Genomic DNA, 57,671 nt, shown 5'->3' on the forward strand with positions numbered 1-57,671 from the left:
GTGGGCGTGGTGATCGTCGACGAAGAACACGAAGGCAGCTACAAGCAGGCCGAAACGCCCCGCTATCATGCACGCGAGGCCGCCATTGTGCGTGCGCGTGCCGAGGGGGCACTGGTGGTACTCGGCAGTGCCACGCCGAGTCTCGAGAGTTGGGAGCGTGCCAATCGAGGACAGGCCACGCGGCTCACGCTTCCTGATCGGGCTGGTGGGGCATCATTGCCGCCGGTGCAACTCGTGGACATGCGCGCTGTGACGAAGATCGAGCGAGCCGGCCGTGCGCCACACGCGCCCTACGATCCGATGCTCGGTGTGCTGAGTCCCGCGCTGCTGAAGGCCATCGAGTCACGCATGGTGCGCGGAGAACAAACGCTGTTGCTGCTCAACCGGCGCGGATATGCGGCCTATCTGCAATGCCATGCGTGCGGTGATGTGCAGGTGTGCCCGCATTGCAGCATTTCGCTCACCTATCACCGCGTTCCGGAAGCACTGATCTGTCACTACTGCCAGTATCAGGCCGTCGTGCCCACGCACTGCGCACATTGTGGCACCGAATCCATCAGGCGTCGGGGCATGGGCACGCAGCAGGTGGAACGGCTGGTCGCTGAGCGGTTCCCCGAGGCCCGCATCGCGCGCATGGATGTGGACACCACCAGCGGCAAGTGGGCGCACACGCAGATCCTCGATCGGGTCGGGCGCGGTGAAGTGGATATCCTGCTCGGCACGCAGATGATCGCGAAAGGACTCGACTTCCCGAACGTCACGTTGGTCGGTGTGGTCGATGCCGATACCGGGCTCAATCTGCCGGATTTTCGCGCATCCGAACGCACGTTTCAGCTCCTGAGTCAGGTGGCCGGGCGCGCGGGACGCGGTCCCAAGGGCGGCGAGGTGATCGTGCAGACCCGCATGCCCGACGCACACGCGGTGCGCCACGCACTCACGCACGACTACCTCGGCTTTGTGCAGGAAGAGCTCGAGGCGAGACAGGTACCTGCGTATCCACCGTTTGTCGGGATCGCGAATGTGGTGGTGAGTGGTACTCACCAGCACCTGGTGGCCGAGGCGGCGATTGCGGCGGCGGTATGGGTACGCGCGCTGTTGGAGCGCCACGCCATTGCGGGGGTGTCCATTGTTGGGCCGGCACCATGTCCCATCGATCGCATCAAGGACCGCTGGCGCTGGCATTTCCTCGTGAAGACGGCGCAGCCGCGATTGCTCACGCGTCTGGCGCGCTATGTCGCCGAACGGGCGCCCGTGGGTACCGATGCCGCGCATCGCACGGCGGATGTGCGTCTCGTGGTCGATCGCGATCCGGTGTCGCTGCTGTAGGTCCGTGTAGGCCTCCGGCCGACCCGCCGTGGTTGGTGCCGATGGGTCGTGTGTAGATTGCAGCATGACTCACACGCTCTCCAAAATTCCGCCTTACGTCTTCTACGAACTCGACGCCCGCCGTGCCAGGCACCGTGCGGCGGGGAAGACGCTGATCGATGTCGGTATCGGTAGTCCTGATGGACCGATCCCGTCGGTGGTGGTGGAGACGATGCAGCGTGTGGCCGCCGATCGGGCCCTGAGCGGATATCCGTACTTTCAGGCACACCCCACCTTTACGGCCGCCGTGACCGGCTACATGCAGTCACGATTCCAGGTGGCATTGGATCCGGCGCGTGAGGTGTTGGCGCTGGCCGGTTCGAAGGAAGGCATCGCCGAGTTGGTGCTCTCGCACGCCGAACCGGGTGACGTGGTGCTGGTGCCCGAGGTGTACTACCCGGTGTATGCGCGCTCCACGCTGTTGGCTGGAGCCGAACCCGTGTTCGTGCCTTTCCTCGCCGATGGCCGTCTCGATCTGGACGCCATCACACCGGATCAGGCACGCCGCGCGCGGGTGATGATCATCAACTACCCGGGCAACCCCACCACCACATCGGTCACGCTCGACGAATTGGCGCGGTATGTGGCGTTTGCCGAACAACACGACATTCTGCTGCTGTCCGACCTGGCCTACAGCGAGTTGTCGTTCGATGGCTATGTGGTGCCCAGCGTGTTGCAGGTGCCGGGCGCATCGCGGGTGGCGGTCGAGACCCACACCTGCAGCAAGAGCTTCAACATGGCCGGTGTGCGTATTGCGTTTGTGGCGGGCAAGCAGGAGGCCATTGCCCGTCTCGATGCCTATCGCTCCAACATCGGGTACGGCGTATCGACGCTGTCGCAGTTGGCTGGAGCCACGGCGTTTGCGCATGCCGCTGAGTTGGTGCCTCCCATCGTGACAGAATATCGCGCGCGTCGGGATCGACTGGTGGCGGCCATGCGCGCTGGCGGCTGGGATGTGGCATCACCCGCCGCCACGATGTACCTGTGGCTCGATGTGCCCGCCGGATTCGACGACTGGGGCTGGGTGGACGCCCTGATGGCCGGTCCTGGTGTGGTGGTGACACCAGGCATCGCGTTTGGTGACGCGGGGCGTGGGAAATTCCGCGTATCGTTGGTGCAAAACGGGGATACACTGGCCGCTGCGGCGGCCGGCATCACGTCCACCGTGCCCGCCTGATCCTTGTCGGCCGCATCGTGGGGATACGACAAAGGGGCTCACCGTGTGAGCCCCTTTTCGTTCGTTGCGCGATGATCAGCGATTATTTCGCGGGCGCCGGGGTGGGCTCCTTGAGCGCGATATCCCACTGCACCTGCACCTCGTTCTCGATCGGATTCACGGCGCTGTCGTACGTCACGCCGAAGTCCTTGCGCAGCAGGGTGAACTGGCCGCGGAATCGTCCTGCGCCTTTCTCGTAAAACACCACTGTCGCCGGCACCGTGATGCGCTTGGTCACGCCACGCACGGTGAGATCACCCACCACGTCCACCTTGTTGGCCGCGGTCGATGTCACGCTGACCGACTTGAACGTGATGGTCGGGTACTTGGCCACATCGAAGAAGTCGGGGCTGCGCAGGTGATTGTCGCGCATTTCCACCCGGGTGTTGATGCTCGCGGCTTCGATGGTGATGGATACCGATGACGCGGCCGCGTTGGCGGCGTCGATCTTCACGTCGGCGTCCCACTTGCCGAAGTAGCCATGCGCGCTGAGCATGCGGGAGTCGGCCACGAAGTTGATCTCACTGTGGGCCTTGTCGATGACATGCGGCTTGGCCTCGGGCAGCGGGCGGGCCGCGACGAGCATCGGGAGCGCCAACACAGCGGCGGCGCGGGCAAACGGAGCAGAGAACACGGATTCCTCGGGATTGGTAGAAGTCCAAACGGTAATTGTTTGGGCAGTAGTATAGAACTAAGATAAACTAGTTGCTGTGCAACGCAAGTGGCTGCTCACGTGGTGGTTGGTTCGGGGCACAGCGGGCTTCAGCGCCCTGCTATCTTCCAGATTCTTGCCGTGCCCGCTGGATGGGCCCGGCGACTGGTCTGTTGGCCAGTCTTTCGCCGATAAACGCTCCGCCCGCATCCGTGTCCGACGACGTTCTGCATACCGATTCTCAGCCAGTGGCGGCCAGTCTCCCCGATCGCGCCGACGCGCCCGTTTCGGAGGTCACTGAGCGTTTCTTGCGGGCGGTCATCGCGGAAATCCCCGTGGAGCGCATCGAGGAACTGCACCTGTTCTCTCCGCTTCGGCAGGGCACGCTCGAGACCGGGATTGCGGTGATCGCGCTGCGTGCCTCGGCGCCGGTCGCTCAGGCCGATGGGGAAGACGACGTCAATGCGGCGCCGGAGCTGCCGTTTGCCGACGCCGACGCCGTGGAGGCGATCGAAGACACGCTGACCGAGTTCGTTGCCGATGACATCATCGTGGTCGATGCCATCGTGGAGTCGGTGATCGATGATGTTGCGGGCGATGACGCCGCGGACGAAAGCCTCGCCGGTGAGGTGACCGTCGATGCCGACGCCACGGGTGAACCGGCGGTGGCCGAAGACGTGATCGCGGACAACCTCGTGATCGAAGAGGCCGTTGTCGAAGTCATCGAGGAAGAGAGCCCTTACGCCGACGAACCGATCGTCGGCGTGGATCCCGCCACGGTCGCTGATGATGTCGTTGACGACGTCGATGCTGATGTCGTCGCCGCCGACGCGAGCGCGAACGAGGTCCATCTCCCCGATGCCACCGGCACCCCGGAAGACGAAGACGGAAGCGAGGCTGAAGCGGCAATCGTGCTGGCGGTGGAAGTCGCACCGCGCCCACCGCGTCACACCGTCTACACGGCACGTTATCGCTACATCATCAAGGGGCCCGAGCGCGGCAAGTGGGAATCGAGCGTGAAGGCCGAAGCAGACGCGCCGCTCATCACCGTGGAGACGGTGGTGCGTGGGGTGCAGCGACGCGCAGGTGAAGAATCGGAGATCGTGCGATACTCGGGAGCTCAGATCGCACGTGCACTCCGTATCACGCTACCGGTGGCGTAGCTCGCATGGCCGGACACGGTGACGCAGCGCATGCCCAGGCGGATGCGGCGGCCATTGCGGCCGACCGCAGTGCGTTTCGTGCGTTCCTGCGCGACCACAATCTGCCGGCCACGTCGCAACGTCTGGCCATTGCCGATGTGGTGCTTGGCACCGATCGCCACCTGTCGGCGGAAGAGATCGCCGCTGAGCTGAAAATGACGGGTGCCACGGCCGGTACGGCCACGGTGTATCGCACGCTCGAAGTGCTGGTGCGCAGTGGCCTCGTGGTGGAGCGCGATTTTGGTGAGGGCTTCAAGCGTTATGAAGCCTCACGCGGCGTGCCCAATCACGAGCACCTCATCTGCACCATGTGCGGCAAGGTCACCGAGTTTCGCGATGAACGACTCGAGCGCATGACCACCCTGCTCGCAGAGGCGCACGACTTCTCGCGTCAGCGCCATCGGTTGGTGATTTACGGGCTCTGTGGAAGCTGTCGACGGGGCAATAGCCGGTAACGGCTGCCCCTGTCTTTGCGCGTCCCCCACAGACTCCTTTTTCATTTCATCGATACGACTCGTGGCTCCAGAATCACTGACCGTTCTCGTGGCATTCACGGCAGGCCTGCTCAGCTTTTTGAGTCCCTGCGTACTCCCGCTCGTGCCGAGCTATGTCACCTTCATCACCGGCATGGGGCTGGACGATGTGTCGCGTGCGCGCCGTACGGCGTTGGTGCATGCGCTGCTGTTTGTGCTCGGTTTCTCTTTCATCTTCGTGGCGCTCGGTGCTGGCGCGAGTGTCTTTGGCCAGCTCCTGCGTGAGTATCGCGTCTGGATTGCGCGCATCGGCGGGGTGCTGATGGTGCTGATGGGCCTCTGGATGCTCGATGTGCTGCGCATCGGGGCTTTGCAGCAGGAGCGCCGTTTCCACCTCAGCGACAAGCCGCTGGGTTACCTCGGCACGGTGCTGGTGGGCATCGCGTTTGGTGCGGGATGGACGCCCTGCCTGGGCCCGACCCTCGGCGCGATCCTGCTGCTGGCGGCCAATGAAAGTGAGCTTGGCAAGGGCATCACACTGCTCTCGTTCTATTCAGCCGGACTGGCCGTGCCGTTCCTGGTGAGTGCACTCGCGTTGGAGAAGTTCCTGAGCTTCTTCCAGAGCTTCCGCCACAACATCGGCAAGGTGAACCGCATTGCCGGTATTCTGCTGATCGTGGTGGGTGTGCTGATGTTCACCGGCTTGTTCGAGCGTCTCGCGGCCGTGTTGCAGCCGCTCACGCCGGCCTTCCTGGTCGAACGACTCTAGGCGTTCATGCAGCGTGTGGCGCGCTACGCCGCCTCGATGGCATCCAGCAGTTGCTGGCGCTGCCAGAGATCGGCGTAGCGTCCGCCGAGTTCCAGCAGTGTTTCGTGTGTGCCCTGTTCCACGATTTCCCCTTCGTGCAGCACCACGATATGATCGGCCTCACGTACCGCGCTCACACGATGTGACGTGATGATGGCCGTGCGTCCGCGCAATGCGCCACGCAGTCCATGCAGAATGGCGGCTTCGGTGTGCGTGTCCACGGCCGAGAGCGCGTCGTCGAGCAACACGATGCCGGGGTGACGGGCCAATGCGCGCGCCAGAGCGGTACGCTGCTTTTGTCCGCCAGACAGATTGATGCCACGCTCGCCCAGGCGGGTGTCATAACCTTCCGGCAACCCCTCGATGGTCTCGCGTAGCTGCGCAATCTCCGATGCCGCGTCGAGCTGTTCTCGGGAGGCGTCGGGTCTGCCATAGGCGATGTTCTCGCCCACGGTTTCGCTGAACAGCAGGGCCTCCTGCGGCACGTAGCCGATAACCGATCGCAGAGTGGCCAGCGGCAGGTCGCGCACGTCGACACCGTCTATCAATACCTGTCCGCGCTGCGCGTCGAAGAGACGGGGCAGCAGGTCCATCAGCGCACTCTTGCCGGAACCGGTGGCGCCCACCACGGCCAGTGTGCCGCCGGCCGGGATGGACACGTTGATGTTGCGCAGCACCCACCGTGGTGTCGACTCGTGTCCGGTGGCCGTGGGGTAGTGAAACCACACCTCCCGAAACTCGATGGCATGCCCGCGACCAACCGTCAGCGATGCCGATACGTTGCTGGCTTCGCGCACCGATTCCGGTGTGGCATCGAGCAGTTCGAGCACACGGGTCATGGAGGCGGCGCCGCGCTGAAAGAGATTCGTGGTCCAGCCCAGCGCGATGAGCGGCCAGGTGAGCATAGCGAGATAAATGCCAAAGGCCACGAAGCCACCCACCGTGATGCGGCCGTCGATGAGCAACTGCCCACCAACGCCGATGGTGACCGCACCACCCAGCCCCGCGAGCAGGCCAAAGCCCGGGTTCATCAGGCCATTGAGTTTGGCGAGTCGCACGTTGGCCGTGAGATAGCCGTCGCCCAGTGTGCCGAAGCGGGCGATTTCCGACGCTTCCTGACGATAGGCCCGCACCACCCGCACGCCCGACAGATTCTCCTGGGCACGGGTACTGAGGTGACTGAACAGCGATTGCACGGCCTCGAAGCGATCGTGCACGCGTTTGCCCAGGCGCAGCATGAGCAGCGGGAGGCCCAGCATGGGCAGCAGGGCAGCGCCGGTGAGCAGGGGGCTGATGCGCAGCATCATGACCAGGGCAAAGAGCCCACCGGCCACGGTGTTGGCGAAGTACATGACCGCTGGCCCGGCGGCCATACGCACGGCGCTCAGGTCATTGGTGAGCCGAGCCATGAGGTCGCCCGTTCGCCAGCGGGCAAACCAGGCCGGGTCGAGCGTGGTGAGGTGTGCGTAGATGTCGCGCCGGAGGTCGGTTTCGATGCGCCGGCTGAGGCCGTTCAGCAGCAGGCGCATGACGAAGCGGAGTGAACCGCTGAAGACGGCTGTGAGCAACATCACCAATCCGAGGGTGATCACCTCGGATAGGTGATTTCCGTCACGGATGGCATCGATCCCGCGCTGCAAGAATGATGGGACCAGCGTGGCGAGCGCGGCCGCAACAACGACCGCCCCCAGCCCGACCGCAACCTGTAGGCGGTACGGGTGGTAATAGGGGAGGAGCCTCCACAACGTGTTTCGCACCGTGGGACGCGCTGGCATCCTGACCGGAGTGCGATTAATTCCGGTCATCGAGTACGGTCCTTTCCACTGGGAGTTCTCACCATGGGTCAATATATGCGTTCCTTCAACCGCCGATCTGCACCGGTGGCCGTTCTGTCCACGCTGGCGCTGGTGTCCCTGGCTGCCTGCGGAGGCGCCAAGGACGATACCGCCGCACTGAGCAGCGATACGGCCTTGGGCCGCGACCTGGCCTTGGCGCAGCGCGACAGCGTGCAGCCGCAATTGCAGGACGTCCCGGCCCCGGTGCCGGCCGCGCCGGCGCCTGCGGCCACCACGCCCCGTCCGACGACGCCGCGGCCCACCACGCCGCGTCCGACGCCAACGCGTCCGAATCCGTCCACCCCGGCTCCGACCACGCCGGCCCCGACGCCGGCACCGGCCGCGCCGGCTGAGCCGGTCTCCGGAACGGTGGCGGCGGGTACGGCGCTGCGTTTTGTGGCCAACAACAAGGTGTGCAGCAACACGGTCGCGGTTGGCGACAAGTTCACGGCGGCGCTCACCGAGCCGGTGTCCGCGTCGAACGGTGTGAGCATCCCCGAGGGCGCGACGGCCACGTTCGAAGTGACAGAAGCGAAGACGGCCAAGAACTCAAACGACCAGACGTATCTGCGTGTGCGCGTCGTGAGTGTGCAGTACGGTGGTCGTACGTACCCGATCGAAGCCTCGGTACAGACGGCCACGACGGAGCGCGTGCGTAGCGCGTCGAAGGGCACGGATGCCAAGAAGGTCGCGGGTGGTGCCATCCTCGGCGCCATCGCGGGTCAGGTGCTGGGCAAGAACACCAAGGGCACCGTGATCGGTGCAGCGGCAGGTGCGGCGGCGGGTACCGCTGCGGCAGCCGCCACGGCGGACTTCGACACCTGCATCAACAGCGGCGGCGCGATCAGCGCGACGCTCGATGCCCCGGTGACGGTGCGTCCGGCTCCGGCGCCGTAATCGAAGCGGTTGTCTGTGCAGCGGGGCGCTTGTCGATCATTCGACAGGCGCCCCGTTTTGCGTGTATGGGCGTGGACGGAGAGTGTTGGTGGGCGCCCCGTTGGGGCGCGATACCTGCAGGATGAACCGCTCAAATAAAAGCAGGCTTGCTCCAGTGATCGCGACAAGACTATCGCATATCACGGGTGCAATCCTGCTTTTTATTGTGCGGTTCATCCTGCAGGTATCGCCGCCATCAGGCGGCCCGTCTCACTCGCCAACCATACCCAAGTCAGTAACCGCGCGCGCCACCCGTGCGACGCGGCTCGGGCATGCCTTCCCAGCCGCCCTTCACGCGCATGATGGCATTCACGTTCACGAGGCTGCGCAGTTCCCGCATGCCGTAGCCCATCGCGCGCAACGAGTCGAGCACCTCGGGACGCACACCACCGGTTTCGAAGGTGAGTGAATCGGGCAGCCCCTGATGATGCACACGCGGCGCACGCATGGCGTCGGCCAGGTTCATGTGATTGTCGATGACATTGAGGATCACCTGACTGGTGCCGGTGATGATGGTCGGGCCACCTGCCGCGCCGAGCACGAGCAGCACCTTCTTGGACGGATCGAGTACGATGGTGGGCGACATCGCGCTCAGCATGCGCTTGCCGGGCTGGATGGCGTTCTGCTCACCCTGCACGAGACCAAACATGTTGGGCTTGCCGGGCTGCGCTGCAAAATCGTCCATCTCGTCGTTGAGCATGAAGCCCGCGCCACGCACCCACACCCCCGAGCCCCACGAGTTGTTCAGCGTGGTGGTTGTGGCAACGGCATTGCCCGACTTATCCACCACCGAATAGTGCGTGGTGTGCTCCGGTTCACGCTGTGGCTGCAGCAGTTGTGGCTCGAGATCCTTTGTGCGCGCAGCCGCCGCACCGATGGTGGTCTTGAGCTTCTTCGCGTAGTCCTTGCTGGTGAGTTCGGCGATGGGGACCTGCACAAACGACGGATCGCCGAGCTTCGCATTGCGATCGATGAAAGCCCGCTGGTACGCACTGCCCAGCAGATGGAAGTACTCGGTGCTGCCATACGGCGGAAGCGTGGCGTACTGCTCCAGCACATTGAGGGCTTCAGCCACCACGATGCCACCCGACGATGACGGCGGCATGCCGATCAATGTGAAGTTGCGGTAGCTGGTGTTGAGCGGATCACGCCACACCGCCTCGTACTTCGACAGATCTTCCTTCGTGATGATGCCACCGTTGCGTTGCATCTCGCCCACGAGCGAATCGGCCACCCAGCCGCGATAGAACCCCGCCGCACCCGAGTCGGCGATGATCTGCAGTGTGCGCGCGAGATCAGGCTGCACGAGGCGCGAACCGGCGATGAGCGGCTGGCCGCCCGGGAAGTACGGCGTCTCCTGCTTCGAATACTTGGTGACCGATTCCTGCGCGCGTCCGATGGACACCGCCAGTCCGGAGTCGACCACAAACCCCTCGCGGGCGAGGCGGATGGCCGGCTCCATGACCTTGGCCAGCGGCATGGTGCCGTACTTGGCCAACAGTGTGGTCAATCCCGATACGGCGCCCGGTACACCCGACGCGAGATGTCCGTATACACTCTTGTCGGTGAGGTTGCCCTGCGCGTCGAGATACATGTCACGCGACGCCGCCAACGGGGCGATCTCGCGATAGTCGATCGCCGCCGTGCGACCATCGGCCATGTGAATGACCGTGTATCCACCGCCGCCGATATTGCCCGCTTCCGGCCACGTCACGGTGAGGGCAAACCCCAATGCCACCGCGGCGTCGACGGCATTGCCACCCGCCTTGAGAATCTCCACCGCCGCGTCACTCGCCGCCGGGCTGTTGCTCACCGCCATCGCCTGCGGCGCTTTCTCCGCGCTGGCACCAGCCGGCAGACGCCAACCTTCAGGGAACGATCCCGTCACGCGCTCGGGAATGGCAGGACCGTCGTTTGCCTGGTCTGCGCCCGTCGAGCAGGCGGCCAACGCCAGCGCCATCGCGACCACGCCGGTCGATCGACGTGAATGCACCGCAACGAGTGAAGCGATCATCGGGGAGGGAGAGGAAGGAAGGAGTGGTGCAGACAGCGTGATGGTGTGCAATACCTAGAGTGCAAATCGCAGTGATGCTCGTGTGGTGCGTACGCGCCACGTGCGTCCCGTGCCTTCGGGCAGATCGGTCTTGGCATGCCATCCCATACCGAAGTCCTGCACGATGGTGATGGCAAATCCGGGCGACAACGTGTAGCCAAAGCCACCGCCCAGCGTGCCACTCAGATCGGTCTGCATGCGCTTGGTGCCGATAGCGTCACCGGTTTCTTTCACGCGCAGATTCCGAAAAGCCGTCACACCACCCTGCGCTTCGAAAAACGTGTGAAAGCCCGGGCCACCACCACTGCGAAACTGAGCCATCGCCGTATAGAGCTCGGTCTCCGCGGCACAGCCCGTCGGACAACCAGGCGGATCAATACTCGGGCTGATGGGCGGGCCGATGAGCACACCGGGTGTGAGTGGCGTGACCTGTACATCGACGCGGCCATACGACGCCGCCAATCCGATGGTGGTGAACTCGTCCGTGGCCTTCTCGATCGTGCCACGCATCTGCCAGAGTGGGTCGCTGCCGAACTTCCAGCGTGATTGGGTGGCGCCATCGGCGATCTCGTTGAGCACCATGGCGGCGGCACCACCGGAGAACCACCATGGGGTGCTCTGACGCTGTGTGGGCCGTCCCCGGATCTGCGCGTCCAGCGGCGAGGCGCCGGCCAGCCATGCCAGCGCGAGGGCCGCGCTCACGCACCGGTGGACGGCGATGTGCCTGTGCTTCCGTGCGTCGCGCTGTGCTCCGCGCATTCCGGGTTGCCTCCGAGACAAGCTGAGTCCTAGTATTCGATCAGCAGGCAACTTACCGCTCGTGTTCCGCAGGGGACACCCACGGATTCGCTCGTGTGCGGACTGTCCCCAATCTGGCCATCGTGAACTCCCCCACGCTCGATTCCCGCGTCACGGAACGGCGCAATCCCCGTACGGTCGACATCGACCTGGCGTCCCCGCTGGAGATCGTCGATCAGATCAACGCCGAAGATCGTCTGGTCGCCGACGCCGTGGCGTCGCAGCGCGAACCCATCGCCGAGACGATTGCACTCATCGAGAGTGCGTTTCGCGCAGGGCGGCGGTTGCTGTACATCGGCGCGGGAACATCGGGACGCCTGGGGGTGCTCGACGCGAGTGAGTGTCCGCCCACCTTTGGCACCGATACCGGTATGGTCATCGGTATCATTGCCGGTGGTGATCGTGCGCTGCGCACACCGATCGAAGGGGCGGAAGACGATCCCGACGCCGGCGCGGCCGAAATGGACGCACGTGATGTGTCGCAGGGCGACGTGGTCGTGGGCATCGCCGCATCGGGCACCACGCCGTACGTGCGCGGCGCATTGACACGTGCGCGCGCGCTGGGCGCCCGCACGGCACTCATTGCCTGCACCGAACCGCCAGCCGCCATGCGCGCGGTGGCAGACGTGTGCATCCTGCCCATCGTCGGGCCGGAAGTGCTCACCGGTTCCACGCGCCTCAAGGCCGGTACCGCCACGAAGCTGGTGTGCAACCTGCTCACCACCGGTGCGATGATTCGCATCGGCAAGAGCTACGGCAACCTGATGGTCGATCTGCGTGCCACCAATGTGAAGCTGCAGGACCGCGCCGAACGCATCGTCATGGAAGTGACGGGCATTGCACGCGATGACGCGCGGGCACTGCTCACCGCCGCTGATGGTCGCGTCAAGCGCGCCCTCGTCATGCAGGCGCTGGGCGTGGACGCGGCCACGGCCGACGCACGGCTCGCGGCAGAAGGGGGTGTGATCCGTCGTGTGGTGCCCAATGCGCCGCCGCCGGTGACATCGGCCGTGACATCGTCAGCGGCCGAGCGCGCATCGTGACACAGCCCGCGCCGGACAACGGCGCGATTCTCGTCGGATTGATGTCGGGGACATCACTCGACGGGATCAGTGCCGCCGTGGTGCGCTTCAGCGAACCGGATGGTCGTGTGCGTGCCGACGTGTTGCACAGTACCCAGCATGTGTACGACACATCGGCCCGCGAGCGGTTGCAGCGCGCCATGCATGACGGCAGTGCCCGCGAGTATTGTCGCCTGTCGGCCGATCTGGGTGACTGGCTGGGCGATGCGGCGCTGGCGGCCATGCGTGGTGCCGGCGTGACAGCGCATGATGTGCGCGCCGTGGCATCACACGGTCAGACACTGTGGCATGAACCCGGTCACAGCACCTGGCAGATTGGTGATGCCTCCCGCATTGCCGAGCGCACGGGCTGTGCGGTGATCAGTGATTTCCGGGTGCGTGACATGGCGGTGGGCGGGCAGGGCGCCCCGTTGGTGCCGATCGCCGATCGCATGTTGTTTGCGCACCCCACCGCGTGGCGTGCGCTGCAGAATATCGGCGGGATCGGCAATGTGACGCTGGTGCCACCGGGTGGCGGTGATGACCGCGACATCGTGCACGGCTTCGACACCGGCCCCGGGGTGGTGATCATCGACGGAGTCACGCAGCGCTTGTTTGGCCTGCCGTTCGACCGGGATGCCGCCATTGCCGGGTCGGGGCGCATTCTCGAGCAGATCGTGCTCGAATTGCTCGAGCTGCCCTATCTGCGCGAAGCCCCACCCAAGAGCACGGGCCGCGAGCTGTTCACCCCCGCCTTCATCGACGCCTTCATTGCCCGTTGCACCGCGGCGGGTGGGGCACCGGCCGATATCGTGGCCACCGCCTGTGCGTTCACGGCGGCCAGCATCGGCGACCAGTACATGCGTTTCCTCACCGAAGCCCCCGCCGACGTGGTGCTTTCCGGGGGCGGCGCGCGCAACCCCTTCCTCGTGCGGTGCATCGAGGGGGCGTTCATGTGGCACGGCGAGCGTTCCGGGCGTCCCGTACCCGCCGTGCGCCTGTTCGACGACCTCTTTTTCGATGCCGAAGCCAAAGAGGCCGTGGCGTTCGCGTTGCTTGGTTATCTTCATCTCACTGGTCGGGCGGGCAACGTGCCCAGCGCGACCGGGGCGCGCGCGCCGCGTGTGCTTGGTGCGCTTACCCCCGTAGCCTCGAGTTTGACGTCATGAGCGAACAGTCGCGTCGCGACCTCGCACAGCTTTTGCTGCCGGTCATCCGCTGGACCCCCGAGCGTGGTTTTGTCGAAGCCCGCCCTCTCATCGATCAGGCGCTGGCGCTCGGTGTGGGTGGATTCCAGCTCGTCGGCGGTGAGCAGGACAGCGTGCGCGCGCTGGCGAAGGAACTCCAGCTCAAGTCGCGCCACCCGCTGCTCATCGCGGCCGAACTGGAACGGGGAGCCGGACAGCAGTTCGCGAGTGCCACCGGACTGCCACCCCTCGCGGCCATCACCGCCCTCGGCGATATCGAATCGCTGCGCCGCGCGGCACGTCTCACCGCGCGTGAAGCCCGCACGATGGGCGTGAACTGGAATCTCGGCCCGGTGTGCGATCTCGACATGCTCAGCGAGAATCCGCTCATCGGCGCGCGTGCGCTGGGCAACGATGCCCGCAAAGTCGGGCAGTTGGTTGCCGCATGGATCGAAGCCTGCCAGGCGGAAGGCGTGTTGGCGTGCGCCAAACATTTCCCCGGCATCGCGCGGGTCACCACCGATCCGCATCGCGAGTTGCCCACGGTGGACACGCCGGCCGATCAGCTCAAGGAACTCGATCTGCATCCGTTCCGCGCCGCTATTGCTGGTGGTGTGGCCAGCATGATGACGGCGCATGTGTCGTATCCCGCGCTCGATTCGAGCCGAGAGCCGGCCACGCTGTCGCGCGAGATGTTGCAGTGGTTGCTCCGTCAGCAGCTCAAGTTCGACAACCTGCTGGTGTCGGATGCGCTCACCTTGCCCGCGGTCACTACCACTCGCACGGCGGCAGAAGCGGCGGTGCTCGCGTTGCGCGCCGGGTGTGATGTGTTGCTCGATCCGGGCGAACTCGAAGCCGCGCTTGGTGCGCTCGAGACCGCGCTCGACGATGGCACGCTCGATCCCGAGCGTGTGCGTCAGTCGGTGCGTCGCCGTCTCAAGTGGGCGCAGTGGGCGTCACCGCCGAATGACTGGCGTCGCCCGAGTGGTGCCGACACGGCGTGGGGCGCGTTGCTGGCCGACAAGGTGCTGCGTTTTGAACACGACCCCGTGCCGCCGATGGGTGCAGTCACGGAGATGGCCGTGGTGGATGACGATGACGATGTGCTGGGCCGTCGCGCCGATCGCACCGGCATCGTGGATGCGATGCGACTGGCCGGTAACGATGCCCGCATCGTCAGTGCGCCAACACCTGCCAGTGGTGGGCCGTTCGTGATCGCGCTGTTTGCCGACTATCTGCCCGGCAAGGGACGGCACACGCTGCGTCCCGATACGATCGCCGCCGTGAACACCCTGATCGAACAGGCGGAAGCGTTGCAGCGATCGGTGGTGCTGGTGGGGCTGGGCGATCCACGTTGGGTCACGCAACTTGGCATGACACACCCGACCATTCTGGCGTGGAGCGGCGATCGGGTGATGCAGCAGGCCGCGGGTCGGGGATTGTTGAGGACCAAGCGGTAACGGGCCGGGGGCCTGCTATCGCCTGGGTAGCGCCCTATCGGAAACGCCTTATCGGAACAACTGCCACGCGGTCCAGGCCACCGCGCCCACGGCAACCAGCGCCAGCAAGGCATACACCGGCTGCACCGCGCGCTTGCGCTCTTCGATGTGTTGCGGGCTGATGCCACCAACCAGACCACCGGGAATCGCCACGGGCTGTGGTTCTGTGGTCATCGGCGGGGCGTCGGTGGCGGGGAGTGTCTGCACCGGCGTACCGAAGCGCGGCGTTGGATCACTGCGGATGGACGGGATGGCCGCCGCTGGTGTGATCGCGATCTCGCGGGTGTGATCGTTCAGCGTGCCGGCCAGCGGATAAGCGTTGTAGCCGAAGCGGTCGCCGGCTGTGATGTCACTGAGGCCTTCACCATCGAAGCGCGCGACGATCACGGTGATGTTGTCTGGTCCGCCGCGCTGATTGGCGCGGTCCACCAGCGTCTTGCAGATCACGCGCGGATCGGGCTCTTCATGAGCGGCGGCGGCGATTTCTTCGGCCCGCACCAGCCCTGACAGGCCATCGCTGCACAACACGAGCACATCACCGCGGCGGAGCTGCTGATACGTGACATCCACCGTCACCTGCGCTTCGGGGCCCAGCGCCTGCAGGATGATGTTGCGCCGGTCGCTCACCTCGGCTTCTTCCGGCGTCAGTTCACCGGCTTCCACCAGACGCTGCATCAGTGACTGGTCCTTCGTGAGCTGCCGAGCCTGCGCATCGCGCACCAGGTACGCGCGGCTGTCTCCCACCTGCACCATGTAGACGTGGTCGCCCAGCAATCCGGCCACCGTGACCGTGGTGCCCATGCCACGATGTTCCGGGTTCTCGCGGGCATGCTGGTGAATGCGACCATTGGCCCCCACCGTGGCATCGCGCAACGACTCGGTGAAGTGCTCGATGGACGGCGACGCGGTGGTCCACAGCGCACGCAGCGTCTCGAGCACCGCGGAGCCAGCCATGCTGCTGGCCAGTTCTCCCGAGGCCGCCCCCCCCATACCGTCCGCGACCAGGAACAGCAGTCCGTGCGGATCGGTCGTGATCTCGTGATAGCCGATGGAAAAATCGAGCGGCGCACCAGCCTCGAGGTCGGCGACGAGAAAGGTGTCCTCGTTGTGTTCCCGCGCGCGTCCCACATCGGAGAGCGCAAAGACACGGGCAATCACGCGACCGTGATCGGGTGATTGCAGGGAGTCGGAATTCGAGGCGGGAACGGTCACAGCATCATAGATCGGGCCGGCACGAGCGTCGGGGAGTGAATTCCCCTACGTACGGGAACGCCGGAGGTTGCACCGGCGTCGCCTCCGGCGGAAGGGTTTTATCGAGAGGACGTTCCGAATGTGGCCTGCGTTTCGACATCGGCACAGATTCGGGGGATGCGGAATCGTGCACCTTCCCGAATGTCCCCGGCGTTCGCCCTGGCCGGCGTGTGGCTGGCCGCCTGCAGCACACCTCCGGCGCCAGCCGCACCGCCGCCTGCGCCCGCCTCCATGGCACGTACGGCGCCCCCGGTGGTGGCCGGGCTGCCAGCCGTGCCGGCAGTGCGCGGCGCACGGGTCGCCATCAGCGTGCGCTATCCCGCCGACAATCAGGTACTGACGAGTCGAGATTCCAATTTCGTACTTGGAAGTGTGGGATCGGGTGACGCCTCGCTGACGGTGAATGGTGCATCGGTACCGGTCGCGCCCAATGGGGCCTTCCTCGCCTGGCTGCCCATGCCCACGGCTGCGGCCCCGCGGTATGAACTGCTGGCCGTGCGTGGTGCCGATACGGTGCGGCAGACACTGCGTGTGCGCCTACCCGTGCGCACGGCCCTGCCGGCCACCGGTCGTCTGCGTGTGGACAGCGCATCCCTCACCCCGGGGCGTGGATGGTGGATGCGGGGTGACGATCTCACCCGCGTCAGCATCCGTGCCCCACGCAACGCACGCGTGACACTGCTGGGGCGTGACAGCGTGGTGCGCACCCTCGTGATCGGCACCGGCGCTGCGGCCGGCGATCCCACCACATCCGCCAACCAGACCGCCGACTCATCGACCGACGCCTCGGCGATCTTTGCCACCGATCTGGCGGCGGCGCTGCTTGGCGATAGCGCGCGCCCGGCCCGCGTCATGGTGACGCGGGGAAGCGGCCGTGAGCGCGACAGTGTGTCACTTGCTGTGCCATTTGTTCGTGTGCTGCCCGTCACATCGCGCCTGCTCGCGCAACTGCGCAATACCGGCACCGTGGGCAGTGACACCGACCGGGTGGTGAATGCCCGGACCATCGTGGGCGGCACCTACAAGTGGTTGCTGCTGCCCGGCACGGTGCTGGAAGTGACCGGTCGGCAGCAGGGCTTCACGCGGCTGCGTCTCGATGGGCAGCTCGATGTGTGGGTGGAGTCGTCCGATCTCACCCTGTTGCCGGATGGCACCGCGTTGCCGCGTCGTGTGACCGGTGGCCTGCGAGTGACACCCGCTGCCGAATGGGCCGACCTGTCCATCGCTACCGGGGAGCGGCCGGCCCACCTCGTGGAAGCCGAAGGACATACCATCACGCTCACGTTGTACGGCGTGCAGGCCAATCCGGAAATCTCGCCGATCTTTGGCAACGACACGCTCATTCGTCGCATTGCCTGGGATCAGGTGGCGAACGATCGGGTGCGGGTCACGCTCACGCTGTCACAGCCGGCCTATGGTTGGCTGTCGCTGTGGGACAATGATCGACGGGCCTTTGTGCTGCGGGTGCGTCGCGTGCCGAAGATCGATCGCACCAATCCGCTGCGTGGCATCACCATCGCCGTGGACCCGGGGCATCCGCCCGTGGGGGCCACGGGTCCGACGGGTCTTTACGAAGGGGATGCCGTGTTTCCGGTGGGCATGAAGCTGGTGGAGATGCTCAAGGCCCGCGGTGCCAATGCCTTCAGTACGCGCAACAGTCTTGCCGCGGTGGGACTCACCGATCGTGGTGTGATTGCGCGACGGGCCAACGCCCATCTGTTCATCTCCATTCATCTCAACGCGCTGCCTGATGGCGTGAATCCGTTCACGGCCAACGGCACCAGCACACTGTTCTTTCACAATGCGAGCGAACCGCTGGCCCGTTTCACGCAGGATGAACTCATGCGACGCTTCGGCCTGCGTGATCTGGGGGTGCACTACCAGAACCTCGCCGTGGCGCGTCCGAGTTGGTATCCGAGCGCATTGGCTGAGGGACTGTTTCTGATGTTGCCCGAGCAGGAAGCAGCCATGCGTGACGAAGGCTTCCAGCGCAAATACGCGGAAGCGCTGCTGGTGGGTGTGGAGCGCTATCTCGCGTGGTTGGGCGAGGGCGGTCGGTGACCGTACGATCGCTGCGGCTCGCGTGGTGGTGCGTGGTGGCCTTGTGGTGCACCATGACCTGGTCGGTACGGGTCGAGGCGCAGAGTGACCCGCGCGGCCCGGTGCGCACCATCGTCACGCCACATCTGCGGGTGCACTACCAGGCGGCGCTCGATTCACTGGCTCGACAGACGGCCGTGATTGCGGAGCGCGCATATGCGCAACTGGCGCTGGAGTTGACACCACCGTCGGGGCGGATCGATCTGCTGCTCACCGACAACATGGACAACAGCAATGGCTTCGCGCAGGTGTTCCCCACCAATCGGGTGACCATTTTTGCGGTGCCACCGGTGGGCATGCGTGAGTTGCGCTTTCACGATGCCTGGTTGCCGATGGTCATCTCCCATGAACTCGCGCACATCTTTCACATTGATCGCGCTCGTGGACTGTGGCGCGCCGGCCGCTGGGTGTTCGGACGCAATCCGCTGTTGTTTCCCAATGCCTTCCTGCCCAGTTGGGTGAAGGAAGGGCTGGCCGTGCACTACGAAAGTGCGCTCACCGGCAGTGGGCGCCTCGAAGCCACCGAGTTCCCCGGTTATGTGCGTGCGGCCGTCATGGACAGCGCCTGGGTGCCACCATCGCGCTGGAGCATGGCCACCACGCGATTCCCGCGTGGGCAGGGCGCGTATGCGTATGGCAGTCTGCTCATGCAGCACGGGGTGGCGCAGCCATCTGGCAGCATGCGCGCGTTTGTCGACGCCACGTCTTCGTATCCCATTCCCTATCTGCTTTCGCGCGCGTCACGCATCGGCTTTGGCAAGTCGTTCGACGAGATGTACCGCGACATCCGCGATTCGGTGGCCCGTTCGGCGCCCTCTCGCGCCGGGGATTCGGCATGGACCGAGGTCAGTACCGAAGGTTGGCATGCCTCATCGCCACGGTGGCTCACCACCGATTCGCTGGTGTGGAGTGCCAACACCGGCTACGAAGTATCGGGGCTGTACATGGCCCCCGCTCGTCGTGGTGCGCAGCCCGAGCGCATGGCCTGGCGCAATTCGCTCGATGTGAATGTGCCGCAGGGTGGGGATGTGGTCTTCGCGCAAAGTGATCGCCGGGATCCGTACACCATCCGCAGTGATCTCTATCGCCGCGATCGCGCCACCGGTGAAGAAGTGCGTCTCACGGATGGCGCGCGCCTGTTCATGCCGGATGTTCGCCGAGACGGTGCGGTGATCGCTGTGCAGGTGGGCGCCAATGCCAGTCAACTGGTGCGGGTATCGCGCGAGGGTGAGGTCACACCATTCACGGCAGAGAATCATGGCGAGCGCTGGGCCGAGCCTCGCTGGTCGCCCGATGGTGCGTTCATCGCCGCGATTCAACTGCTCACCAACGGCGAACAGCGCGTGGTGGTGCTCGACTCCACCGGGGCGCTGCGTGTGGCGGTGGCCGGCATGCGGGCCGTGTTCGAAAGCCCATCGTTCACACCAGACGGTCGGCGATTGGTGTGGAGCAGCGATCGCAGCGGGCGTATGCAGATCGAAACGGCGCCACTGCGCACCGATGTCATCGACACACTGGCCTGGCGCGACGAACGGGCTCACGTCACACAAGCGAGTCAGGTGAGCACGGCCGTGTACGAGCCCAGTGTATCGCCCGATGGTCGTCAGGTGGCCGCGTTGCTGTTCCGCGCCGACGGCAATCACGTGGCCATTGCGGCGCTCGATACCACGGGACCGATGGCCCGTTCGCAGTGGTATCCTCGCCGCAACACCGTCGCGATTCCGTCCGTGAGCGATTCGGCGCAGTTGGTATCGGCACCATCGTCGGCGTATCGCGCCTGGCGTCAGCTTGTGCCGCGCTATTGGCTGCCGCAGGTGGGCGAAGGGCGTGATGGTCGCATGACGGTTGGTGCCAGCACCAGTGGTGTGGACATCCTGGGTCGGCATGCGTGGAGTGCGTCGGCGCTGGTGCAGCCCGGCTACCGCGAAACCGATGGTCATCTGTCGTATCGATTTGCCGGACTCGGTGTGCCGCTGTTCGAAGCCAGCCTCTCGCAGGAGTGGGACGGTTCTTTTCGCAATGTGTCGTCCACCGGTGCCACGCTGGGATTTGTGGCCCGTCGTCGCCGGTTTGCATCGGTGGCCAGCACCTGGACCGTTCCCCGTGTGCGGCGCACGATGAACACCACGCTGGGCGTGCGATACGAAATGCGTCAGTTCTTTGCCGATGTGGATTCGGCGTTGGGACCGGCCAACTCGTCGCTGCGTGGGGGGACGCGTTATCCGTCGGTGTTTCTGAATGGCAGCCTGTCCACGGCTCGTATGGCCGGGCGTGGGGTGTCTCTCGAAGAAGGTTTTGCGTTGGCGCACAACACGACGTACCGGTGGCGCGAGGATGCACCGGGTGCCACGGGATCGTGGCGTACGGTGATCAATGCGCGTGGCTATGTACCACTGCCGCTGCCGGGATTCTCACGTCATGCGTTGGCCATACGCACCACGGCCGGCATCGCCGATATCAAGAGCGGATCCGACTTTGGCGTGGGCGGGGTGAGTGGCGTGAATGCGGAGCTGATGCCTGGAGTGATCATCGGTGATCCGTCGCGTTCATTCCCGGTGCGTGGTGTGGCGCCGGATGTGCAACGAGGGATTCGTGCGTTGGGCAGCAGCGTGGAATATCGCGCGCCGCTGGTGATGTTCAGCCGCGTGCCCAGTCCGTTCACGGTGTATACCGATCGGGCGTCGATCGTGCTGTTCAGCGATGCGGGACGGGCGTGGTGTCCATCATCGCTGGCCGCCACCGGCACGATTGTGTGCAATCGGGTTGGGGAGCGTGATGGATGGATCGCGTCCGCAGGTGCGGAGCTCGTGCTGGATATTGCGGTGCAATACGACACGCCGTATCGCGTGCGGATTGGGGGAGCGGCGCCGTATGTCGCGCCGGCGGGTGTACGGCGGGGAGGGGCGTTTTATGTGTCGCTTGGGGGGTATTTCTGAGCGGTGGTTGTGGGTAGGAGGTTTCGGGTGGTAGGTCGTAGGTGATAGGTGGTGGGGAACGACACGGCACTTCGAAGGCACGGGGAAGACAGATGGCGAAGGCGTTTATTCATGACACGGCGGTTGTGCTCGGCGAGGTGGTGCTTTGCGAGGACACCAGTGTTTGGCCGACGGCGGTTATTCGGGGGGATGTTGAGCGGATCACCATTGGCGCACGCAGCAACGTGCAGGATGGCGCGGTGATTCATGCGGATCCTGGAAAGCCGACCATTGTTGGCGAGGACTGTGTGATCGGGCATCGCGCGGTGGTGCATGGCACGGTGCTCGAAGACGGTGTGCTGGTGGGCATGGGCGCGGTGCTGCTCAACGGCGTGCGCGTGGGCACGGGGAGCATCATTGCGGCCGGCGCGGTGCTCACGGAGGGCACACAGGTTCCGGCGGGCTCGCTGGTGGTGGGCATCCCAGGGCGGGTGGTGCGGGCGCTTGATGCGGAACAGCGGGGGAAGATTCTCGAGAACGCGGCGCGATATGTGGAATTGGCGCAGCGGCATCGGGGTGGAGCGGTTCGTCGGGTGAGATCCGACTAGGGTGGCTGGTTTTAGGGGTGCGGGTGATAGGTGGTGTGTTTCAGGTGGTAGGTGGGCGCGGGCAATTGTGAGAGGAGGCAAATGCGGGTTTGCTGTGTGAGAGCAGGCAAATTGTGGAGCGAGCTCGTGCAATCGCGCACAAGCAGACCTTTTGACCTCTGTCGAGTTGGTGCGGCGTTGGTGACCGTCCACGAGCCGGACACTCACGCGTAAGGGGCTGTGGTTCAATGACTTGGGTGGTTACATTTGTTGTGTCACCGTGCATGCACTTGGTGACCATATCACAGAACCGTGTGGTTGGGCTCGCTACTATCACACAAAGCTGCGCACGGTGGACAACTCCACTGCCTTCGCAGGTACGTGATGTGGCAAATGCAAGTGAGCGCCAGGTAAGGCGTTAGCTCGCGACTTGCGCGGCCTCACGAACGGAGGCACCATACGCCCCCGCTCGGCCCTTAAGCCAGCTTCCGGGGACGCACCTGGAACGCCGCCGGCGGACCGCACCGACACACGCCAACACAGCAGGAGCCCCGTCCGCATGCCCTTCTCCGCGACGCCCCCGGAAGGTCTGGTCACGTTGTCCGCGAATGCGCGCACCGTTCTGGAAAAGCGCTACCTCGTCAAGGACAAGTCCGGGAAGCCGGTCGAGAAGCCTGAGGACATGTTCTGGCGTGTGGCCACGACCGTGGCCGAGGCCGACCGCCGGTATGGCGCCTCGGACGGCGCCGTGCAGGCGATTGCGGAGGAATTCTACTTCCTCATGACGCAGCGCCGGTTCGAGCCGAACTCGCCCACGCTCATGAACGCCGGCCGCCCGCTGGGGCAGTTGTCGGCCTGTTTTGTGTTGCCGGTCGACGACGCGCTCAGCAACGGCCAGAGCGGCATCTATGACACGCTGCGCAGCATGGCGCTCATCCATCAGAGCGGCGGCGGCACGGGCTTTTCGTTCTCGCGCCTGCGTTCGCGCGGCAGCATGGTGCGCTCGACCACTGGCGTGGCGTCGGGCCCGGTGTCGTTCATGCAGCTCTACGATGCCAGCACGGATGCGGTGAAGCAGGGCGGCACGCGTCGCGGCGCGAACATGGGCATCCTGCGCGTCGATCACCCCGACGTGATGGAATTCATCGCGTGCAAGGAAGACCTCACCAAGATCACCAACTTCAACATCTCGGTGGGCATCACCACGAAGTTCATGGACGCCGTGAAGGCCGACGCGAACTACGATCTGGTGGACCCGGTGTCGAAGAAGGTGACGGGCGAGCTGCGCGCGCGTGAAGTGTGGGACAAGATGATCCTGGGCGCGTGGCGCACGGGTGAGCCGGGTGTGTTCTTCATCGACGAGGCCAACCGTTACAACCCGGTGCCGCACCTCGGCGATTACGAAGCCACCAATCCGTGCGGTGAGCAGCCGCTGCTCGCGTACGACGTGTGCAACCTCGGCTCGGTGAACGTCGGCCACTACGTCAGCAATGGCGTGGTCGACTGGGAAGCGATGCGCCGCGATATCGCGCTCAGCACGCACTTCCTCGACAACATCATCGACGTCAACAAGTACCCGCTCCCCGAGATCGACGCGCTGTCCAAGCGTATCCGTCGTATCGGCCTGGGCGTGATGGGCTTTGCCGACATGCTCGTGCGTCTCGGCATCCCGTACGACAGCGCCGAAGGCGTGGAGATGGGCCGCAAGGTCATGGAGTTCCTCGACGTCGAGGGCAAGAAGGAAAGCGAGCGCCTGGCGCGTGAGCGTGGCGCGTTCCCCGAGTGGGCGCAGTCCATCTGGGGCCCGGACGAAACGTGTGCGCGTGATGCCAACGGCCAGCGCATCCGCCCCATGCAGCTCCTCCGCAATTGCAACGTCACCACGGTGGCGCCCACGGGCACCATCTCCATCATCGCCGGCTGCTCGTCGGGTCTCGAGCCGCTGTTCGCCGTGGCGTTCATGCGCAATCAGGCCGGCGTGATGATGCCGGATGTGAACGAAGACTTCGTGGCCATCGCGAAGGCCGAAGGCTGGTACAGCGACGAGCTCATGGAGCGCATCGCCAAGACCGGCAGCGTGCAGCATGCCGAAGTGCCGGCCAAGTGGCAGTCGGTGTTCAACACGGCGAACAACATCTCGCCCGAATACCACATCCGCATGCAGGCCGCTTACCAGTTGCATTGCGACTCGGCCATCTCCAAGACCACCAACTTCGGCTTCGCCGCCACGGTGGATGACGTACGCGCCATCTACGAGATGGCGTACGAAATGAAGTGCAAGGGCGTCACCGTGTACCGTGACGGCTCGCGCGACAACCAGGTGCTCAGCACCGGTGCCACGCAGGACGCGGCGGCCAACCGTGAGAGCGCAAAGGCTGCGGTGAACGGCGAAGCGCCCAAGGTCGATGCAAAGGCCGAGTTGGTGCTCAAGCGCGAGATCGGCGAGCTGCAGGGCACGATTGCCGAACTGCAGAACGAACTCGATCGCACGAAGAAGTCGCTGTTCAGCGCCGAGTCGGAGAACGCGAGCCGTCGTGGCAAGCGCGCGCGTCCCGACGTCATGCGCGGCACCACCATCCGCAAGGAAACGCCGCTCGGCACGATGTTCGTGAACATCACCGAAGACGAGAAGGGACAGCCGTTCGAAGTGTTCCTCAGCCTCGGCAAGGCCGGCGGCAGCGCCATGGCCGATGCCGAAGCGATTGGCCGTCTGGTGTCACTCGCGTTGCGCTCCGGCATCTCGGTGCAGGAGATCCACCGCCAGTTGCGCGGCATCTCGTCCGACCGTGCGGTGGGCCTGGGCCCGAACAAGGTGTTGTCGATGCCCGACGCCATCGGCATCGCGCTGGAAACGTGGCTGCGTGAGAAGCAGGGCGTGCAGCAGGACCTGCTGAACGGCGGCAGCCCCGCCGTGGGTCAGGGCCCGGTGAACTCGCTGAGCGCGCCCATGCCGACACCGGCTGCCGGTGTGCCGATCACGCGCCCCCCGATGGCGGCCGAGCAGATGCAGCCGCAGATCGAGTTTGGTAATGTCGGTGGCGAGGTGTTCATGGGAACGTGCCCCGACTGCGGTTCACAGCTCGAGTTCGCGGAAGGGTGCGTGAAGTGTCACGTGTGTGGGTTCAGCGAGTGCGGGTGAGCGGCATCGACTGAATGACAGATGTGTGAAAGCGCCGCCGGTGTTCCAGTGAGGATACCGGCGGCGTTGTTGTCTCTAAGCGGGAGAGAATCGGAGTCTGCATGAGGAGCCGCGATGTTCAAGTCGATGGTCGAGTTGCGCGAACGAGCGTGGAAGTTTCTTGAGTCAGCTCGCGCATTGTGTGAGTCGGACCCAGACACGGCTGCATACTTGGGCGGCTATTCACTCGAGTTGATGCTGAAGCAAAGGTACGCGAGCATTAAGAACTGGACGGACCTTCCAGGTGTTGATGTGATTAAGGCTCGCGGAAGCCGCGAGATTCTGAGTCACGATTTGAATGAGCTACTGGTCTTAGCTCGTGCCGAAGTACTGAAGTCAGGAGCGATGCTCGACGTCGAATGGGACATGATCGCCAATTGGACTGTAGACCAGCGATACCAGGCTCTTGGCTCCCAGTCTGCTGGCAAAGTGAGAGAACGGCTCAATGGACTAGAGCGGGCATTTCACCAGCTCGCAGATTTTGCGCTGCTTGACCAGCTACAGGATGTCGAATCGAAAGTCCGTGATCAGGTCGGTCCGTTTCGGTTCCTTGCTTTGGTGAGGAACCATGAGACGGAAGGTTGGTACTTGCTCGCATCGAGCAAGAGCGCTGATTTCACGTGTGAGCAGATAGGCAAGAGAATTCTTGCCTCGATGGTAGAGGTTGTCGACCATGATCTTTGTTCCTCAGTCGCGTTTGTGTCAGTTCAGCCTGCTCAGCATCCGCTGGTGAAAGCATGTGTCGAATCATTCGGAATAGAACCACTTGATCGAGGTAGCCATGTAATGATCAAAAGTTCTATTGTCATTCCCTATGGTATGCTTCCAGATCTGTACATTCTGACTAGTGACTGACACGAAGCGTCCGTAGCTGTCATTTGAGAGGATCCGGCATCGACACGAATGACTTGCTGAAGGTCGAGCGACGCGATCTGATTGCGAACACTTGAACCATTGGTCGTAGTCGTTGGCTCGACGCGAAGCCGCCGTTACATGACTCCTGTCGAGAACTCATCTCGGCTGGCCCGCAATCACTTCAATAGCGTGCGGGCTCAGCACCTGGCGCGCGCTTTGCATCCGATGAGATCGACAGCACACATGTGTTAACGTCGCGTGGGATGTCCTGCCGCACCCCTTCAATGACGGGAAGCAAAGTACAATCAGGCTGAGAGATACAAACTCGCCAGTCGTACCTACTATCGGTACAATGCGCAGGGCACACTTGCAGAAAACAAGTAGGCTTTGCCGAAACCGGCGGAGAACCAGCCACGCTGGTGCTACTTCCCGTTGGGTCACTTGGAAGGACCGTATTGGAAAGTCACCGAAGAAGCTGCCGCTGCGATGGTTCTCCCGCTGTGTCGGTTTCCTGCTGGGTTGGGATTTGCCACATAAGGCTGGTGCCTGCGAAGCCCATGAATGGTAAGTTTGGGACATGCCAGTTGTCCGGGTGGACGTGAGTCCTACGATGCTGCGATGGGCGCGTGCGCGTGCCCGCCTCGAACGCGAAGACCTCGCCAAGGCCTTCCCCAAGCTCGCTGAATGGGAGCAGGGGAAGGTCAAGCCGACGTTCAAGCAGCTCGAGGCTTTTGCGCATCGTGTCCACGTACCGGTCGGCTACCTGTTCCTGCCCACACCACCCGATGAGCGCCTGCCCATCCCGGATTACCGCACGGTCCGCAATGCAGGTGTCGAGCAGCCGAGCGCCGACCTGCTCGACACCATTTATGCCTGCCAGAACCGCCAGGGCTGGTACCGCGATTTTGCGGAGCTGAATGGAGACGAAAGTCTGGATTTTGTCGGATCCATCGCGGTTCAGAGTGACGTTGTGCGCGCTGGTCGCCTCATCAGAGACGCGCTGAAGCTCACAGTCGAGGCGAGGCAAGCTGCCAAGACCTGGGAGGACGCGCTGCGTCAGATGGTCGCGCAGGCCGAAGAACTTGGCGTGCTGGTCATGCGGAACGGTGTGGTAGGAAACAATACCCATCGGAAGCTGAATCCCGACGAGTTCCGTGGGTTTGCACTCACTGACCCGCTGGCACCATTGGTGTTCATCAATGCGGCCGACTCGAAGTCGGCTCAGATGTTCACACTGGCGCACGAACTCGTGCACCTCTTTACCAACCGCGAAGGTGTTTCCGACGCGAGTCCTCGGCATATGCCAACCGGCGCAGTGGAGCAATGGTGCAACAACGTCGCTGCAGAGGTTCTCGTACCCCGGCAGGAGTTCGTTGGGGCCTATCGTCAGTCCGCCGATCTTCAGGACGAATTGCCCCGTCTGGCCCGTGTGTTCAAAGTGAGCACCTTGGTCATCCTTCGTCGGGTGTATGACGTGGGAGGACTATCGCGCGAAGCTTTTGGGAAGGCCTACGGTGCGGAAGTCGCACGCCTGCAAGCTCTGGCCAAAAATAGGCAGGCGAACACTGAGGCTGGTGGTGACTTTCATCTGACCGAGGCAGTCCGCGTTGGGCGTCGTTTTGCGAAAGCCCTCGTTTCCAGCACGCTCGAGGGGCGCACGCTATACCGCGATGCGTTCAAGCTGCTCGATATCAAGAAGGTTGAAACCTTCACGGAATTCGGCATCTCACTCGGAGTGGCCATCTAGTGAAGTACATTCTGGATGCGAATGTGCTGATCGAGGCCAAGAACCGGTACTACGGTTTCGACATCTGCCCGGGATTCTGGAATTGGCTGGACCAGCAGTTCGCTGCCGGTACCATCGTGAGCACGGTGGCGATTCGTGATGAACTTCTGGAGCACGGAGACGACCTAACTGAATGGGCGAAGTCACGGTCAGATTTCTTCCCTGTACTAGATGCCGACTCACTTCCCCATTTGCAGACGCTCGCCGTGTGGGTGAGAGCGCAGCAGTATCGCGCGGCCGCGGTGACGGAGTTTCTGAGCTCCGCCGACTATCAGCTTATCGCCACCGCCATGGGCAATGGCTATACGATGGTCACGCACGAGGTGCCTTCTGACTCGGTGAAACGAGTGAAAATCCCCGAACCATGCATTGCACATGGCGTGCCGGTGATCAGTCCGTTCGTGATGCTTCGTCGTTTGGGAGCTCGGTTTGATCTGCGGACTCCATAAGCCGTAGGCTGGCGTTCAGCAGGACCGCATCACGGGCAGGTGAACGGTGTAGCATGAGGGATGGTCTCCTTCTCCACTCTGCTCCTCACCACGTTGTTGCCGCCACTGTCACTGACATCGGCGCTCCAACAGCCGCCCACATGTCAGTCGGCCACCGTTCGCACCACGCCGGCCGTTCCGCGGGCGGGCACGCTTTTTCGCATATCGATGCGCTGGGACACGGGCGCAAAACCACCCGCGTCGTCAGTAGCCGGCGAGCCACTGCACTGGCGCACCGCAGGCGACTCGCTCGTCGCCATCGCGGCGGCCCCCATCGATTCCGCACAGGGCGTGACACTCACGCTCACCTGCGATGGCCAGCCTCCACGCACTCTGCGCCTCACAACCGACGCCGGCACATACCGCCTCGAAGCCCTGCGCGTCGCGCCCCGCTTTTCCGCGAAACCAGATTCGGCGCTGGCCGCACGGCAGGCCAGGGAAGCTGAACGTGCCGCGGCCGTGTCGCGCGCCTCACATGACGTGCCCCGATTGTGGACGCAGCCATTCGTGGTGCCGCGCCCGTCGCGCATCACCAGCGGCTTTGGCAGTGGCCGCACCTTCAACGGAGCTGTGACCAGCCGGCACATGGGCACCGACTACGCAGGCGCCGTGGGCGCGCCGGTGCGGGCGGTCAACCGCGGGGTGGTGCGCCTCGTCGACGCGTTCTACCTCGGCGGCAATGTGGTGTACATCGATCACGGCGAGGGGCTGGTGACGGCCTACTTACACCTCAGCAAACAGCGCGTGGCCGAGGGTGACACGGTGGCACGCGGGCAGATCATCGGCAACGTGGGCGCGACGGGACGCGTGACGGGGCCGCATCTGCATCTCATCACGCGCTTCGGGATGGTGACCGTCGATCCGCTCAGTGTGATCGGACGGTCACTGGGGAAGTGAGCCGAACGTTGCCGCTGTAATCACCTAGGCTGCTTTCTTCCGCTTGCGGTGTGCGAACGCAATGCCTGCCAGCCCCGCGCACAATAGCGCATAGGTCGATGGCTCCGGCACAACCTGCATGTCATATCTGATGCTGCCACCGACGGCCCAGAAGTTGTTCTGCCGTTCGTTGTTCAAGGCGGCAAGGCCGGCTGCGTTCAGTTCGATCTCGAACAGATGCTCGTAGTCCATTTTGACGATCGTCGTGGAGCCGAAAAATGTGCCATCACCCAGGTCCCGAAACATTGCCGTCGAAGGCCCAAGACCCAGCGCCCCATAATTGCCGGAGATCTGATGCAGCAGGTAGTCGAGAGACGAAGTACCCGCATCGTTGCGATATCCATTGATTGGAGCGCGCAAACGAAGAATGGCACTCGTCACGGTGCTGAACTCACTCAGATCGAAGAGGAACCAATTGTTCATCACCAGGACGTCATCCAAACAATCGGATTGGCCACAGACGCCCACGAAGAAGCTGTTGACTGCTGATCCACCATTGTTCGCACCGTCATTGCTGTACCATCCGCGATTCGAGGCATGGATGTCTTTCAGTTTGTTCACCAACAGCATGGCGCTGATGCCAGCATTCGGGGTATTGGCGAGATCTGTGCCGGCGAATGCGTACTGGCTGGGCTGCGCGTACACTGTGCTGGGTACGCCTGCAAACATTGCAAGACCCATGAGTGCCGACCACATGACTCGTTTCATGATTTCTATTGGGGAGATTGGATGAGGAGGGCGGGTCTCGATCCAGATCTACCTGTAGCCTGATCCCTGTCAAGGAATTGATCGAGGTGGGCCTGGAGCACGGCTCTCAAGCTGAACTGCCGAGCTCGATGACTTCGCTCGTGTCTATTGTGTGCTGATGTCGAATGTGCCGTTGGTGGCCGTCATCCGTCCGGTGTTACCGGAGGCGTTGCTGCTCGCGGCCACGAACACCACGGAGAAGGTGCCGGCCAAGCGTGTGGCCGTAACGGTGGTGAACGTGACCGACCCCGAACCCGGGCCAGTAGCGTCGCTCAGGTTGGCATACCAGAGGTTGGGCGCCGATACGAATTGGCCGATGCCGGAATAGCCGGATCCGGCGGGTTGCTGCTGCGCGGCGGCATCGAGTCGATAGGTGCCGGGCGTGATGGGGGTGAGTCGTCCGATCGTGATCAGAATCTGCTGCGTGCGCGTGGCGGTGCCGTCCACACAACCCACACCGGACACCTGCACGATGTTCGGGCCGAGGCTGGTGCTGTTGGAGATGGTCGCGGCGGTGCTGAAGTTGGCCGTGAAGGCGGCGCCGTTCACTTGCGCTGTCATGGTGCCGCGTGGCGGTACAACCGCGCACTGCGCCGAGGGGCCTGTGGGCTCGCTGCTGCCACCGCACGACGTGAACAACAATGAGGCCAGCACGATACCGGAGATCGCGAGACGTGACGACATGATAGGCGGGGCGTAAGGGGACGGTCGCAGGCGGGACAACACCGCATGATAGCGGGCGTGCCGTGGTGGCTTCCTCCAACCATTGCGCAGAACCCCCACCGAAACCGTCATCCGGTTCTCGGCGGAGTCACACGGTCGACTCACAGCGTTTCTGCGTCGCATACGACGCTCCAGGCCGGCGCCGGGTTCAGTGGCGAATACGAATCACGCCTGAGGCGGTCGCTCTTCGCTAGCCGGACCGTGCATTGGGCGGGTTTGGTCAACAGCGGGGGGAACACAGATCATACAGAAACAGAACAGACAGCACAGATACCAAACAAGAAAGAGATCATTTTCTTGTTTGGTATTTGGTGCAGTATCTGCGAATTCTGTATTGTTTCCGTGTGATCTGTGTTCCCCCCGCTGTTAGCCGGCTCCAAGTACGCCGCCGAAACTGCCGAGGCCATTTGTCGTACGGCGCTGCACCTCTCACGGACAGCCATGCGGCCAATCTCTCTCCTGCTTCTCCTACTCCTCGGCGCCTGCGTCTCTGTGCACACCACCACGCCGAGCAAGGCTGTGCCTCGTGTCGACTACCATCAACACTTGGTCAGCGCAGCCTTCGCGCCCATTGCGCAGCTTCCGGCGCGCGATGCGAAGGCGCTGCTGGCCGAGCTCGATGCGGCGGGCATCGAAAAGGCGGTGGTGCTGTCGGTGGCCTACAGCTTTGCCGACGAACGCAAAAATCTGCCCGACCCGGATCGACTGAGTCGTGAGGAGAATGACTGGACCTCGGCGCAGGTGACGGCAGGCCGTGGGCGTTTGGTGGGATTCTGCAGTGCCAATCCTCTGCGCCCGGCTGCGCTGGCTGAACTTGGCCGGTGTTTGAACCTGCCCGGTATGCGCGGGATCAAACTGCACTTCGGAAACAGCGGAGTGACACTGCGGGACACGGCGCATGCCGCGCGTCTTGTGCAGTTGTTTGTCCTGGCGGAACAGCGACGGGCAGCGGTGCTGGTGCACATGCGTGCGCGGGGAGGCGCGAATTTTGGGGCAGCGGATGCGCGGTTGTTTCTCGACCGGTTGGTCACTGTGGCGCCGTCCATCGAGATTGTGGTCGCGCACTTTGGTGGAGCCGGGCCCGGCTATCCCGCGCAGGCCGATTCTGTCATGGACGTGTTTGCGGACGCGGCCGAACGTGGCGATCCGAGAATGCGCAACGTGTTCTTCGATGTGGCCACGGTCGTCACGGCAGAGACCTCACCGGAAACGGCGGCGCTCATCGCCAAGCGCATCCGTCAGGTGGGAACGAAGCGGCTGTTGTATGGCTCCGACCTCTCGCCGCCGGGCGGAAGTATACGGACCGGATGGGAACTGTTCCGGGATCGTACGCCGCTTACGGAGGCGGAAACGCGAGCGATTGCGGGGAACATGACGTACTTTCTCCGATAGTCCGCACCTGCCTGTTGCACGTCCGCCCGAACGTCCGTCCGAACCTCATGACCCACCGCATCTTCACCAGTAAAGTCTCCGGCGTCTATCCGCACTACGTCACCAAGGCGGAGAAGAAGAACCGCACGAAGGACGAAGTCGACCAGATCATCCGCTGGCTCACGGGTTACGACCAGGCCGCGCTCGAGGGGCATCTTGATGCCGGTACGGACTTCCAGACCTTCTTTGGCAAGGCGCCGGCCATGAACCCCAACACGGCCCTCATCAAGGGTGTGGTGTGTGGGGTGCGTGTGGAGGAGGTGGAAGATCCGCTCATGCAGCAAATCCGCTGGCTCGACAAACTCATCGACGAGCTCGCGAAGGGCAAAGCCATGGAGAAGATTCTTCGCCAATGATGACACGGGTCGCATGTCCTGGCCGCGGTGGCGTTACCCGCGTGGCACTCATCGCCACTTGTGTGCTGGCCGCGTTGCCCACGGCGCTTTCCGCGCAGGTCAATGAGCCGGTGGCGCTGGCATCCCGGGCGCCGGTCGACAGCGCCCGCACTTCCCGTGAACGCCCCCGCGAAATGCGTTCGGGGAGCAATGCGGGGCGCGGCATTCTGTTTGGCGCGCTGATCGGCGGGGTGGTGGGATATGTGGCCAGCACGAGCATGTGCAAGCCCGGGTCGTGCGATGACAGTGCGCCCGTGCTGGTGCCCACCGTGTTGTTTGCCCTCGGGGGTGGTATCGTCGGTGGCATCGTAGGCAGCCTGACCGGACCATCGCGCAGCCCGGGCAACGCCAAGCTCGCGCCTCAATCCCCCAGCAGGTAACCCACGAATCACCACCCACTTGATCTTTGTGGTAATATGTAACAAATAAAGTAGCATGAAATCCGACAGCCGTCTGTCCGGGGTCTTGCACGTGCTGCTGCACATGGCCGAGCATGAGGGACCCAGCACCTCCGAGTCGCTCGCCCGCGCGATGGACACCAACCCGGTGGTGGTGCGACGCGTCATGGCGGGGCTGCGCGACCGGGGCTTTGTGCGCTCGGAGAAAGGGCCCGGTGGCGGGTGGACCATCGCCTGCGATCTGCGTCGTGTCACGTTGCGCGACGTATACGAAGCGTTGGGTGAGCCGCGGCTGCTGGCCATCGGCAATCGTTCCGAGGCACCGCAGTGTCTGGTGGAGCAGGCGGTCAATGCCACACTGGGCGATGCATTTGCCGAGGCAGAGGCGCTGCTGCTGCAACGCTTTGGCGAAGTCACCTTGGCGGCGCTGAGCGCGGACTTTCATGCGCGGTTCGCCAAGCGTGGGCGCTCGGGCAGTCGCAATCACAGCGGCCGGCACAAACACACGCGCCCACACGCGGTGACCATCGAGGACACCCATGATGCATAACACGACGTCACACGATGTCCTGGTGATCGGCGGGGCCTTTGCCGGCATGGCGGCGGCCACATACCTGGCCCGCGCGCGGCGCTCGGTGTGTGTGTTGGACACCGGCAAGCCGCGCAATCGCTTTGCTGAAGCGTCGCATGGATTTCTGGGGCAGGACGGCCGTGCCCCGCAGGAAATTCTCGATACAGCTCGAGCGCAGTTGCTGGGCTATTGGAACGTGCAGGTGGTGCAGCAGGAGGCCGTCACCGCGCGACGTGCCGATGAAGGGTTCGTGGTGACACTGGCCAGCGGCGAAGAGCACGAAGCTCGCAAGGTGATTCTGGCGTTCGGGCTACGCGATACGCTGCAGAACATCCCCGGTCTCGAAGAGCGGTGGGGTCGCTCGGTGTTGCACTGCCCGTACTGTCACGGCATCGAGTTCAGTGAACGTGCATTGGGGGTGTTGTATCGCACGCCCATGTCGGTGCATCAGGCGCTGCTCATCGCGGAGTGGGGACCGACTACGCTGTACCTGCACGGCGAAGAACTGGCTGCCGAAGATGCCGAGAAGCTCGCCGTCCGCGGTGTGCAGGTGGAGCCGGCGCGTATTGCGCAGTTGGTGGGCAACGGTCACACATTGCATGCCGCGCAGTTCGCAGACGGGCGCGAACGCACGCTCGAGGCATTGTACGTGGCGCCGCGCTCCTGTCTTTCGAGTCCGATCGCCCAGCAACTCGGTGCCGCCATCGACGACGGGCCGATGGGAGAGATGATCCGGACCGACACCAACCGCATGACCACCGTGGACGGGCTGTATGCGGCCGGCGACATCGCCCGTGCGCCGCACAGTGTGAGCTGGGCGGTGGCCGATGGGGTCACGGCGGGCACGTCGGTACATCGTGCGCTGGTGTTCGGATAGCGTCACACGTCGGTCGCGGGTGGGACCGGCGCTCACGGCACGCTGGCGCGGGACATGACGGACCATCAGCTTGCGGGCATTCCGATCCACCAGCCCCTCGTCACCCTTGCCCGCATCACCATGGTCCTCAGCAAAGACGAACTCGTTGGCCTCCTGACGCACGAAGTGAATGTGTTGCGTCACCTGATCACCAAGATCGACGCCACGTCGGTTGACTACCGTCCCACCGACTCGCAGCGCAGCTCCATCGAGCTGGTGCGCTACCTGGTCATGCAGGGACCGGCCATCGTGCAGGCCATCAAGACCGGCACGTTCGATGGCAAGGCGTGGGGCGCGGCGCAGGCCGCCGTGGATGCCAAGGATCTCGCGGCGCTGGATGCAGAGCTGGCCGAACAGTCGGCGTGGTACGCGGATCACGTGGGTGCCATGACCGACGAAGAGATGCGCGGTGTGATTCAGCTCTTTGGTCCGCCGGGCACCCGAGGCACGCACTTCGTGAATCTCGTACTCGCCAACTATGCGGCCTATCGCACACAGCTCTTCTGCTATCTCAAGCTGTGTGGCCGCACCGAGCTGACGACGTCGAATCTGTGGGCCGGTATGGACCCGAAGCCCAAGGCGTGACGTTCTGACGGCCGGCGCCTGGCCCAGGCGCCGGTCGATTGGTAAGCCCAGCTTGATACCGTGCGTCGTGGCAGCCGCTATGTCGCACGCCGTCGGTGGTGCTGTTTCATCAGGTTCCAAGACCCGGAGTCCTGATGTCTGCAACTACCATTCCGACGTTCGAAGCACGCGCCTACGCGGCTTCGAGCCCGACTTCTTCGCTTGAACCTCTCACGATCACGCGCCGCGCTCCGCTCGCGCAGGACGTGCAGATCGAGATTCTGTATTGTGGGGTGTGCCACTCCGACCTGCACACGGTGCGCGACGAGTGGCATAGTGTCATGCCTGCGCAGTACCCGGCCGTGCCTGGTCATGAGATCGTTGGCCGCGTGACCGCCGTGGGCTCCGCAGTGACCGGTTTCCAACAGGGGGACCTGGTGGCCGTGGGATGTCTGGTGGACTCAGACCAGTCATGCCCCCACTGTCAGGCCGGTCGTGAACAACACTGTGCGGAGCAGGTGCTCACGTACAACAGCCCCGACAAACACCTCGGCGGCGTGACGCTGGGAGGCTATTCGGCCAGCGTTGTGGTAGACCAGCATTTTGTGTTGCGTGTACCTGCGCACCTCGATCCGGCTGGCGCGGCCCCGTTGTTGTGTGCCGGTATCACCACCTATTCACCGCTGCGCCACTTCGGCGTGACCAAGGGTCACAAGGTGGGTGTGGTGGGGCTTGGTGGACTTGGCCACATGGGCGTCAAGTTTGCCAAGGCGTTTGGCGCCGAGGTGGTGGTGTTCACCACGTCCCCGCACAAGCGCGATGATGCCCGGCGACTGGGCGCCGACGATGTGGTGGTGTCTACCAGCGCCGAGGACATGGCGCGGCATGCCGGCACGTTCGATTTCATTCTCGACTGTGTCTCGGCCAAACACGACGTGAACGCCCTGTTGTGGCAGCTCAAGCCAGATGGCAAGATGACCCTCGTGGGCGCGCCGGAGCAGCCATTGGAAGTGTCGGCATTCAGCCTGCTGGTGGGTCGCCGATCACTGTCCGGCTCCAATATCGGTGGCATTGCCGAGACGCAGGAAATGGTCGATTTCTGTGGGGCGCATGGCATCACATCCGATGTGGAAGTGATTCCGGTGCAGCAGGTGAATGACGCCTACGAGCGTCTGCTGCGTTCAGATGTGAAGTACCGGTTTGTGCTCGATATGAGCACACTCTGAACACCTTGAGGTCGTAGTCGAACGAAGCCCCCTGATCGAGATGATCAGGGGGCTTCGGTGCACATTGGGTGTCAGATGGCAATCTATTGATAAATCTTCTTGATGAGTCGCAGTTGATGCAGCATGGGCGTCTTGAAGGGCGCGCCGTAGGTGAAGACCCTTGAACCCCATTCACTCGCCGCTGTCGTTTCCACTTCCAGTCGATAGCGGGTGGCGGGCATGTCCCGGAACGATACCGCACCATTGCTGTCGGACACGGCGGTGGCCAGCACCACGGGTGCCGTCACAGGCGGGACGTTGGGCGTCAGCGTATCACCCGGCATCGATGGTAACTGCACGAATCGCACGGTGGCTCCAGCGATCGGTGGTGCCACCCAATTGGAGTCCGGGCGCAGAACCAGCGAATCGATCCAGTTCTGCGACACGAGCGCGATGACGTCGAAACGCGATGGACGGGTGACAGGTCCCTGACCACCTGGAATGCTGTCCGGCGGCACCGAATCGCGCGCGGTGACGGTGAATCGCGCCGTATCGGCCTTGTCGCCGCGCGACACGATGATGAGCGCCACGCCCGCTGCACGGGCCGATACCGCCGCTCGCAGGCCGTCGGTGCCACGCCCCGAGTCTGGCAATACGGTGACGGTCGCAACGAGTGGATTGGAGCTGGCCCAGGTGGGTCGTACGCCGGAGATGGGATTGCCTGCGGCGTCGAGAATGCGTGCCTGGACCACCGCACCGTATCCCACTTGCAGCGTGGCGTTGCGTGGGTCGATGACCACCGACTCACCGCTGACACCATTGATGGCCAGTTGCACGTCGAGATCGTCCGCACGGGTGGCGGTCGGTGCACTGTCCTTGCATCCTGCCAGCACACCTGCACTCAGCAGAGCGGCTGCGGCGAATGTGCGTGCGTAGATGGAATGTCCTGCGTGCAACATGTCCTGACTCCTCAGAATGGACCCGATGACGATGCCTCACACCGAACCGCGCATGTGGTGGAGGCAGGGGGCGTCTGTGCGTGATACCTCCCGGTTCGCCCCTCGGGTCACCTGCTCAGATCATTCTGGCGTGCGACCAAGACCATTCAATGTCGAGCGCATTCCGGCGCTCACGGCATCACGTGGTGTGCGGCCTTGCTGCAGATCACGTTCGATGGTGTTGCGGAAGGCACTGAGCTCGCCATCGCGTGCGCCGCGCCGCAGCAGCGATTCCACTGACGAGACGGCGAGATCGATGGGCACATTGCGCAGTGCGAGCTCCGCCACGATGGTGAGCGGCATGGTCAATGATGCGACTCCACGCCGTCGTTGTGTGTCCACCAGTCGCGCAATGGCCGCCGGTTCGACACCGGCAAACAACACACTCGCTGCCGCCTTGAGTTCGTCGTCGCTTGCCGTGGCGCCGAGCAACTGCCGCCCTTCCCGCAAGCGCGACGCGAGTGATCGCACCGCGGCGAGAATGCGCGCATCATCGGCACCCTTGAGCACACCTTCGGCCACTTTGTCGCGAATGGCGTCACCCGGCAATCGTTCGACGGTGAGCGAGTCGACCAGTCGATCGATGGTGGTGCGGGTGAGGGCAGACATGCGGCCGGATGACGGGCTTTGTGCCTCGAGCGGACCGGCCGCCATCAGCAAAGCGATGCCCACCGCCACGCATGCGGTCGATGCACGATCGATCATTCTCTGCTGCTCACCAGGACCACCGAGTTGGGCATGCCAAAATCCTCCTCTGCTTCCGCGGGAGCAACGGGGTCACGGACGATCTGGCCATCGATGACAAATGCATACGTGTGTCGGCCGGCACTCAAAGGCAGCATGGTGGTCCAGGTGCTGCCATCTGGTGAGAGTACGAGCGGTGTGGCGTCCGCGTCCCATCCGTTGAAATCTCCCACCAGACTGACCCGTTGCACACCCGGCGCCATCACGGCGAACCGGACGCCCATGGTCGCGGCGGAGGTGGCGGTTGTGAGATGTGTGGAACGGGCACCCTCGTCTGGCGCGCGACGAGACCGTGTGAGGTCGCCGAGCATGGCTCCCACCACCATGAATCCGACGGCCGCTGCCAGCCCGGTGAGCGGCGTGATGCGCCAATCCCGCCCATTCGCTGCCACCGACGGTGGTTCGAGCTGTGCGAGTTCGCTGTGCAGATGTTCCCGCCAGGCGTCACGAACCGGCACCTCGCGGCGCAACTCCGCGATGGCATGCTCCAGGGCTGGTGGCATCTGTTCGTTATTGTCCGGCATTGCCGTACTCTCCGAGTTCCTGTTGCAGGCGGCTGCAGGCCCGTTGTACGCGCATCTTGAGCGCGGATACTCCGGTTCCCGTGATGCGTGCCATCTCGACGTACTCCAGTTGCTCGACGTGCTTGAGAAGAAAGGCTTCGCGCTGTTCGACGGGCAGTGCCGCGAGGGCACGGGTGAGCTCCAGGCGCAACTCCGTGTCAGGGCCGTGCGAAGGCACCGCACTGCGTGCCACGGCGTCCGCGTCGGTGTGTACCCACCGTGTTCTGCGCGTGCGTGAGAGCAAGGCGGTGCGACATCGATTGGCGAGAATGGCGAAGAGCCAGGTGCGAAAGGCCGTGGCCGGATCGTAGCTGCCCAGCGCACGATAGGCCCGCAACAGCGTGTCCTGGGTTGCCTCTTCGGCATCTTCGCGCGCGCCGAGCATGCGGGTGGCAAATCGCAGGCAACTTGGTGAATGACGATGCACAAGCTCCGTGAATGCGTGAGCATTCCCGTTCAGCACAGCGCGTACGAGCTCGGCATCGGTCATGGGTTGTGCGTGATACCTTCCGATGTGACGGTCGGGTCACCGTCAACCATTGGTTCGACGCCGTACCGAGGTCATCGCACGGTGATGAGCCCAACCCGTCCGCCAAATTCATCGCGCGCGGTCGGCAATCCCGGAGGCGGCTGCCAGGCCGCTTCGTCGATACTGATGTTGAGACGATACGTGCCTGGCCCCACCGGCAAGGTGGCTTCCCACCACCCATGCGCGGCGCGGATCATCGGCACCGGTGCCCAATGCGTGGGTTCACCACTCACGCGTACCGACGCGGCATCGTCATGACGCAGGCGCAGCCGGAGTTGCCCCGTCTCGTTGAGGATCGCCTCGAAGGCCATACGCGATCGACTGCCCGTGGCCACACTGTCGCCGCCTGTGTCGCCACGGCGCGGCCATCGGGCGAGTTGCACCCCAAACGAATAGACTGCGCGCACCGGAGACGTCATGTCGGGTTGTGTGGGCAGTGCCGCGACACCCGCACGCACCATCACCCAACGGGTGATCGGTACCTGCGCCTCGGTCCGGCCCCACAACATGTTCGACCGCGACCGTGCGCTGGACGAGAACAACGTGTCCTGCATCCATGGCAGTGGTCGTATGCGATGACTGATGGTGCTGCCTCCGGTGATGTCGAACAACACGGGGCCGGCGTGGAACTGGAATCGCGAACGCAGGTCCACCAATCGTGATGGCACCTGCGTGATGATCGTCTGCCTGGTGGGGGCAGGAACCGACGCGGAATCGGTGTACACGGCCAATGGTTCGTTCCACACGGTCCGACCCAATGCCGTCACGCGACCCAGAGCTCGCAGGTCGAGCGACGCGTTCACGCCGCGCACGCGCTGCCACACCCCCACCGTGAGCCCCTGTCGATCCCGAGTGGCGTCGAGCGGGGACAGACTTCGATGTCCATATCCCACACTCACGCCGCCGTTGTGAATGGCACGTGAGAGCTGCAACAGTGCACGCGGTTGACCGGCCAGTGCCATGCAGTCGGATCCGGCAATTCCAACGGCTCCGGACATCATGAGCGTCCATCCACGATGGGCCGGTGTGCGGGCAGACAGCGCGACGACCGGTGTGCTGGTGCCAAAACGTGTGGCGCGGGCGAGTGGTGCCGAATAGGCCGTGGCCGATACATGCGTCCAGTCGGCCTGAGTGGCCACCATGGAGGGCGCCTGGCACTGCGGGCCATTGCCGCTGGTGAGCAGTGCCATGGCGCTGACCTGTGGCACCGGTGATTGCGCCGGCAGACGGCCTGGTGCAACGACACCGAGCAGTGGCAGCGCCATGCGCAGGGCGTGTGGACACCGCAGTCGGGGGACCAGGGTCACGGGCATGGGGTACGCAGTGAGGGGACTGCAGGAGGGACGGATCGCATCGCGGCTCGCGCCTCTGCTATACCTCCTGACACCGGCCGCGGGTCACATGCATGAGCGGGTTCTTTGGCGAACAGACGAGCCCATCACATCGACTTGCGTCAACCTTCGTTGCTCTTCAGACTCCGGTATGCCATTGCGTTCTCGCCGTCTCCGTTCCGCATGCGCACTCGCTGGAGTGACGCTGCTCATGAGTGCCTGTATGAGCGCCACTGATTCCAGTGGCGGCAGTCAGGACTATTTTGCGCGCATTCGCGGCACGGTCACGCGCGCGGATGGTGCATCGACCGCGCGTGCCGGTATTGGTGTCTCCTGTACCGGATCGGATGACCAGCCCTTTGGAGTCACGGCGGACGCCGACGCCAATGGACGCTTCGAGGTGGATCTGAATATCCCGCCGGTGTTCAGGCCGCTCGAAGGGCCCGTTTTTGCGTGCCGTGTTCTGACGCCCTATAACGGCTTGCCCCTGGTGGAGAAGACCGTGGTGATTCCGGTCGGGACGGGTACCCGCCCGGTGACTGAGGTTGCCCTGGTCATCCCCTGATCAGGCCTCTGGCTGGAGCGGCGCGCCCCTCGATGCACTGACGGGCGCGCCGTTGTGGTATGGTGGCTCGCCGATCGGTGCCACGCCTCAGCCCGGCCCGACTATCATTGGGCATGGTGAATTCATGACCGAGCCACTGGAACACCCCCCCGAACAGTCGCCCAGCCCCTCTGCGGCGCCGGCAGGGTTCGAGGACGACCTGCGCGCTGCCGTTCGCCTGCTGGAACAGGTGATTGCCGATCGCACTCTGCTCATGACGGTGCCCAACGACGACCGCCGCCGTTTCGACGAGGCCGTGGCCACCGTGTTCCAGCCCGATGTGCGGGCGCGCCGGGCCATGGTGAAAGCCACGGCCCGCCAGCGGAAACTCGAGGCGGCGCTACGCGACGATAGTGTGTTGCATGAGACAGGCATTCGAGCCCTGCGCCGCAAGCCGGTGTTCACCACGCCCAATGTGTACCTGCTGGGTGATGCCACTTCAGGCACCTCGTCGGTCACGGCCGAAGAAGTGGACGGCGCACCCATGCCGGAGGAAGAGAGCAGCCGGCCGCACAATGGCCCCGAAGCCGTCGTGCCCCAGCACTGCTACATCTGCAAGCAGAAGTACACGAAGATCCATCACTTCTACGACCAGATGTGCACCGAATGCGCCGACTTCAATTTCCGGAAGCGCACGGAGCTGGTCGACCTGAGCGGGCGCACGGCGCTGCTCACCGGTGGTCGTGTGAAGATCGGCTATCAGGCCGGTCTCAAACTGCTGCGGTGTGGCGCGCGTCTGTTGGTGACCACGCGTTTCCCACGTGATTCGGCCATGCGGTATGCCGCTGAACCCGATTTCGAACAGTGGAAGGATCGTCTCGAGATCTTTGGCCTCGACCTGCGGCACACCCCCAGCGTGGAAGCGTTTTGTCGGGAGTTGCTGCAGACGGAATCACGACTCGATTTCATCGTGAACAACGCCTGCCAGACGGTGCGGCGTCCACCCGCCTTCTACGCGCACATGATGGAGGGGGAACGCGCGGCGTCGGGCACATTGCCTTCGACCACGCGTGCCCTGCTGGGCAGCTACGAAGGTATGCGTGACGCCGATGCCGGGCGTGTGGCTTCCGCCGTCACCGGAGCCGGTGTGGTGAGCGCAGAAACCATCGAAGAACTGGCGCTCGATCGTGTGGGGCTCACGCATGCGGCGGCCTTGTCGCAGGTGGCGTTGTTGCCGGACGATCTGGATGTGGGTGAGCAGCTCTTTCCGAGTGGCAAACTCGATCAGGATCTGCAACAGATCGACCTGCGCTCACGCAATTCCTGGCGTCTGTTGATGGACGAGGTGCCCAGCGTGGAGTTGCTGGAAGTGCAGCTCGTGAACGCGATCGCGCCGTTCCTCATCAACGCGCGTCTCAAGCCCCTGATGCTGCGGACCGACAACCGCGACAAACACATCGTCAATGTGTCGGCGGTGGAAGGACAGTTCTATCGCAACAACAAGACCACACGGCACCCGCACACCAACATGGCCAAGGCGGCGCTCAACATGATGACGCGCACGTCGGCTGCCGACTATCAGCAGGATGGTATCCACATGAACAGCGTGGATACCGGATGGGTGACCGACGAAGACGTGGCCGAGATTGCTGCGCGCAAGGTGGAGAACCATCGCTTCCATCCACCGCTCGATATCGTGGATGGTGCAGCGCGCATCGTGGACCCGATCATCGTCGGGGTGGCCACCGGCGAACATGTCTGGGGCCAGTTCCTCAAGGACTACGTGCCCACCGACTGGTAGTCACTCGGCATATCATCATCTCCATTCGCACTTGCCCCTGCTGACATGACCTGGGATGCCTTGCAGACACGACGGGAATTTCTGACGGCGGCCGCTGTGGCGGGATTTGTCGTGGCGCGACGAACTCCTCCGCATGCGGAGACAGCCGCCGAGCGGCATGTGCCGTGGACGATGTACATCGGCACGTACACCAAGACGGGGAAGAGCAAGGGTATCTATCGCGTGTCGGTGGATCCGGTCACGCTGCAGTTCGGGACACTCGAACTCGCCTCGGAGACACCCGATCCTTCGTTCCTGGCCATCACCCCCGATGGCCGGGCATTGGTGGCCGTGAATGAACTCGTCGAGTTCGGTGGACAGGCGTCGGGTAGCGTGACGGTGTTTGCACGCAATGCGGCCAGCGGTGCGCTGACGGTGCTGTCACCCTCGCGCGCATCACGCGGTGCGGCGCCGTGTTATGTGTCGATCGATCGCACGGGTCGACAGGTGATGGTGGCCAACTATGTGGGTGGCAATGTGGCCGTGCTGCCGTTGGCCACGAGTGGTGCACTCGGAGAAGCGGGCACGGTGCTCGCGCGCACGGGCAAAGGCCCACATCCGGTGCGTCAGGTGGCGCCCCACGCGCATTGCATTCTGCCCGATCCGGGCAATCGGTTTGTGCTGATGTCGGATCTGGGCACGGACAAGATCCATGTGGCACGTCTCGACGCGGCCACGGGTGCGCTGACGCCGGCCGATGTGCCGGAAGTATCACTGCGACCGGGGTCTGGCCCGCGACATCTCGCCTTCTCGCCGGATGGGCAGACGCTGTATGTGGTGACCGAGCTCGACTCGACCATCGTGGCGTTTGCGTACAATCGGGCAACGGGCGGCCTCACCGAGCGGCAGCGCATCTCCACCCGTCCGGCGGGTGCGACCATCGAGAATTTCCCCGCCGACCTGCATGTGCATCCCACCGGGCGCACGGTGTATGCGTCGAATCGGGGAGACGACACCATTGCCGTGTTCGCGGTGGATGCCACGAGCAAGGCCCTGAGCCTGGTGCAGTCGGTGCCCACCGGTGGCAGTGGTCCACGCAACTTCACGCTCACGCCCGATGGCACGGGCTTGTTGGTGGCCAACCAGCGTTCCGATTCCATTCTGGCGTTTCAGGTGGATGCGGTGACGGGGCAGTTGGCGGCTACGGGGCAGGTGCTCGACGCGCCGGTTCCGGTGTGCCTCACGTTCGCCTGATGCCGGGCCCGACGAACCTGCACGGGGAGGCCAAGTATGCGCGGGCTTGATTTCAGTTCCTGGTCGACCGTGCTCACCACGTTCGTCAGTCTGGCGCTGGTCACACTCATCGGCGTGGGCATTCGCCTGCTGGCGATGCAGACCATTCAGCAACGACGGGAGCGTGAGAACCGGCAGGTCAATGAACGGCTGCGCATTCTCATCGCGGCCTACAAGACCTTGGGCGGTTCGTTCACCGGCAACCTGTTGGTGGATCCCACGCACCTGCGGGATTTGCGGGAATCGGGACTGCTCGATGAACCCGCGATGACTGCCGGCGATCGGGCTCGACGCACTCGTGATGCGGTGGAAGGGGCGCTGTCGGATGTGCTGCTGCTCGGCACCGAAGAGCAGGTGCATCTGGCCACGCAGGTGATCAACGAACTGGTGGCGGGGCGTCAGGTGGAGACGGCAGCGCTGGTTGTCTCGTTGCGGGACTTCATCCGCCGTGTGCTCGATCTGGAGCCGGTGCCGGCGATCGTGGCCACGCTGCGACAGGGGCCAACACGACCGGGTTCAGGCACGGGTGGTGGCAAGGGCCGCGATGGCGGTGGCAAGGACGAGGGACGCGGCGGCGGTGGAGGAGGGAAAGGCGGCGGCATGGGCGCCGGTGGACTTGGGGCGGGATTGGGTCTCGGGATGGGTCTTGATGATCATGCCGATGACACACAGCCCGACCGATAGCCGCTGATGGTTCAGGGCTGGTGGTTGCCGATGGCTTCGAGGAAGTAGTCGCCGTACTTCTCCAGCTTGGCCTGACCCACACCGGGGACCTGCAACAGGGCACTGTGTGTTTCCGGCCGCCGGGCGACCATCTCGAGCAACACCCGGTCACCGAACACGATGTACGCCGGTACACGCGCTTCGTCGGCGAGCTCACGCCGCAGCGCGCGCAGGGCATCGAACAACTCACGGTCGTCGGCGCTCAATTCGTGTGCATCGAGTGACGACGAGGATGTGCCACGCGCCGTTTGTGCACGACGCCACGGCCCCTGCGCCACCCGCTCCTGCTCGGCCGCTTCGGCAATGCGATCCTCCACCGACTCACCGGTGCAGTGATCGCACGACGTACCGCACGGTTCCACTGCTTCATCGAAGTGGCGCACCAGTGCCTGATGCCGGCAGCTCGAACGTTCGATGAGATTGAACAGCGCCTTGGTCGCCGCGTGGGTGCGTTCGCGTAGCGCTTCGTCTTCGAGGCGGTCGAGAAAACGCTCGTGCGCAATGACATCGGCCCACGAGTAGAACATGATGCAGTCGCTGGGCAGCCCATCGCGACCGGCGCGGCCGATCTCCTGATACCACGACTCGATGTCCTTGGGCATATCGCGGTGGATCACGAAGCGCACATTCGACTTGTCGATGCCCATGCCAAATGCCACCGTGGCCACCATCACGTCGATATCGTCGCGCTGAAAGGCTTCCTGGTTGCGCGCGCGTTCTTCGGCGTCGAGACCGGCATGATACGACAGCGCCTTCACACCCTGCTGCACCAGAAACTCGGCGGTCTGCTCCACGCCCTTCCGACTCTGGCAATACACAATGCCACTCTCACCGGCGTGCGCGCGCACCAGCGTGAGGATTTCCCGGCGTGTGTTGCCACCCTGGCCCTTTTTGCGCACACCGATCCGCAGATTGGGCCGGAAGAACGAGCCCTTGAAACCAGCGGGCTTTTTCATGCCGAGCTGGCGCAGGATGTCGCGTGCCACGTCGCGGGTGGCGGTGGCCGTGAGCGCGAGCACCGGCACATCGAGCTGCTGCTTGAGCCCCTGCAGGCGGCGATAGCTCGGCCGGAAGTCGTGTCCCCACTGACTGATGCAGTGCGCTTCGTCGACCACGAGCAGCGAGATGGGACAGCCCTGCACGAAGTCGCCGAGGTATCCGTCGAGCGCTTCGGGGGCGAGGTACACCAGTTCGTAGGCCCCCGCACGGAACGCATCGAGGCGGGCGCGACGTTCGTTGGGTTCGAGCGTGGAGTTGATGGCCGTCACGCGGTACCCGAGACTGGCCACCGCGTCCACCTGGTCCTTCATGAGCGAGATGAGCGGCGAGATGACGAGCACCGTGCCACCCAGCAGGCGCGCCGGAATCTGGTAGGTGAGCGACTTGCCCGCGCCGGTGGGCATGAGCGCGATGCAATCGCGGCCCGCCAGCACCGCGTCGATGACTTCACGCTGGCCAGGACGGAATTCCGTGTAGCCAAAAACGTCGTGAAGGACGTCGTCAGGCGTATGGCCGACGTGAGCGAGCGACGGGTGAGCGGAGGACACGCTGCATTCTAGTCACTTGCCGCGCGTGATGCGGGTGGGTTGAGTAGAAAGGTACCGGGGGCTAGCGGAAGGAAATTCCGAGGCCCAATGACCAGGCGAACAATCGCTCGCCCGCATATGACGGCAAGTACGTGACGCGGGCCGTCGGGACCATCCCGAAATGGCGATGGATCTGCAGGGCGATGTCGCCGCGCATCTGCACACCCCACACGGAGGCACTATCGCCAGCGTACTGCGCGGCACCGATCAGGACTCGGGCCGTCTTGTGATCGAGATCCCGGGCCATACCCACCAACATGCTGGTGACCACAAACCACTGTGACTCCTCGCAACCGCCACTGGGTGTGGGCGTGCACATATCGTTGAGAGAGAAGTTGCCGGCGACACCGATCCCCGCACCGCCGACGATATGCGTGGTCGGACTGATTCGTCTGCCACCGGTGAGGAGTGCATCGGCGAACACGCCTCCCTTTTTGAACTCCTTGGCGCCGGCGAGACGGTGTCCACCCAAGGTGATGTCGGTGCCCCAGGCGCCGTAGCCTTGCGCGGTCGCTGTATTGGATAGGCATGGTATGGCCATCGCCAATACCAGACCACGTATCGATTGTCCGAGTGGCATTGGTCGGGTGGGTGTTGGGCCTACTGCCCCCGGAAGGACAGGCTGACGCCCAGTGCCCACATGGTGGCGGTCTCCCCACGGTGGTCGGGGAGCAGCGTGAGGCGTGCCATCGGACCGATGCCGACGCGATTGCCCAATATGAGCGCCAGATCCGCTCGCACCTGCGTGCCCCAGTCGGTATTGCCACTGTGCGAATACACCGCCGGACCGATGAACAATCGTGCCGTCGTGCTGGCGTCGAGTTGGCGGGCAATACCGATCAACGCACTGCCCATCCACAATTGCTGCGTCGGCGCGCAGCCGCCATCGGGCAGGAACGTGCAGGAGTCATTCGAGGCCAACGTGGCAGTCGTACCTGCGCTGCCGGCGGCGACCAGCGACCATTGTGCGCCCCGATGCACACGGATGGCGAGCAAGGCCTCGAGCAGCGGGACCGTGCGCTCTTTGTACATCACACCCGATACGCCATGCGCACCCACGGTGAGGTCGAGGCCGGCTGCGTGCGCCACTTGCGCGCGAAGTGTGCGCAGCGGTGCGGTGCTGGCGGCAAACAGCAGCGCTGCGGTGACGAACAGGGCACGCGTCATGGAAGGCATTGTCATGCGGGAATAGGGTCTTCTTCTCAAATACTCCCCTGCGTGGCCACCGGCAATGCCCTAGATTGGCACGAATCACACACTGTTGTCCGATCGCGTCGTTCGATCCCGAACCGGCGTCCTCATCCGCCTGGAGATCCTCCCGTGCGTCGTCTTCCGATTCTGGCTGTCGCCACCGCCGTGTCGTTCGTGTCCGCTTGCTCGGGCGCCGACAAAGCACCTGTAGCCGACAGCGTGGCCGCTGTGCCTGTGGCGGCACCGGCTGTCGTGGCCATCGGTATTGCCTCGCCGGCCGAAGGTGACTCGGTCATGCAGCCGTTCACGATTCGCCTCGAGGCGATGGGCGTGGAAGTGGTGCCCGCGACGGGAACGGCCGAGCCGGGCAAGGGACATCATCACCTCATCATCGATGGGGATGTGCCGTCGGACTCGCTGCCGCTGCCGGCGGCGCCGATCGTGATTCACATGGGTGACGCGTCCACCGAGCGGAACATCGAGGGGCTCAAGCCCGGCCCGCATCGCATCATCGCGGTGTTCGCCGATGGCGCGCACGTGCCGATGGCCTCGGTGAAGCGCGATACGCTCAACATCACCGTCATCAAGTAACCCTGAGCCGTCGCTCAGGCAAAATGACGGAATAGCCGCGCGCGCTCGTCGATGTCGTGGCGGTCCAGGTCGACCGCTTTCGCGGATGACTCCCACAGGGCGAGTCCTTCCTCGATATCATCGACGATGCGCGCGCCGGCATCCGGCACATCGAATGCCTTGCCCACCTGCAGCAGATCGCCGCGGGTGAAATGATCGTCCTTGCCACGCACGGTCATCTGGTGCGTGCGTGTCCATGTGCCGCCCACAGCCCACGTGAGGTCATAGGCCGGCGCGAGTGACCAATGACCTGCGTCGTCCATCAGGAACGCGATGTTCTTGACGTGGTCGTCCTGGTTGCGTGCGGCGAGGTTGAACACCATGCGTCGGTACGCCTGATCGATGGCCGCCTGTCCGAGCTGCAGTGCCCGAATGGTGCGGAACCAGTCTTCGTACGAGAGCAGTTGGCGCACGTTGTAGTCGGTGTGTTCGAGCCCACCGAGTGTGTGCATGTGGAGACGGGCCATCGGCTCGGTGCCCGCGGCAGCGAGTGTCGACACGGAGGTCTCCTGCTCGGCGGCCGTTGCCAGCGATACGCCACGCTGCACCCGATCGAAGCGCCGTGTCATGAAGTGCGCGAAGTCGCGTTCGCGCAGCAGATGCGTCTCGCTCATGTCGATCCCCGCACGACGCGCCATCTGCGAGTAGGCATATTCGATGCGCCCGTAGGGCTGCGGCTGGAAATTGCGCGTGACACTGTGGCCGCCTTCGCCGGCCGCCACGCCATCGAACTTGATCATCCAGTGTTCGTCGCCAACCGTGGCCGGCGCAAATCCCGAACGCACGCGGGTGACGGCACGGTTCCACAGAATGAGCGCTTTGGCGCGTGCCCCACCCGCTGTAGCCCCCACCTGCATCATCTCGGGAATGGCCACGCTGGTGTCCCCTTCGATCACACGCCGCGCTTGCTCCACCAGCATGGAGATTTCGAGCGCTTCCTTCGTGGCATCGTTGCGCACGGCATCGATGGGCGGCGTGAACTCGAGCGCGCCCATTGCCCGCTGTCCGATGTACAGCAGGCGCTGCACGGGGCTCATGGCGTCCTGGGGACGTCCGCGTTGTTCGAAGTAACGACGGATGACCGCATTGCCGTATGCGTCGGGCAGGCTGTCGGCGAGCACGCCCGGCAGACCCAGGAAAGCATCGGAGCGCGCGAGTTCGGGGAATGTGATCGGTCCGCGACGATGGAGTGGCAGATGACGCGGCGAGATCTCCAGGCCGGTGGTGCGAAAACCCTCCGTGTACTCGAAGATGACCGTGCCGGTGGACGGATCTTCCGCCACCACGCCCACGTCATGTCCCCACAATCGCACCGTGGCGAGCGCCGCACCGGAGGCACGCCGAGCTGCAGTCCTCGCGCCGGTCATGGATCGCGGGCGCCGCGTTCACGTTCGGTGGCGGGGGTGCTATCGCGTGATGCGGAGGTCTTGCGCGGTCGGCTGGCCCGCTGTCGCACCTGTCCGCTCAGTGCCGCGAGTTGGATGGGCGAGAGCGTGGGCACCGGGAGGAAGGCCTCCAGTGCATCGAGGCGCCCCAGTGCCCGGAGTACCCGCACCACGGTTTCGAGCGTGGAGTTCTCTCCCGCCTCGAGCCGATTGATGGTGCGCGACGGGAGCCCGGATAGTCTGGCGACATCGATCACCCGCAGGTTCTGCTGCAAACGATATCCCCGGATCCGCTCGCCGAGCTCACCGAGTACATCCGGGGTGCTTGTTTCGTTGCCTATTCTGGACATGGAATGCGACGTATAGGTTCCTTTGTCGCCATATATTCATTCAATGTGACTTTAATGGCGTATTTAGTCAATTGATGAATATGGCGACTTGTACGGCGCATTTTGCTGCAAGCAAATCTTTATGCGACTTATGTGGCGCTTTAATTGGTCTTTGATCGCAGAGCATCCGGGGTGTAGGACATCCACTCCACCGGCAGGGCGTCCGAGCCCAGAAACTCTTTCACCAGCGGGGCAAAGGCCCACTCGCCGTTGTCGCTGTTGGTCATCAACACGAGGCACTGCTGCTGCCTGGCGAAGCACACCATCAGCGTTTGTGCACCGTCACCGTGCCCTTGTTTGAAGAAGCCCGGGCCGTGCGGGGTGGTGGTCATCAGCCCCCATCCCAGCCCATAGGCCACACCCAGGCGCTTGGCCTCCGCGTTGGTACCGGTGTCACCAGGCATGGGGAATTCATGCTGGGTGTTCGGCACGATCTGCGGACGCAGCATCTCGGCGCGTGTGCGCTCACCGAGCACCCGCCCCTGCATCAATGCGATCCCGAAGTGTGCGAGATCTTCGGCGGTGGAGACCATCGACCCTGCCGCACGGGCTGGTGAGCGTCGCGTGGCGGCGAGAAACTGCTCCTCTTTGCCGAACCGATCTGCCATGCGCTCGGTGAACGGTGCACGATGAATCATCGTCGTGCTCGACATGCCGAGTGGCTGCAGAAGCTGTTGCTCCATGAGCACCTCGAGCTTCTGGCCTTCGCGCTGTTCGATGACGAGCTGCAGGATGTTGAGCCCATCACCCGAGTAGCGATACGCCGTGCCCGGCTCATGGTGCAACTGCATGCGTCCATCGGGCTCGAGGAAGGCAAAGTTGGCCAGCCCCGATGAGTGACTGAGCAGCATGCGCGGCGTGACGTGTGCCCAGCGTGGATCCTTCACCAAGGCGCTCGCGCTCTCCTTGTAGGCCGGCACCTGGTCGAGCGGCGTCTGAAGCAGTGCGACGACCGGCGTATCGAGCGGCAGGCGTCCACGTTCCACCAATTGCATGGCATAGGCGGCAAACACGCCCTTGGTGATGGACGCTGCCCACAGGATGGAGCCCGTGGTGAGTGGGCGATCGGGGGCTTTGTTCTGCAGGCCGTACGCGGCACTCCACGCAAGACGGCCACCGTTCACGACGGCAATCTGCAACCCGGTGATGTGGTGTTGCGCCACGAGCGTACGCACGAGCGAGTCGGCACGGGTGACGCTGAGTGTGGAGCCATCGAGGCGGCGCACGGTGCTGTCGCTATGGAAATGACTGCCATGGTGATCGACACGCGGCGAACCGACGTCCGTCATGGCGAGCAGTGTCATCGCCCCAATGTGCAGTGCCATCGTCGGGATCATTCCTGGTCGCTTGAGGAGGTTGTGTCTCTCTACGACCACGCGGGATCGGCTGTTTCACCGATACGGCGCCCTGCAAGACCCGTGATGCCATATTGACCATCGTCGGTGAAATCCCGACGGCGGACGGTGGCACCAACTAGTGTCCGGCCCCTACCCGCACGCCACCGATCCACACCGAGTGTTGCTTTCGGATGTTGCTGATGCGTTCCAGTGGTGATGCGTCGAGTACCACGAAGTCGGCCACCTTGCCCGCTTCGAGTGTGCCGAGATCCGCGTCGAGCTTGAGGCAGCGTGCGGCATCACGTGTGGCGCTCTGCAGGGCCTGGGTCGGCGTGAGGCCGGCGTCCACCATCATCTCGATTTCCATGAGCTCGAAATAGCCCTGGAAACGTCCCACCGGGCCGGTGTCGGTACCCATCGCAATCGGTACACCGGCCTGGTGCAGCGCCTTCATGTTGCGCATGGCGAGAGGCAACTGCGCTTTGTAGCGCTGTGCACTCGCACTGGTGCGTGTGGCTTCCTGTCGGGCCGGCTGCTGCGCGGTGGCCATCCATTCCCGATTGGCATGCGCCAGGAACAGCGAGTCCTTGAAAAACGGCGGTGTGCTTTCGTACACGAACGTGGAAACTTCGCGCATCAGCGTGGGTGAGTAACACACCTTCGACTGCACGAGCTGGCGCGTGAAATCGGCGTCGACGGCCTTGTCACGCACACTGTGGGCGATGTAGTCGGCCCCGGCCGCGAGCAGATCCTTGGCATCGTCGAGATAGTAGAGATGCACCGCGACACGCAGCCCACGCGCGTGAGCCGCATCGATCACGGCGCGATAGATCTCGGGTTTCATCTTGGGCGCCGTGCCGAGGTTGTCGTCGACGCGAATCTTCACGATATCGACTTTCCGATCGGCCACGGCAGCGACCTGCGCGCGCGCATCATCGGGTGATGATGGGTTGAGCACCGGTCCGGCGACATACACACGGGCGTGAGATGGAGCGGTGGTGCGTTGGGCATCGCGGGCGGCGAACACGTCGGGCGATTCATCGCCGAGTGAGTAGACGGTGGTCACGCCGTACGCCGCGTAGGTGCGCAGATTGGCAACACTCGAGGCGTGTCCGTGGGCGTTGATGAGCCCGGGGATGATCACCTTGCCGGCGAGCGGCACACGTTCGGCGTTTGCCGGGATGGTCACCCGCGCGGCGGGGCCGGCGGCGACGATGCGTCCGTCACGCACGAGCAGTGTGGCGTTGGTGACGGGGGTACGGCCGGTGCCATCGATGAGAGTGGCACCGGTGAAAGCGCGGGGGACCGGCTGGGCCACTGCGAGCGCAGGAAGCACTGCGGCAACACCGCACACGCGGAGAAGGCGGGAGGTCAAGGACATGAAACGAGTTTAGCGAAAGAACACCCGAGATAGCGAGGTGCTCTTTCGCTAGTGGGGATCACCGGTACAATCCGTTGAACAGGAACTTGAACGTGCCATGCGGTTGCGCACGCTGGGTGATTTGCGGGCCGTACAGCAGCACACGCCCCTGACCAACCTTGGCTTCCACGCCGGCCACGCCCTTGTCGAGCAGCTCCTGTCCCCATGCCCAGCCACTGCGCAGCGGGGTGGTGCCTTCGAACCAGGCAATGGGTCGTACACCGCGTGATGCGGCATCGGCGCCCAGGGTGAACACCGGGCTCGCATCGAAGAACACATCGGCCTGGCCCGGCATACCGAAGGCGGCTGCGGCGGTGGTATCGACCTTCACGCGCAGCACACTGCCTGGCACGTAGAACTGTGTGCGCGGATAGGGCGTGCCGTCCTTCGCGAGGTGATTGCCGACGGGCAATTGCAGGAATGCTGCGAGATTCACCGCCGAATTGCCGATGGCGACCACGGTGCCACCTTGTTCGATGAACGCCTTGAGTGCGGGCAGGCTCTTGTCCACGTTCATCCGACCGAACTGCCCCTTGAATTCGGCCGGCAGATTGGCCGGTTCGTCGAGCACACCGCCACTACCACCACCACGGCTCGCTGCCTGCACACCGGGAATCGCACCGTCCACGAACACCAGTGCATCGTACTTCGTCCGTAGATTGCCGGCGTCGATCTCGGGTGCAAACACACGCGAGAACGAATAGTTGAACTGCTCGAGAATCCAACGTGCCCAACCCGATGGCATCGAGCCGCCATAGGTGTCCCAAAGTCCTATGCGCGCGGCACGCAGTGGTGTGGTGGCCGTGGGCGCCGACGTTGCACCTGTGGCGTTCACGCCAAGTTCTGTCGCGGCGGTGCGCAACACATTCAACGCGGCGCTGCTGGCCGGTATCCAGAACGCACCGGCCGGCAGCGCGGTGGCATTGGCGCCCGCGCCGACGGTCACGGCCTGCGTAGCGCGTGCCACTGATACCTTGGCGGCCAGCAGGCGATTCACGACGGTGAATGCATCGTTCACGCGCGGATCGATCCAGTAGCCTTTCGCGCCCGTGCTCACCGTGCCGGCCGGCGGTGCGACGTTCCAATCCGTCACGTTGGTGAATGGTCCGCTGAATGGCTCGAGCAGGCGATCGAAACGAATGCCCATCTGATACGCCCATGTCCACCCGGCGTTGTCATACGGCGGTGTTGGTGGTGAGCCCGGATACGGGAACACATCCGGGTGCACCTGCGGTTCGAACATGTCGATCACATGCGGCCGGAATGCCTGCGCCGTCTGCACCACGAACGAACCGGTGGGATACGATTTGCCGTTCACGGTGAACGCCTGCGTGGCGCGCTGCACGGTGATGCCGGTTTCGCGCAGGCCATTGATGAACTTGATAGCCGTGAGGAAATCGGGCTGATCACTCGGAATGATGTACCCGCGCGGATCGCGGTAGTCGGGCGCGTGCTGGGCGGCCCAGATGAGTGAGTCGGCGCCCTTCACCCGCTTGGCCACTTCGGCATCGCGCCGCGGGTTGGGCGTCCAGGTGTCGCGACCACCGCGCTCGATGGAGTTCTTGCCCATGCGGTAGATGTTGAACAACAGGTTCTCGCGCAGGCGCGACGCGTGATCGAGCACGGCGCGATTGAGCGACACCGAATAGTCCACCGACTGACGCAGATGCCATAGCTGCGGCGCCACGGGCAGGGCCATATCACCGCGCGGAATCTGCCGATCGGCGATGAGTGGAATGCGCATCGGTGTGGGACTGCCGATCATCTCCGTCAGCACCGCGATGGTGTTGTGGAACGTGGCCGTATTGCGGATGCCGCCGTTCCACCAGCCGTCGTACGGTGCGCCATTGCGCATGGTGGCACCGGGCTTGCCCTCGATGGCCAACCGCGAGTGCATCGCGGTGCCCAGCGCCTGGATGCCCAGCAGCATCGACGGGTCGAGATTGTAGTTGTACGGATCGCGGAACGGTGGCGAATACACGACCGTGCCGGCCGGCGCGCTCTGATGGTGATTGTAGAGCAGTTGCGGGAACCATTCATGGTACAGCGCACGATTGATGTTCTCCGTCTCCTTCTGCGTGGAGGTGAAGAACTCACGGTTGTTGTCGTGGCCGATGTACTTCTGATACAGGCGCGGCAGCCCCGTCAGCGTGCGTTCCTTGGGATCGCTGGTGCGCATGTACCAGTTGGCCACCAGATCGTTGCCATCCGGGTTGGCATGCACGAACAGGATGATGACGTCGTCGAGAAACCGCATGGTCTCGGCGTCGGTGCGGCTGGCCATCTGGTACACGGTCTCGCCAAGCTGCTGCGCGCCCAGTGTTTCGGTGGCGTGCAGGCCTCCATCGATCCACACGATGGCCTTGCCTTCCTTGGCCAGGGCGCGTGCTTCGTCGTCGGTCAGGTTCTCGGCCTTCGCGAGGCGTTCAGCGATCTGCCGATAGCGCTCGAGATTGCGATGGTTTTCCGGCGATGTGATGATGGCCATCAACTGGTCGCGGCCTTCGGTGGTCTTGCCCATCACGCGCAGCTTTACACGCGGTGATTGCTGCTCGAGCGTGCGCCAGTAGCTGCTGATCTGCTGGTAATTGGCGAGGAAGTAGTCGTCGCCATAGTTGGCGCCGAAGGCTTCCTTGGGCGTGGTGATGCGACCCTGGGCTTGAACCTGAGCCGGTGCGGCAGCACCGAGGAGAGACGCCAGTGACAGAGCGGTCAGCGGGGCGAAGACACGACGCATCGTGGGGCGGGGCAGAGGACACATGCAGTGGACCTGCCCAAACTACGATTGGGGCCCTGGTCTCGCGAACCCAGAGGGGTCAGCGGAGATCGTGCGGACAGAAGGCGTTGCCGTGACTCTCCGAGGGAACGCGCTTCGGCTTGCGCCCTTCGGGGTACGGAGTCTTCACCTCGAGGCGCAGGTGCACCGGGCTGCTCACCGCGCGTGTGTTCCGGATGGCCACCACCGATGAATCGGTCATCACGCAGGAGCGCGCACGATAGGCCTGCCGGTAGTTGGCACAATTGGCATTCAGAATGCCGAATTTCATGGCGGATGAGGCATTGGGTGCGAGGGCGGGCTCGGACAGCAGATGCACGTAGGTGAGTCCGGCCGGCGGACGCCAGGACCGTAGTTCACCCGGAGCCAGCATGATCTGTGTTTCGTACGGACGATTGCGGGCGATCGCGTCCGGGGTATCCACGGCGTCTTCCACCACCACACGGACTGCCACGTCGCAATCGCCGGCCTGTACCCGCAGGTGTGTCTCCCCCACGGCACGCGCAACGATTCGCCCGTCGCGTAACGCGGCGACGCTGGTATCAGCCATGGTGGCCACACCGGCGACCTGGTACACCGGGACACGCTGTGCGGTGAGCGCACCGATGCTGTACTCCGTGGGTGCGTCGCCCAACTGCAGCACCACCGCCGGCATGGCCTGCACCGTGGCGATGGGGCGACAGAGCACGGTGAAAGTTCTCGAGGCGCTGCCGCTGCGTGCTTCCACCTGCAGATCGCCCGTGGTCTGGCAGTCCACCTTGCCACTGTCGCTCAGTGCCATGTCCGTGTTGCTGCCCGCGCTGCCCACCCGGCGCCACTGCACCGGTGCATTCTCCAGCACCGACCCGTTGCGTGTGCGCACCACCGCGGGGAGTGGAGTGGGACGCTGCGTATTGACCACCACCGTGTCGGAATCGGTGACGGTGGTCGTGATGCGCGCGGGCGTAGCATCGCAGGCCGCGAGGACAATCACCAGCGTGAGCAACAGGGTACTGCGGGAGTGGCACATGGCACGCCTTGGAGAAAGGACTGCTCAGGCGCCCTCGTAGGCGAGGGCGATCCACGCGATCAGTTCATCGTCGACCTGCGATACATCGGTCACTCGCACCTTGTACTGACACATCTGCCCGGCAGGCAGCTCCTCCAGTCGATCCTGGGCTTGCAGACCGCGCACATTGAGACCCACTTCGACTCGCGAATTGGTCGCCGGTCCGATCATGCAGAATTGTTTGCTGCGCCGATAGCTCACGTAGGATTTTTTCGGCGACGATTCGAATGCCCCGAGCGTGTGCATGCGGACCAGCAGCGCGTCGTGAATGGGCCGAAGTGCGGTCTTGGCTCCACTGTAGAGCGCGTCGAGCACGTCGGACGGGACGCTTTCCGCGCGGTCCGTCGAGGGTGCCCGAGCGCTACTGGCCGTTCCTGCGACAGCCAGTTGTTTCACCGTGTGCACCACCGTGTTGGCGTCTCCATGGCCCATGCCCAGGCTGGTCTTGAGCATGTTCACGCACTCACCGTGTTTGGTGAGACCACTGGCCTGCACAATGGCCTGGAGTTCTGCCAGCGTTTTCCCCGTGCGCTTCTCGATATTCGCCAGTTGGGTGGCCAGGGCTTTGTCGACGTCCATGGATGTCTTCCCTACGCAGTTGGGTGTGGGCGCAAAAAAAGAGCGGGGCATCACCTCATCGAGAAGGTGGTGCCCCGCTGCACAATGCTCAACAAATCCTGTCGTGCGGCTTGTCTGCCGCCGGCGGATCAGGACCTGGTCGTGCGCCGCCGCCGCGCGACGATGCCCATTGCGACCAGGCCCGATGCCATCAGCGCCCACGTTGATGGCTCCGGTACCGTGCTGCCCCGCCCGGTTTCGGTGAACGTGATACCCTGAATGCCGTTGAGATTCTCGCCCCGCGCTCCGTTGAATGCACCGATGCGATTGTAGTTCGCGGGGCAGCCGTACAGTCCATCCGGCGTCAGATTGAACAACGATCCGCTGTTGGCGCACACGGTGTATTGGTCGGGCATGCTGACGGCGCCAAACTGGAATGCGGTCACGACGCCATTTACGAAGGTGAAGGAATTACTCGCCACGTTTGCCCACAACGTGGCGTCCCAGCCTTGCGCGGGCGCACTGATGCCTGCCGGCACGGCGGTGGTCAAAAATGAAGACGCGGCGCCAGTGCCGGACCCGCCGCTGTTGAGCCAATTGAAGACCGCGTACCCACTCCACGTCCCATTGCTGGCGCCGCTGCTCCCCAGAAGTGCAGCCGAAAATTCATAGGTGACCTGAGCGCCTGCCGGCACGGCGAATGCGATCAGCAGGG

General features: G+C 63.9%; 52 protein-coding genes (2 of these 52 only partly in view). 29 read left to right on the forward strand and 23 right to left on the reverse strand.

What is annotated here, in order from left to right:
* Together priA and GAU_RS04730 are read left to right on the forward strand one after the other, a co-directional pair.
* Positions 1-1,326 carry the 3' portion of a replication restart helicase PriA gene (gene priA / locus GAU_RS04725; protein ID WP_052574239.1) on the forward strand. 1,005 nt of this gene lie to the left of the window's left edge, so only the last 1,326 of its 2,331 coding nucleotides appear in the window; the start codon falls outside the window, past its left edge; the stop codon is at positions 1,324-1,326.
* 64 nt (positions 1,327-1,390) lie between these two features.
* Positions 1,391-2,542 carry an aminotransferase class I/II-fold pyridoxal phosphate-dependent enzyme gene (locus tag GAU_RS04730; protein WP_052574240.1) on the forward strand — a complete coding sequence of 384 codons (1,152 nt, stop codon included), beginning with the start codon at positions 1,391-1,393 and terminating at the stop codon, positions 2,540-2,542.
* An 82-nt stretch (positions 2,543-2,624) separates the two neighbouring features.
* On the opposite strand, the gene GAU_RS04735 is transcribed toward GAU_RS04730, so the two are convergent.
* On the reverse strand, positions 2,625-3,215 hold the full coding sequence (locus GAU_RS04735; RefSeq protein WP_052574241.1) for a YceI family protein: 591 nt from the start codon (positions 3,213-3,215) through the stop codon (positions 2,625-2,627).
* Positions 3,216-3,445: 230 nt separating this feature from the next.
* Here GAU_RS04735 and GAU_RS04740 point away from each other — a divergent pair, with 230 nt between their 5' ends.
* The 3 genes from GAU_RS04740 (at position 3,446) to GAU_RS04750 (ending at position 5,677) form a co-directional block, all read left to right on the forward strand.
* Complete coding sequence (locus GAU_RS04740) at positions 3,446-4,396, forward strand: hypothetical protein (RefSeq protein WP_041265258.1); 951 nt, start codon at positions 3,446-3,448, stop codon at positions 4,394-4,396.
* A gap of 5 nt (positions 4,397-4,401) precedes the next feature.
* The gene (locus tag GAU_RS04745; protein ID WP_012682418.1) at positions 4,402-4,890 is read left to right on the forward strand and encodes a Fur family transcriptional regulator; all 489 of its coding nucleotides are present in this window, start codon (positions 4,402-4,404) and stop codon (positions 4,888-4,890) included.
* Positions 4,891-4,951: 61 nt separating this feature from the next.
* Positions 4,952-5,677: a cytochrome c biogenesis CcdA family protein gene (locus tag GAU_RS04750; RefSeq protein WP_012682419.1), complete on the forward strand. Its 726-nt coding sequence runs from the start codon at positions 4,952-4,954 to the stop codon at positions 5,675-5,677.
* Between the two features lie 23 nt (positions 5,678-5,700).
* On the opposite strand, the gene GAU_RS04755 is transcribed toward GAU_RS04750, so the two are convergent.
* A complete protein-coding gene (locus tag GAU_RS04755) occupies positions 5,701-7,521 on the reverse strand; it encodes an ABC transporter ATP-binding protein (protein WP_083765456.1) in 1,821 nt (606 codons plus the stop codon).
* A gap of 75 nt (positions 7,522-7,596) precedes the next feature.
* On the opposite strand from GAU_RS04755, the gene GAU_RS22595 reads away from it, so the two are divergent.
* Positions 7,597-8,448: a hypothetical protein gene (locus GAU_RS22595; RefSeq protein ID WP_231847954.1), complete on the forward strand. Its 852-nt coding sequence runs from the start codon at positions 7,597-7,599 to the stop codon at positions 8,446-8,448.
* A gap of 271 nt (positions 8,449-8,719) precedes the next feature.
* On the opposite strand, the gene ggt is transcribed toward GAU_RS22595, so the two are convergent.
* Complete coding sequence (ggt, locus tag GAU_RS04765; protein WP_012682422.1) at positions 8,720-10,501, reverse strand: gamma-glutamyltransferase; 1,782 nt, start codon at positions 10,499-10,501, stop codon at positions 8,720-8,722.
* Positions 10,502-10,555: 54 nt separating this feature from the next.
* Positions 10,556-11,242 (reverse strand): hypothetical protein, encoded by a 687-nt coding sequence (locus GAU_RS04770; RefSeq protein WP_012682423.1) that lies wholly within the window; start codon positions 11,240-11,242, stop codon positions 10,556-10,558.
* A 152-nt stretch (positions 11,243-11,394) separates the two neighbouring features.
* On the opposite strand from GAU_RS04770, the gene murQ reads away from it, so the two are divergent.
* The 3 genes from murQ to GAU_RS20420 are packed head-to-tail and all read left to right on the forward strand — an operon-like array spanning position 11,395 to position 15,046.
* On the forward strand, positions 11,395-12,381 hold the full coding sequence (gene murQ, locus GAU_RS04775) for an N-acetylmuramic acid 6-phosphate etherase (RefSeq protein WP_012682424.1): 987 nt from the start codon (positions 11,395-11,397) through the stop codon (positions 12,379-12,381).
* Positions 12,378-13,568 (forward strand): anhydro-N-acetylmuramic acid kinase, encoded by a 1,191-nt coding sequence (locus GAU_RS04780; protein ID WP_012682425.1) that lies wholly within the window; start codon positions 12,378-12,380, stop codon positions 13,566-13,568. Before murQ ends, GAU_RS04780 begins: the two co-directional genes overlap by 4 nt.
* On the forward strand, positions 13,565-15,046 hold the full coding sequence (locus GAU_RS20420; protein WP_012682426.1) for a glycoside hydrolase family 3 protein: 1,482 nt from the start codon (positions 13,565-13,567) through the stop codon (positions 15,044-15,046). Before GAU_RS04780 ends, GAU_RS20420 begins: the two co-directional genes overlap by 4 nt.
* Before the next feature lie 48 nt (positions 15,047-15,094).
* Here the strand turns inward: GAU_RS20420 and GAU_RS04790 are convergent, their stop codons facing one another.
* Complete coding sequence (locus GAU_RS04790) at positions 15,095-16,297, reverse strand: PP2C family protein-serine/threonine phosphatase (RefSeq protein ID WP_012682427.1); 1,203 nt, start codon at positions 16,295-16,297, stop codon at positions 15,095-15,097.
* Positions 16,298-16,477: 180 nt separating this feature from the next.
* Here GAU_RS04790 and GAU_RS04795 point away from each other — a divergent pair, with 180 nt between their 5' ends.
* The 8 genes from GAU_RS04795 (at position 16,478) to GAU_RS20425 (ending at position 29,142) form a co-directional block, all read left to right on the forward strand.
* On the forward strand, positions 16,478-18,397 hold the full coding sequence (locus GAU_RS04795; protein WP_041265260.1) for an N-acetylmuramoyl-L-alanine amidase family protein: 1,920 nt from the start codon (positions 16,478-16,480) through the stop codon (positions 18,395-18,397).
* Positions 18,394-21,372, forward strand: a complete 2,979-nt coding sequence (locus GAU_RS04800) for a PD40 domain-containing protein (protein WP_012682429.1) — start codon at positions 18,394-18,396, stop codon at positions 21,370-21,372. Before GAU_RS04795 ends, GAU_RS04800 begins: the two co-directional genes overlap by 4 nt.
* A gap of 92 nt (positions 21,373-21,464) precedes the next feature.
* The gene (locus tag GAU_RS04805; protein ID WP_041265261.1) at positions 21,465-21,959 is read left to right on the forward strand and encodes a gamma carbonic anhydrase family protein; all 495 of its coding nucleotides are present in this window, start codon (positions 21,465-21,467) and stop codon (positions 21,957-21,959) included.
* Between the two features lie 538 nt (positions 21,960-22,497).
* A complete protein-coding gene (locus tag GAU_RS04810) occupies positions 22,498-25,077 on the forward strand; it encodes a vitamin B12-dependent ribonucleotide reductase (protein ID WP_012682431.1) in 2,580 nt (859 codons plus the stop codon).
* A 114-nt stretch (positions 25,078-25,191) separates the two neighbouring features.
* Positions 25,192-25,971, forward strand: a complete 780-nt coding sequence (locus tag GAU_RS04815; protein WP_041265262.1) for a hypothetical protein — start codon at positions 25,192-25,194, stop codon at positions 25,969-25,971.
* Between the two features lie 577 nt (positions 25,972-26,548).
* The gene (locus GAU_RS04820) at positions 26,549-27,718 is read left to right on the forward strand and encodes a helix-turn-helix domain-containing protein (protein WP_012682432.1); all 1,170 of its coding nucleotides are present in this window, start codon (positions 26,549-26,551) and stop codon (positions 27,716-27,718) included.
* Positions 27,718-28,206, forward strand: a complete 489-nt coding sequence (locus tag GAU_RS04825) for a DUF4411 family protein (protein ID WP_012682433.1) — start codon at positions 27,718-27,720, stop codon at positions 28,204-28,206. The genes GAU_RS04820 and GAU_RS04825 overlap by 1 nt, the downstream gene beginning before the upstream one ends.
* Before the next feature lie 60 nt (positions 28,207-28,266).
* Complete coding sequence (locus tag GAU_RS20425; protein ID WP_012682434.1) at positions 28,267-29,142, forward strand: M23 family metallopeptidase; 876 nt, start codon at positions 28,267-28,269, stop codon at positions 29,140-29,142.
* Positions 29,143-29,166: 24 nt separating this feature from the next.
* Here GAU_RS20425 and GAU_RS04835 read toward each other — a convergent pair whose 3' ends face one another.
* Positions 29,167-29,889 (reverse strand): PEP-CTERM sorting domain-containing protein, encoded by a 723-nt coding sequence (locus GAU_RS04835; RefSeq protein ID WP_012682435.1) that lies wholly within the window; start codon positions 29,887-29,889, stop codon positions 29,167-29,169.
* Between the two features lie 144 nt (positions 29,890-30,033).
* The gene (locus tag GAU_RS04840; protein ID WP_041265264.1) at positions 30,034-30,612 is read right to left on the reverse strand and encodes a hypothetical protein; all 579 of its coding nucleotides are present in this window, start codon (positions 30,610-30,612) and stop codon (positions 30,034-30,036) included.
* A 558-nt stretch (positions 30,613-31,170) separates the two neighbouring features.
* Here GAU_RS04840 and GAU_RS04845 point away from each other — a divergent pair.
* From GAU_RS04845 to GAU_RS04875, 7 genes are all read left to right on the forward strand, one after another.
* Positions 31,171-32,043, forward strand: a complete 873-nt coding sequence (locus GAU_RS04845; protein WP_012682437.1) for an amidohydrolase family protein — start codon at positions 31,171-31,173, stop codon at positions 32,041-32,043.
* A 47-nt stretch (positions 32,044-32,090) separates the two neighbouring features.
* The gene (locus GAU_RS04850) at positions 32,091-32,438 is read left to right on the forward strand and encodes a DUF2200 domain-containing protein (protein WP_012682438.1); all 348 of its coding nucleotides are present in this window, start codon (positions 32,091-32,093) and stop codon (positions 32,436-32,438) included.
* Between the two features lie 41 nt (positions 32,439-32,479).
* Complete coding sequence (locus GAU_RS04855; protein WP_012682439.1) at positions 32,480-32,857, forward strand: hypothetical protein; 378 nt, start codon at positions 32,480-32,482, stop codon at positions 32,855-32,857.
* Between the two features lie 55 nt (positions 32,858-32,912).
* Positions 32,913-33,425, forward strand: a complete 513-nt coding sequence (locus GAU_RS04860) for an Rrf2 family transcriptional regulator (protein ID WP_012682440.1) — start codon at positions 32,913-32,915, stop codon at positions 33,423-33,425.
* Positions 33,415-34,323 (forward strand): NAD(P)/FAD-dependent oxidoreductase, encoded by a 909-nt coding sequence (locus GAU_RS04865; RefSeq protein WP_012682441.1) that lies wholly within the window; start codon positions 33,415-33,417, stop codon positions 34,321-34,323. The genes GAU_RS04860 and GAU_RS04865 overlap by 11 nt, the downstream gene beginning before the upstream one ends.
* 54 nt (positions 34,324-34,377) lie before the next feature.
* Entirely contained in the window at positions 34,378-34,947 is a 570-nt protein-coding gene (locus GAU_RS04870) for a hypothetical protein (RefSeq protein WP_012682442.1), read from the forward strand.
* Positions 34,948-35,081: 134 nt separating this feature from the next.
* Entirely contained in the window at positions 35,082-36,152 is a 1,071-nt protein-coding gene (locus tag GAU_RS04875) for an NAD(P)-dependent alcohol dehydrogenase (protein WP_012682443.1), read from the forward strand.
* An 83-nt stretch (positions 36,153-36,235) separates the two neighbouring features.
* On the opposite strand, the gene GAU_RS04880 is transcribed toward GAU_RS04875, so the two are convergent.
* From GAU_RS04880 to GAU_RS04900, 5 genes are all read right to left on the reverse strand, one after another.
* On the reverse strand, positions 36,236-37,090 hold the full coding sequence (locus tag GAU_RS04880; protein ID WP_012682444.1) for a hypothetical protein: 855 nt from the start codon (positions 37,088-37,090) through the stop codon (positions 36,236-36,238).
* A gap of 120 nt (positions 37,091-37,210) precedes the next feature.
* On the reverse strand, positions 37,211-37,834 hold the full coding sequence (locus GAU_RS04885; RefSeq protein WP_012682445.1) for a hypothetical protein: 624 nt from the start codon (positions 37,832-37,834) through the stop codon (positions 37,211-37,213).
* Positions 37,831-38,397, reverse strand: coding sequence for an isoamylase early set domain-containing protein (locus tag GAU_RS22155; RefSeq protein WP_012682446.1), 567 nt, complete (start codon positions 38,395-38,397; stop codon positions 37,831-37,833). Before GAU_RS22155 ends, GAU_RS04885 begins: the two co-directional genes overlap by 4 nt.
* Positions 38,384-38,926 (reverse strand): RNA polymerase sigma factor, encoded by a 543-nt coding sequence (locus GAU_RS04895; protein ID WP_012682447.1) that lies wholly within the window; start codon positions 38,924-38,926, stop codon positions 38,384-38,386. The genes GAU_RS22155 and GAU_RS04895 overlap by 14 nt, the downstream gene beginning before the upstream one ends.
* A 71-nt stretch (positions 38,927-38,997) precedes the next feature.
* Positions 38,998-40,278 (reverse strand): glycogen-binding domain-containing protein, encoded by a 1,281-nt coding sequence (locus GAU_RS04900; protein ID WP_012682448.1) that lies wholly within the window; start codon positions 40,276-40,278, stop codon positions 38,998-39,000.
* 241 nt (positions 40,279-40,519) lie between these two features.
* Here GAU_RS04900 and GAU_RS04905 point away from each other — a divergent pair, with 241 nt between their 5' ends.
* The 4 genes from GAU_RS04905 to GAU_RS04920 all read left to right on the forward strand — a co-directional run bounded on the left by GAU_RS04905 (position 40,520) and on the right by GAU_RS04920 (position 44,597).
* Positions 40,520-40,861 carry a hypothetical protein gene (locus GAU_RS04905; RefSeq protein WP_012682449.1) on the forward strand — a complete coding sequence of 114 codons (342 nt, stop codon included), beginning with the start codon at positions 40,520-40,522 and terminating at the stop codon, positions 40,859-40,861.
* A 253-nt stretch (positions 40,862-41,114) separates the two neighbouring features.
* Positions 41,115-42,641: an SDR family NAD(P)-dependent oxidoreductase gene (locus GAU_RS04910; RefSeq protein ID WP_425483088.1), complete on the forward strand. Its 1,527-nt coding sequence runs from the start codon at positions 41,115-41,117 to the stop codon at positions 42,639-42,641.
* A gap of 45 nt (positions 42,642-42,686) precedes the next feature.
* Positions 42,687-43,874 carry a lactonase family protein gene (locus tag GAU_RS04915; protein ID WP_012682451.1) on the forward strand — a complete coding sequence of 396 codons (1,188 nt, stop codon included), beginning with the start codon at positions 42,687-42,689 and terminating at the stop codon, positions 43,872-43,874.
* A 36-nt stretch (positions 43,875-43,910) separates the two neighbouring features.
* Positions 43,911-44,597, forward strand: coding sequence for a hypothetical protein (locus tag GAU_RS04920; RefSeq protein ID WP_012682452.1), 687 nt, complete (start codon positions 43,911-43,913; stop codon positions 44,595-44,597).
* 11 nt (positions 44,598-44,608) lie between these two features.
* Here GAU_RS04920 and GAU_RS04925 read toward each other — a convergent pair whose 3' ends face one another.
* The 3 genes from GAU_RS04925 to GAU_RS22410 all read right to left on the reverse strand — a co-directional run bounded on the left by GAU_RS04925 (position 44,609) and on the right by GAU_RS22410 (position 47,398).
* A complete protein-coding gene (locus GAU_RS04925; RefSeq protein ID WP_012682453.1) occupies positions 44,609-46,183 on the reverse strand; it encodes a RecQ family ATP-dependent DNA helicase in 1,575 nt (524 codons plus the stop codon).
* A 61-nt stretch (positions 46,184-46,244) separates the two neighbouring features.
* Entirely contained in the window at positions 46,245-46,802 is a 558-nt protein-coding gene (locus tag GAU_RS04930) for a hypothetical protein (RefSeq protein WP_012682454.1), read from the reverse strand.
* Between the two features lie 20 nt (positions 46,803-46,822).
* Positions 46,823-47,398: a hypothetical protein gene (locus GAU_RS22410; RefSeq protein ID WP_231847955.1), complete on the reverse strand. Its 576-nt coding sequence runs from the start codon at positions 47,396-47,398 to the stop codon at positions 46,823-46,825.
* Between the two features lie 144 nt (positions 47,399-47,542).
* Here GAU_RS22410 and GAU_RS22415 point away from each other — a divergent pair, with 144 nt between their 5' ends.
* Complete coding sequence (locus GAU_RS22415) at positions 47,543-48,004, forward strand: DUF4399 domain-containing protein (RefSeq protein ID WP_012682456.1); 462 nt, start codon at positions 47,543-47,545, stop codon at positions 48,002-48,004.
* Positions 48,005-48,018: 14 nt separating this feature from the next.
* Here the strand turns inward: GAU_RS22415 and GAU_RS04945 are convergent, their stop codons facing one another.
* The 8 genes from GAU_RS04945 to GAU_RS22600 form a co-directional block, all read right to left on the reverse strand.
* Positions 48,019-49,410: a type II toxin-antitoxin system HipA family toxin gene (locus tag GAU_RS04945; RefSeq protein WP_041265270.1), complete on the reverse strand. Its 1,392-nt coding sequence runs from the start codon at positions 49,408-49,410 to the stop codon at positions 48,019-48,021.
* Positions 49,407-49,778, reverse strand: coding sequence for a helix-turn-helix domain-containing protein (locus tag GAU_RS04950; protein ID WP_012682458.1), 372 nt, complete (start codon positions 49,776-49,778; stop codon positions 49,407-49,409). Before GAU_RS04950 ends, GAU_RS04945 begins: the two co-directional genes overlap by 4 nt.
* Positions 49,779-49,918: 140 nt before the next feature.
* Positions 49,919-51,142 carry a serine hydrolase domain-containing protein gene (locus GAU_RS04955; RefSeq protein ID WP_169307590.1) on the reverse strand — a complete coding sequence of 408 codons (1,224 nt, stop codon included), beginning with the start codon at positions 51,140-51,142 and terminating at the stop codon, positions 49,919-49,921.
* A 148-nt stretch (positions 51,143-51,290) separates the two neighbouring features.
* The gene (locus GAU_RS04960; protein ID WP_012682460.1) at positions 51,291-52,535 is read right to left on the reverse strand and encodes an amidohydrolase family protein; all 1,245 of its coding nucleotides are present in this window, start codon (positions 52,533-52,535) and stop codon (positions 51,291-51,293) included.
* 58 nt (positions 52,536-52,593) lie between these two features.
* The gene (locus GAU_RS04965) at positions 52,594-55,311 is read right to left on the reverse strand and encodes a M14 family metallopeptidase (RefSeq protein WP_041265271.1); all 2,718 of its coding nucleotides are present in this window, start codon (positions 55,309-55,311) and stop codon (positions 52,594-52,596) included.
* Positions 55,312-55,390: 79 nt separating this feature from the next.
* Entirely contained in the window at positions 55,391-56,359 is a 969-nt protein-coding gene (locus GAU_RS04970; protein ID WP_012682462.1) for a hypothetical protein, read from the reverse strand.
* A 24-nt stretch (positions 56,360-56,383) separates the two neighbouring features.
* The gene (locus GAU_RS04975; protein ID WP_012682463.1) at positions 56,384-56,977 is read right to left on the reverse strand and encodes a DUF4287 domain-containing protein; all 594 of its coding nucleotides are present in this window, start codon (positions 56,975-56,977) and stop codon (positions 56,384-56,386) included.
* Between the two features lie 128 nt (positions 56,978-57,105).
* A protein-coding gene (locus GAU_RS22600; protein WP_012682464.1) for a PEP-CTERM sorting domain-containing protein crosses the window boundary here: on the reverse strand, positions 57,106-57,671 show its 3' portion. The gene runs 37 nt beyond the window's last position; the window shows 566 of its 603 coding nt (coding positions 38-603); its start codon lies beyond the right edge, outside the window; the stop codon is at positions 57,106-57,108.

It is taken from the genome of Gemmatimonas aurantiaca T-27 (assembly GCF_000010305.1).
GTDB lineage: Bacteria > Gemmatimonadota > Gemmatimonadetes > Gemmatimonadales > Gemmatimonadaceae > Gemmatimonas > Gemmatimonas aurantiaca.

Bases quoted from the DNA above. Each gene is read 5' to 3' on its own strand.
- GAU_RS04730 (WP_052574240.1), top strand. From the start codon at position 1,391: ATGACTCACACGCTCTCCAAAATTCCGCCTTACGTCTTCTACGAACTC.
- GAU_RS04745 (WP_012682418.1), top strand. From the start codon at position 4,402: ATGGCCGGACACGGTGACGCAGCGCATGCCCAGGCGGATGCGGCGGCC.
- GAU_RS04755 (WP_083765456.1), bottom strand. From the start codon at position 7,521: ATGACCGGAATTAATCGCACTCCGGTCAGGATGCCAGCGCGTCCCACG.
- ggt (WP_012682422.1), bottom strand. From the start codon at position 10,501: ATGATCGCTTCACTCGTTGCGGTGCATTCACGTCGATCGACCGGCGTG.
- GAU_RS20420 (WP_012682426.1), top strand. From the start codon at position 13,565: ATGAGCGAACAGTCGCGTCGCGACCTCGCACAGCTTTTGCTGCCGGTC.
- GAU_RS04795 (WP_041265260.1), top strand. From the start codon at position 16,478: ATGTCCCCGGCGTTCGCCCTGGCCGGCGTGTGGCTGGCCGCCTGCAGC.
- GAU_RS04805 (WP_041265261.1), top strand. From the start codon at position 21,465: ATGGCGAAGGCGTTTATTCATGACACGGCGGTTGTGCTCGGCGAGGTG.
- GAU_RS04810 (WP_012682431.1), top strand. From the start codon at position 22,498: ATGCCCTTCTCCGCGACGCCCCCGGAAGGTCTGGTCACGTTGTCCGCG.
- GAU_RS04815 (WP_041265262.1), top strand. From the start codon at position 25,192: ATGTTCAAGTCGATGGTCGAGTTGCGCGAACGAGCGTGGAAGTTTCTT.
- GAU_RS04820 (WP_012682432.1), top strand. From the start codon at position 26,549: ATGCCAGTTGTCCGGGTGGACGTGAGTCCTACGATGCTGCGATGGGCG.
- GAU_RS20425 (WP_012682434.1), top strand. From the start codon at position 28,267: ATGGTCTCCTTCTCCACTCTGCTCCTCACCACGTTGTTGCCGCCACTG.
- GAU_RS04835 (WP_012682435.1), bottom strand. From the start codon at position 29,889: ATGAAACGAGTCATGTGGTCGGCACTCATGGGTCTTGCAATGTTTGCA.
- GAU_RS04840 (WP_041265264.1), bottom strand. From the start codon at position 30,612: ATGTCGTCACGTCTCGCGATCTCCGGTATCGTGCTGGCCTCATTGTTG.
- GAU_RS04850 (WP_012682438.1), top strand. From the start codon at position 32,091: ATGACCCACCGCATCTTCACCAGTAAAGTCTCCGGCGTCTATCCGCAC.
- GAU_RS04860 (WP_012682440.1), top strand. From the start codon at position 32,913: ATGAAATCCGACAGCCGTCTGTCCGGGGTCTTGCACGTGCTGCTGCAC.
- GAU_RS04865 (WP_012682441.1), top strand. From the start codon at position 33,415: ATGATGCATAACACGACGTCACACGATGTCCTGGTGATCGGCGGGGCC.
- GAU_RS04870 (WP_012682442.1), top strand. From the start codon at position 34,378: ATGACGGACCATCAGCTTGCGGGCATTCCGATCCACCAGCCCCTCGTC.
- GAU_RS04875 (WP_012682443.1), top strand. From the start codon at position 35,082: ATGTCTGCAACTACCATTCCGACGTTCGAAGCACGCGCCTACGCGGCT.
- GAU_RS04880 (WP_012682444.1), bottom strand. From the start codon at position 37,090: ATGTTGCACGCAGGACATTCCATCTACGCACGCACATTCGCCGCAGCC.
- GAU_RS04885 (WP_012682445.1), bottom strand. From the start codon at position 37,834: ATGATCGATCGTGCATCGACCGCATGCGTGGCGGTGGGCATCGCTTTG.
- GAU_RS22155 (WP_012682446.1), bottom strand. From the start codon at position 38,397: ATGCCGGACAATAACGAACAGATGCCACCAGCCCTGGAGCATGCCATC.
- GAU_RS04895 (WP_012682447.1), bottom strand. From the start codon at position 38,926: ATGACCGATGCCGAGCTCGTACGCGCTGTGCTGAACGGGAATGCTCAC.
- GAU_RS04900 (WP_012682448.1), bottom strand. From the start codon at position 40,278: ATGCCCGTGACCCTGGTCCCCCGACTGCGGTGTCCACACGCCCTGCGC.
- GAU_RS04905 (WP_012682449.1), top strand. From the start codon at position 40,520: ATGAGCGCCACTGATTCCAGTGGCGGCAGTCAGGACTATTTTGCGCGC.
- GAU_RS04910 (WP_425483088.1), top strand. From the start codon at position 41,115: ATGACGGTGCCCAACGACGACCGCCGCCGTTTCGACGAGGCCGTGGCC.
- GAU_RS04915 (WP_012682451.1), top strand. From the start codon at position 42,687: ATGACCTGGGATGCCTTGCAGACACGACGGGAATTTCTGACGGCGGCC.
- GAU_RS04920 (WP_012682452.1), top strand. From the start codon at position 43,911: ATGCGCGGGCTTGATTTCAGTTCCTGGTCGACCGTGCTCACCACGTTC.
- GAU_RS04930 (WP_012682454.1), bottom strand. From the start codon at position 46,802: ATGCCACTCGGACAATCGATACGTGGTCTGGTATTGGCGATGGCCATA.
- GAU_RS22410 (WP_231847955.1), bottom strand. From the start codon at position 47,398: ATGCCTTCCATGACGCGTGCCCTGTTCGTCACCGCAGCGCTGCTGTTT.
- GAU_RS04945 (WP_041265270.1), bottom strand. From the start codon at position 49,410: ATGACCGGCGCGAGGACTGCAGCTCGGCGTGCCTCCGGTGCGGCGCTC.
- GAU_RS04950 (WP_012682458.1), bottom strand. From the start codon at position 49,778: ATGTCCAGAATAGGCAACGAAACAAGCACCCCGGATGTACTCGGTGAG.
- GAU_RS04955 (WP_169307590.1), bottom strand. From the start codon at position 51,142: ATGGCACTGCACATTGGGGCGATGACACTGCTCGCCATGACGGACGTC.
- GAU_RS04960 (WP_012682460.1), bottom strand. From the start codon at position 52,535: ATGTCCTTGACCTCCCGCCTTCTCCGCGTGTGCGGTGTTGCCGCAGTG.
- GAU_RS04965 (WP_041265271.1), bottom strand. From the start codon at position 55,311: ATGCGTCGTGTCTTCGCCCCGCTGACCGCTCTGTCACTGGCGTCTCTC.
- GAU_RS04970 (WP_012682462.1), bottom strand. From the start codon at position 56,359: ATGTGCCACTCCCGCAGTACCCTGTTGCTCACGCTGGTGATTGTCCTC.
- GAU_RS04975 (WP_012682463.1), bottom strand. From the start codon at position 56,977: ATGGACGTCGACAAAGCCCTGGCCACCCAACTGGCGAATATCGAGAAG.